The sequence below is a fragment of the Micromonospora sp. NPDC048894 genome, from assembly GCF_040649765.1.
Lineage (GTDB): Bacteria > Actinomycetota > Actinomycetes > Mycobacteriales > Micromonosporaceae > Micromonospora > Micromonospora antibiotica.
Genome location: NZ_JBEZFY010000007.1, coordinates 1 through 55669, shown reverse-complemented (window position 1 = coordinate 55669; position 55669 = coordinate 1). Strand labels below are relative to the sequence as shown.

Annotated in this window: 54 protein-coding genes, 1 pseudogene and 1 riboswitch; of the genes and pseudogenes, 37 read left to right on the top strand and 18 right to left on the bottom strand. The window is 73.4% G+C overall.

Features of this window, described 5'->3' with window-relative positions; all coding sequences use genetic code 11:
* The first annotated feature begins 40 nt into the window (after positions 1 to 40).
* The 7 genes from rpe to ribH all read left to right on the top strand — a co-directional run bounded on the left by rpe (position 41) and on the right by ribH (position 6276).
* On the top strand, positions 41 to 721 hold the full coding sequence (gene rpe, locus AB0C22_RS17135) for a ribulose-phosphate 3-epimerase (protein ID WP_357535820.1): 681 nt from the start codon (positions 41 to 43) through the stop codon (positions 719 to 721).
* 1 nt (position 722) lies between these two features.
* Positions 723 to 1682, top strand: coding sequence for a response regulator (locus tag AB0C22_RS17130; protein WP_308291085.1), 960 nt, complete (start codon positions 723 to 725; stop codon positions 1680 to 1682).
* A gap of 62 nt (positions 1683 to 1744) precedes the next feature.
* Positions 1745 to 1914, top strand: a riboswitch (FMN riboswitch).
* Positions 1915 to 2054: 140 nt separating this feature from the next.
* Positions 2055 to 3116, top strand: coding sequence for a bifunctional diaminohydroxyphosphoribosylaminopyrimidine deaminase/5-amino-6-(5-phosphoribosylamino)uracil reductase RibD (gene ribD, locus AB0C22_RS17125; RefSeq protein WP_219469743.1), 1062 nt, complete (start codon positions 2055 to 2057; stop codon positions 3114 to 3116).
* A 1-nt stretch (position 3117) separates the two neighbouring features.
* The gene (locus AB0C22_RS17120) at positions 3118 to 3810 is read left to right on the top strand and encodes a riboflavin synthase (protein WP_255597958.1); all 693 of its coding nucleotides are present in this window, start codon (positions 3118 to 3120) and stop codon (positions 3808 to 3810) included.
* Positions 3807 to 4502, top strand: coding sequence for a nicotinamide riboside transporter PnuC (gene pnuC / locus AB0C22_RS17115; protein WP_208570175.1), 696 nt, complete (start codon positions 3807 to 3809; stop codon positions 4500 to 4502). The genes AB0C22_RS17120 and pnuC overlap by 4 nt, the downstream gene beginning before the upstream one ends.
* The gene (locus tag AB0C22_RS17110; RefSeq protein WP_357535817.1) at positions 4499 to 5776 is read left to right on the top strand and encodes a bifunctional 3,4-dihydroxy-2-butanone-4-phosphate synthase/GTP cyclohydrolase II; all 1278 of its coding nucleotides are present in this window, start codon (positions 4499 to 4501) and stop codon (positions 5774 to 5776) included. Before pnuC ends, AB0C22_RS17110 begins: the two co-directional genes overlap by 4 nt.
* Before the next feature lie 2 nt (positions 5777 to 5778).
* Positions 5779 to 6276: a 6,7-dimethyl-8-ribityllumazine synthase gene (ribH, locus tag AB0C22_RS17105; protein ID WP_219470879.1), complete on the top strand. Its 498-nt coding sequence runs from the start codon at positions 5779 to 5781 to the stop codon at positions 6274 to 6276.
* A 191-nt stretch (positions 6277 to 6467) separates the two neighbouring features.
* Here the strand turns inward: ribH and AB0C22_RS17100 are convergent, their stop codons facing one another.
* From AB0C22_RS17100 to AB0C22_RS17090, 3 genes are read right to left on the bottom strand one after another with little or no spacing between them, the layout of a single operon-like run.
* Positions 6468 to 7211: an amino acid ABC transporter ATP-binding protein gene (locus tag AB0C22_RS17100; RefSeq protein WP_219469749.1), complete on the bottom strand. Its 744-nt coding sequence runs from the start codon at positions 7209 to 7211 to the stop codon at positions 6468 to 6470.
* A gap of 1 nt (position 7212) precedes the next feature.
* Positions 7213 to 8082: an amino acid ABC transporter permease gene (locus AB0C22_RS17095; protein WP_219469753.1), complete on the bottom strand. Its 870-nt coding sequence runs from the start codon at positions 8080 to 8082 to the stop codon at positions 7213 to 7215.
* A 5-nt stretch (positions 8083 to 8087) separates the two neighbouring features.
* Positions 8088 to 8957: a transporter substrate-binding domain-containing protein gene (locus AB0C22_RS17090; protein ID WP_208570179.1), complete on the bottom strand. Its 870-nt coding sequence runs from the start codon at positions 8955 to 8957 to the stop codon at positions 8088 to 8090.
* A 238-nt stretch (positions 8958 to 9195) separates the two neighbouring features.
* On the opposite strand from AB0C22_RS17090, the gene AB0C22_RS17085 reads away from it, so the two are divergent.
* From AB0C22_RS17085 to pheT, 9 genes are all read left to right on the top strand, one after another.
* The gene (locus tag AB0C22_RS17085) at positions 9196 to 9459 is read left to right on the top strand and encodes a phosphoribosyl-ATP diphosphatase (protein WP_132265090.1); all 264 of its coding nucleotides are present in this window, start codon (positions 9196 to 9198) and stop codon (positions 9457 to 9459) included.
* Positions 9460 to 9505: 46 nt separating this feature from the next.
* Entirely contained in the window at positions 9506 to 10351 is an 846-nt protein-coding gene (gene hisG, locus AB0C22_RS17080) for an ATP phosphoribosyltransferase (protein ID WP_208570180.1), read from the top strand.
* 56 nt (positions 10352 to 10407) lie between these two features.
* Positions 10408 to 10881, top strand: a complete 474-nt coding sequence (locus AB0C22_RS17075; protein ID WP_357535814.1) for a PH domain-containing protein — start codon at positions 10408 to 10410, stop codon at positions 10879 to 10881.
* Positions 10882 to 11316: 435 nt separating this feature from the next.
* Positions 11317 to 11967 (top strand): translation initiation factor IF-3, encoded by a 651-nt coding sequence (infC, locus tag AB0C22_RS17070; RefSeq protein ID WP_219469758.1) that lies wholly within the window; start codon positions 11317 to 11319, stop codon positions 11965 to 11967.
* A gap of 19 nt (positions 11968 to 11986) precedes the next feature.
* Positions 11987 to 12181: a 50S ribosomal protein L35 gene (gene rpmI / locus AB0C22_RS17065; RefSeq protein ID WP_088645193.1), complete on the top strand. Its 195-nt coding sequence runs from the start codon at positions 11987 to 11989 to the stop codon at positions 12179 to 12181.
* 32 nt (positions 12182 to 12213) lie between these two features.
* Entirely contained in the window at positions 12214 to 12606 is a 393-nt protein-coding gene (rplT, locus tag AB0C22_RS17060; RefSeq protein ID WP_219469761.1) for a 50S ribosomal protein L20, read from the top strand.
* Positions 12607 to 12637: 31 nt separating this feature from the next.
* The gene (locus AB0C22_RS17055) at positions 12638 to 13477 is read left to right on the top strand and encodes an RNA methyltransferase (RefSeq protein WP_091253229.1); all 840 of its coding nucleotides are present in this window, start codon (positions 12638 to 12640) and stop codon (positions 13475 to 13477) included.
* A 211-nt stretch (positions 13478 to 13688) separates the two neighbouring features.
* A complete protein-coding gene (gene pheS / locus AB0C22_RS17050) occupies positions 13689 to 14768 on the top strand; it encodes a phenylalanine--tRNA ligase subunit alpha (protein ID WP_219469765.1) in 1080 nt (359 codons plus the stop codon).
* A 40-nt stretch (positions 14769 to 14808) separates the two neighbouring features.
* The gene (gene pheT / locus AB0C22_RS17045; RefSeq protein WP_219469767.1) at positions 14809 to 17388 is read left to right on the top strand and encodes a phenylalanine--tRNA ligase subunit beta; all 2580 of its coding nucleotides are present in this window, start codon (positions 14809 to 14811) and stop codon (positions 17386 to 17388) included.
* 55 nt (positions 17389 to 17443) lie between these two features.
* Here pheT and AB0C22_RS17040 read toward each other — a convergent pair whose 3' ends face one another.
* On the bottom strand, positions 17444 to 18322 hold the full coding sequence (locus AB0C22_RS17040) for a Crp/Fnr family transcriptional regulator (protein ID WP_244253374.1): 879 nt from the start codon (positions 18320 to 18322) through the stop codon (positions 17444 to 17446).
* Between the two features lie 172 nt (positions 18323 to 18494).
* Between AB0C22_RS17040 and AB0C22_RS17035 the strand changes: the two genes are divergently transcribed.
* The 10 genes from AB0C22_RS17035 to argH all read left to right on the top strand — a co-directional run bounded on the left by AB0C22_RS17035 (position 18495) and on the right by argH (position 30085).
* Positions 18495 to 19313, top strand: a complete 819-nt coding sequence (locus AB0C22_RS17035) for a hypothetical protein (RefSeq protein WP_219469770.1) — start codon at positions 18495 to 18497, stop codon at positions 19311 to 19313.
* Positions 19310 to 21589, top strand: coding sequence for a hypothetical protein (locus AB0C22_RS17030; protein ID WP_219469774.1), 2280 nt, complete (start codon positions 19310 to 19312; stop codon positions 21587 to 21589). Before AB0C22_RS17035 ends, AB0C22_RS17030 begins: the two co-directional genes overlap by 4 nt.
* Entirely contained in the window at positions 21586 to 22407 is an 822-nt protein-coding gene (locus tag AB0C22_RS17025) for a hypothetical protein (RefSeq protein WP_255597959.1), read from the top strand. Before AB0C22_RS17030 ends, AB0C22_RS17025 begins: the two co-directional genes overlap by 4 nt.
* A gap of 201 nt (positions 22408 to 22608) precedes the next feature.
* Positions 22609 to 23610 carry an N-acetyl-gamma-glutamyl-phosphate reductase gene (argC, locus tag AB0C22_RS17020; RefSeq protein WP_357535810.1) on the top strand — a complete coding sequence of 334 codons (1002 nt, stop codon included), beginning with the start codon at positions 22609 to 22611 and terminating at the stop codon, positions 23608 to 23610.
* A 114-nt stretch (positions 23611 to 23724) separates the two neighbouring features.
* Entirely contained in the window at positions 23725 to 24897 is a 1173-nt protein-coding gene (gene argJ / locus AB0C22_RS17015; RefSeq protein ID WP_357535808.1) for a bifunctional glutamate N-acetyltransferase/amino-acid acetyltransferase ArgJ, read from the top strand.
* On the top strand, positions 24894 to 25820 hold the full coding sequence (argB, locus tag AB0C22_RS17010; protein ID WP_357535806.1) for an acetylglutamate kinase: 927 nt from the start codon (positions 24894 to 24896) through the stop codon (positions 25818 to 25820). Before argJ ends, argB begins: the two co-directional genes overlap by 4 nt.
* Positions 25817 to 27100 (top strand): acetylornithine transaminase, encoded by a 1284-nt coding sequence (locus tag AB0C22_RS17005; RefSeq protein WP_357535804.1) that lies wholly within the window; start codon positions 25817 to 25819, stop codon positions 27098 to 27100. Before argB ends, AB0C22_RS17005 begins: the two co-directional genes overlap by 4 nt.
* Positions 27097 to 28026, top strand: coding sequence for an ornithine carbamoyltransferase (argF, locus tag AB0C22_RS17000; RefSeq protein ID WP_357535802.1), 930 nt, complete (start codon positions 27097 to 27099; stop codon positions 28024 to 28026). Before AB0C22_RS17005 ends, argF begins: the two co-directional genes overlap by 4 nt.
* Positions 28023 to 28532: an arginine repressor gene (locus AB0C22_RS16995; RefSeq protein ID WP_208570193.1), complete on the top strand. Its 510-nt coding sequence runs from the start codon at positions 28023 to 28025 to the stop codon at positions 28530 to 28532. Before argF ends, AB0C22_RS16995 begins: the two co-directional genes overlap by 4 nt.
* Positions 28533 to 28621: 89 nt before the next feature.
* A complete protein-coding gene (gene argH / locus AB0C22_RS16990) occupies positions 28622 to 30085 on the top strand; it encodes an argininosuccinate lyase (protein WP_219469788.1) in 1464 nt (487 codons plus the stop codon).
* Between the two features lie 526 nt (positions 30086 to 30611).
* On the opposite strand, the gene AB0C22_RS16985 is transcribed toward argH, so the two are convergent.
* Positions 30612 to 31019: a DNA-binding protein gene (locus AB0C22_RS16985; RefSeq protein WP_357535800.1), complete on the bottom strand. Its 408-nt coding sequence runs from the start codon at positions 31017 to 31019 to the stop codon at positions 30612 to 30614.
* Positions 31020 to 31189: 170 nt separating this feature from the next.
* Here AB0C22_RS16985 and AB0C22_RS16980 point away from each other — a divergent pair, with 170 nt between their 5' ends.
* The 4 genes from AB0C22_RS16980 (at position 31190) to AB0C22_RS16965 (ending at position 34294) form a co-directional block, all read left to right on the top strand.
* Positions 31190 to 31795 (top strand): DNA-3-methyladenine glycosylase, encoded by a 606-nt coding sequence (locus AB0C22_RS16980; protein ID WP_308291086.1) that lies wholly within the window; start codon positions 31190 to 31192, stop codon positions 31793 to 31795.
* Positions 31796 to 31921: 126 nt separating this feature from the next.
* Entirely contained in the window at positions 31922 to 32398 is a 477-nt protein-coding gene (locus AB0C22_RS16975) for a hypothetical protein (protein ID WP_219469797.1), read from the top strand.
* A 112-nt stretch (positions 32399 to 32510) separates the two neighbouring features.
* Positions 32511 to 33674: an LLM class flavin-dependent oxidoreductase gene (locus AB0C22_RS16970; protein ID WP_357535798.1), complete on the top strand. Its 1164-nt coding sequence runs from the start codon at positions 32511 to 32513 to the stop codon at positions 33672 to 33674.
* On the top strand, positions 33671 to 34294 hold the full coding sequence (locus AB0C22_RS16965) for an FMN reductase (RefSeq protein WP_208570198.1): 624 nt from the start codon (positions 33671 to 33673) through the stop codon (positions 34292 to 34294). The genes AB0C22_RS16970 and AB0C22_RS16965 overlap by 4 nt, the downstream gene beginning before the upstream one ends.
* A 68-nt stretch (positions 34295 to 34362) precedes the next feature.
* Here AB0C22_RS16965 and AB0C22_RS16960 read toward each other — a convergent pair whose 3' ends face one another.
* From AB0C22_RS16960 to AB0C22_RS16950, 3 genes are all read right to left on the bottom strand, one after another.
* The gene (locus AB0C22_RS16960) at positions 34363 to 35235 is read right to left on the bottom strand and encodes a universal stress protein (protein WP_357535795.1); all 873 of its coding nucleotides are present in this window, start codon (positions 35233 to 35235) and stop codon (positions 34363 to 34365) included.
* A 202-nt stretch (positions 35236 to 35437) separates the two neighbouring features.
* Entirely contained in the window at positions 35438 to 36322 is an 885-nt protein-coding gene (locus AB0C22_RS16955) for a universal stress protein (protein WP_357535793.1), read from the bottom strand.
* Positions 36323 to 36371: 49 nt separating this feature from the next.
* On the bottom strand, positions 36372 to 39161 hold the full coding sequence (locus AB0C22_RS16950) for a cation-transporting P-type ATPase (RefSeq protein ID WP_357535791.1): 2790 nt from the start codon (positions 39159 to 39161) through the stop codon (positions 36372 to 36374).
* A gap of 179 nt (positions 39162 to 39340) precedes the next feature.
* On the opposite strand from AB0C22_RS16950, the gene AB0C22_RS16945 reads away from it, so the two are divergent.
* A complete protein-coding gene (locus AB0C22_RS16945) occupies positions 39341 to 39811 on the top strand; it encodes a cyclic nucleotide-binding domain-containing protein (RefSeq protein ID WP_219469814.1) in 471 nt (156 codons plus the stop codon).
* Between the two features lie 97 nt (positions 39812 to 39908).
* On the opposite strand, the pseudogene AB0C22_RS16940 reads toward AB0C22_RS16945, so the two are convergent.
* Positions 39909 to 40115 (bottom strand): annotated as a pseudogene (locus tag AB0C22_RS16940) (hypothetical protein); the annotation flags it as partial.
* A complete protein-coding gene (locus tag AB0C22_RS16935; protein WP_357535788.1) occupies positions 40112 to 40288 on the bottom strand; it encodes a hypothetical protein in 177 nt (58 codons plus the stop codon). The pseudogene AB0C22_RS16940 and the gene AB0C22_RS16935, both read right to left, overlap by 4 nt.
* Before the next feature lie 206 nt (positions 40289 to 40494).
* On the opposite strand from AB0C22_RS16935, the gene AB0C22_RS16930 reads away from it, so the two are divergent.
* Complete coding sequence (locus AB0C22_RS16930) at positions 40495 to 40719, top strand: hypothetical protein (RefSeq protein ID WP_219469819.1); 225 nt, start codon at positions 40495 to 40497, stop codon at positions 40717 to 40719.
* Positions 40720 to 40778: 59 nt separating this feature from the next.
* On the opposite strand, the gene pflA is transcribed toward AB0C22_RS16930, so the two are convergent.
* The 4 genes from pflA to ppdK all read right to left on the bottom strand — a co-directional run bounded on the left by pflA (position 40779) and on the right by ppdK (position 47075).
* Entirely contained in the window at positions 40779 to 41564 is a 786-nt protein-coding gene (pflA, locus tag AB0C22_RS16925; RefSeq protein ID WP_308291087.1) for a pyruvate formate-lyase-activating protein, read from the bottom strand.
* Positions 41561 to 43804, bottom strand: a complete 2244-nt coding sequence (gene pflB, locus AB0C22_RS16920) for a formate C-acetyltransferase (RefSeq protein WP_219469822.1) — start codon at positions 43802 to 43804, stop codon at positions 41561 to 41563. The genes pflA and pflB overlap by 4 nt, the downstream gene beginning before the upstream one ends.
* 143 nt (positions 43805 to 43947) lie before the next feature.
* Entirely contained in the window at positions 43948 to 44403 is a 456-nt protein-coding gene (locus tag AB0C22_RS16915; RefSeq protein ID WP_357535785.1) for a hypothetical protein, read from the bottom strand.
* A gap of 11 nt (positions 44404 to 44414) precedes the next feature.
* Positions 44415 to 47075 (bottom strand): pyruvate, phosphate dikinase, encoded by a 2661-nt coding sequence (gene ppdK, locus AB0C22_RS16910; RefSeq protein ID WP_357535783.1) that lies wholly within the window; start codon positions 47073 to 47075, stop codon positions 44415 to 44417.
* A gap of 143 nt (positions 47076 to 47218) precedes the next feature.
* Between ppdK and AB0C22_RS16905 the strand changes: the two genes are divergently transcribed.
* The 4 genes from AB0C22_RS16905 to AB0C22_RS16890 all read left to right on the top strand — a co-directional run bounded on the left by AB0C22_RS16905 (position 47219) and on the right by AB0C22_RS16890 (position 51051).
* Positions 47219 to 47722, top strand: coding sequence for a GNAT family N-acetyltransferase (locus AB0C22_RS16905; RefSeq protein ID WP_219469823.1), 504 nt, complete (start codon positions 47219 to 47221; stop codon positions 47720 to 47722).
* A 9-nt stretch (positions 47723 to 47731) separates the two neighbouring features.
* The gene (locus AB0C22_RS16900) at positions 47732 to 48367 is read left to right on the top strand and encodes a hypothetical protein (protein ID WP_357535781.1); all 636 of its coding nucleotides are present in this window, start codon (positions 47732 to 47734) and stop codon (positions 48365 to 48367) included.
* Positions 48368 to 48675: 308 nt separating this feature from the next.
* A complete protein-coding gene (locus AB0C22_RS16895) occupies positions 48676 to 49998 on the top strand; it encodes a hemolysin family protein (protein ID WP_357535779.1) in 1323 nt (440 codons plus the stop codon).
* A 57-nt stretch (positions 49999 to 50055) separates the two neighbouring features.
* Entirely contained in the window at positions 50056 to 51051 is a 996-nt protein-coding gene (locus AB0C22_RS16890; protein WP_219469830.1) for a MerR family transcriptional regulator, read from the top strand.
* Positions 51052 to 51094: 43 nt separating this feature from the next.
* Here AB0C22_RS16890 and AB0C22_RS16885 read toward each other — a convergent pair whose 3' ends face one another.
* The 4 genes from AB0C22_RS16885 to AB0C22_RS16870 all read right to left on the bottom strand — a co-directional run bounded on the left by AB0C22_RS16885 (position 51095) and on the right by AB0C22_RS16870 (position 53690).
* The gene (locus AB0C22_RS16885) at positions 51095 to 51412 is read right to left on the bottom strand and encodes a PRC-barrel domain containing protein (RefSeq protein WP_219469832.1); all 318 of its coding nucleotides are present in this window, start codon (positions 51410 to 51412) and stop codon (positions 51095 to 51097) included.
* A complete protein-coding gene (locus AB0C22_RS16880) occupies positions 51399 to 51776 on the bottom strand; it encodes a hypothetical protein (protein WP_219469835.1) in 378 nt (125 codons plus the stop codon). Before AB0C22_RS16880 ends, AB0C22_RS16885 begins: the two co-directional genes overlap by 14 nt.
* Positions 51773 to 52996, bottom strand: a complete 1224-nt coding sequence (locus tag AB0C22_RS16875; RefSeq protein WP_357535777.1) for a divalent metal cation transporter — start codon at positions 52994 to 52996, stop codon at positions 51773 to 51775. The genes AB0C22_RS16880 and AB0C22_RS16875 overlap by 4 nt, the downstream gene beginning before the upstream one ends.
* A 319-nt stretch (positions 52997 to 53315) precedes the next feature.
* Positions 53316 to 53690, bottom strand: coding sequence for a PaaI family thioesterase (locus AB0C22_RS16870; protein ID WP_208570223.1), 375 nt, complete (start codon positions 53688 to 53690; stop codon positions 53316 to 53318).
* A gap of 115 nt (positions 53691 to 53805) precedes the next feature.
* On the opposite strand from AB0C22_RS16870, the gene tyrS reads away from it, so the two are divergent.
* The gene (tyrS, locus tag AB0C22_RS16865) at positions 53806 to 55092 is read left to right on the top strand and encodes a tyrosine--tRNA ligase (protein WP_208570224.1); all 1287 of its coding nucleotides are present in this window, start codon (positions 53806 to 53808) and stop codon (positions 55090 to 55092) included.
* Positions 55093 to 55669: the final 577 nt, after the last annotated feature.

Genomic DNA, 55669 nt, shown 5'->3' with positions numbered 1-55669 from the left:
TGCTGTCCGCGGCGGATGGCCGCGTTCGTACACTTGCCCTGTGACCGTACCGCCGTCGATCATCGCGCCCAGCATCCTCGCCGCCGATTTCGCCCGCCTCGCCGATGAAGTCCGCGCCGTCGAGGACGCCGCGGACTGGCTGCACGTCGACGTGATGGACAACCACTTCGTGCCCAACCTGACCATCGGCCTGCCCGTGGTGCAGAGCCTGCGGGCGGTGACCCGGCTCCCCTTCGACGTGCACCTCATGATCACCGACCCGCGGCGGTGGGCCCCCGGGTACGCCGACGCCGGCGCGTACAACGTCACCTTCCACGCCGAGGCGTGCGACGACCCGGTGGCCCTGGCCAAGGACCTGCGCTCGGCCGGCGCCAGGGCCGGGCTGGCCATCGACCGGGACACCCCGATCGAGCCGTTCCTCGACCTGCTGCCCAGCTTCGACACCCTGCTGATCATGACGATCAAGGCCGGTTTCGGCGGGCAACGGTTCATCCCGCAGCTGCTCGACAAGGTGCGGGTGGCCCGGCGGCACGTCGACAGCGGCCACCTGGAGCTGCGCATCGAGGTCGACGGCGGGATCGCCGCCGACACCATCGAGCAGGCCGCGGCGGCCGGCGCGGACGCCTTCGTGGCCGGCACCGCCGTGTACGGGGCGGCCGACCCGGCCGAGGCGGTCCGCCGCCTGCGCGGGCTCGCGGAGCGCGCTGCCCCCGGGGCCTGAGGTGGAACCCGCAGGCGACCGTCCCGACGTGATCCTGGTCGTCGACGACGACGAGGACATCGCCCGCTTCGTCGAGTTCAACCTGCGGCTGCACGGCTTCGAGGTGCTGCATGCCGGTGACGGTCAGGAGGCCCTCGACATGGTCGAGCGGCACCGGCCGGACCTGGCCGTGGTGGACCTGATGATGCCGCGCATCGACGGCCTGGAACTGACCCGGAGACTGCGGGCCAACCCGATCACCTCGGCGCTGCCGGTGATCATGTTGACCGCCAAGGGCATGACCGTGGACAAGGTGCACGGGCTCAGCGCCGGTGCCGACGACTATCTGGTGAAACCGTTCGACACCGCCGAGCTGGTGGCCCGGGTCAGTTCCACGCTGCGCCGCAACAAGGAGTTCCGCGAGGTCTCCCCGCTGACCGGCCTGCCCGGCAACAGCCGCATCCGCCGGGAGATCAGCGACCGGGTCCGCAGCGGCGTCGACTACGCCGTCGGCTACATCGACATCGACCGGTTCAAGAGCGTCAACGACCGGTACGGCTTCGTCCGGGGCGACGAGTTCATCTCCGCGCTGGCCCGCAGCCTGCACCGGGCGGTGGTGGCGATCGGGCTGCCGCCGGCCTTCCTCGGTCACGTCGGCGGCGACGACTTCGTGATCGTCTGCGCCCCCGAGCAGATCCGCCCGCTGACCTCCCGGGCCGTGGTCGACTTCGAGAAGTCCGCCGACACCCTCTACGACCCGACGGACCGGGAGCGCGGCTTCGTCGAGCTGAAGGACCGCCGGGGCAACATCCGGCGGGCCGCCCTGGTCACGCTGTCGATCGGCGTTTCGCTCTCGGACGCCCGCAAACGCTTCACCGACCCCCTGGACGCGATCGCCGTGGCCAGTGAGATGAAAACGGTCGCCAAGAGCCAACCGGGGTCATACGTCGCGGTGGACCGCCGCCGCGCCGACGGGGTGTGAAGTAGCACGCTGGAGGTGGCGGACCTCCCGGGGTGACGTGTAAGACTTCGCATGTACCCACCACGCGCTGGCGGGGCTCGGTGAAATTCCGAACCGGCGGTGATCCACGTAACAGTGGTAAGCCCGCGACCCGGACGGCTGTGCCGCCCGGTGGACCTGGTGAGAATCCGGGGCCGACGGTGGGGGAGCGGTCCGTCCGCACCCCCGACAGTCCGGATGGGAGACAGCGCGCGGGCGGGGCGGGCCTGCGCGGGCGTCATCCGGCCGCGCGTGGGCTCCCCCGGGGGCGGCCCTGCCGTTCCCGGTTCCGCCGCCGCCTGCCCGTTCCTCCCGTACCGCCCGCGCGCGGACCGGCGAGGGAGAGGGCAGGGCATGGGCGGCGTCTCCGTGGACGAGGCGATGCGTCGTGCCATCGAGCTGGGTGCCCGGGGCCTCGGCACCACCAGCCCCAACCCGGTCGTCGGCTGTGTGCTGCTCGACGCGGACGGCACGGTCGTCGGGGAGGGCTTCCATGCCTACACCGGCGGGCCGCACGCCGAGATCGTCGCGCTCGCCCAGGCCGGTGAGCGGGCCCGGGGCGGCACCGCCGTGGTCACCCTGGAACCCTGCGACCACACCGGTCGTACCGGCCCGTGCAGTCACGCGCTGATCCGCGCCGGCATCGCCCGGGTCGTCGTCGCCGTGCCCGACCCCAACCCGGTCGCCTCGGGTGGTGCCGCCACCCTGCGCGCCGCCGGGGTGCGGGTCGAGTTCGGGGTACGCGCCGACGAGGCCGAGGCCGGCAACGTCGCCTGGCTGACCTCGATGCGGCGCGGCTGGCCGTACCTCATCTGGAAGTACGCCGCCACCCTCGACGGCCGGTCGGCGGCGGTCGACGGCAGCAGCATGTGGATCACCTCCGAGGCCGCCCGGATGGACGTGCACGCGCTGCGCGGCACCGTGGACGCGGTGATCGCCGGGGTCGGCACCGTGCTCACCGACGATCCCCGGCTGACCGCCCGTAACCTGCGCGACGGCACCCTGGCCATCCGGCAGCCGCTGCGGGTGGTGGTGGACAGCGCGGGGCGTACCCCGGCCGACGCCCGGGTCCGCGACGGTGCCGCCCGCACCTGGATCGCCACCGTCGCGGAGGTCGGGGCCGGCCCGGACGGCCGGGTCGACCTGCCGGCCCTGCTGGCCGAACTGCACCACCGGGGGGTACGCGCCGCGCTGCTGGAGGGCGGCCCCCGGCTGGCCGGGGCGTTCCTCGCCGCCGGCCTGGTCGACCGGGTCGTCGGTTACGTCGCGCCGAAGCTGCTCGGGGGTGGCCCCACCGCATTGATCGACGCCGGTGTGACGACCATCGCCGACGCCATCGATCTGGAACTCACCGACGTTACCCGGGTCGGATCCGACCTGCGGATCACCGCGCTGCCCCGGAAGAGGGAGGCCTGACATGTTCACCGGCATCGTCGAGGAGTTGGGCGAGGTCGTCCGGATCGCCGACACGGGGGGTGACTCGGCGCTGGTCGCGATCCGCGGCCCGCTGGTCACCTCCGACGCCCGGCACGGCGACTCCATCGCGGTCAACGGGGTCTGCCTGACCGTGGTCGAGGTCGACGGCGGGGTGTTCACCGCCGACGTGATGGGGGAGACCCTGCGGCGTTCGGCGCTCGGCGGGCTGCACCCCGGTGACCCGGTCAACCTGGAGCGGGCCGCCGCGTTGAACAGTCGGCTCGGCGGACACCTGGTGCAGGGCCACGTCGACGGGGTCGGCGAGGTGCTCTCCCGGGAGCCGGCCGCGCAGTGGGAGACCCTGCGGTTCCGGCTCCCCGCCGCCCTGGCCCGGTACGTGGTGGAGAAGGGCTCGATCACCGTCGACGGGGTGTCGCTGACCGTGGCGGCGGTGGGCGACGACTGGTTCACCGTCGGGCTGATCCCCACCACCCTCAAGCTCACCACGCTCGGCGGTCGGGGCGTCGGTGCCCCGGTCAACCTGGAGGTGGACGTGTTGGCCAAGTACGTCGAACGTCTCCTCGGCACCCGCCTGCCCGGCGACGGCGCACCGCCGTCCGCAGGCCCCCACGGGCCGGTGGCCGGGAACGCCGGTGGCCCGGTGCTCCCGTCGGTCGGCGGGGGTGCGCGGTGACCGGCCCGATAGGTTGGCTGCTCGACGCCCAGGTGCAGGTCGTCGGTTCCCCGGTGCTCGTCCGGGAGATCGTCGGCAACGCCTTCGGGCTGGTCTCGGCGCTGCTCGGGTTGCGCCGGCTGGTCTGGGCCTGGCCGGTCGGCATGATCGGCAACGGGTTGCTGTTCACGGTCTTCCTCGGCGGCGTGTTCGCCACCCCGCAGGCGCACGACCTCTACGGCCAGGCCGGCCGGCAGGTCTTCTTCTTCGCGGTCAGCGTCTACGGCTGGTGGCGCTGGTCGAGCAACCGCCGCCAGGGTGGGGACGCCCCGGCGGTCACCCCCCGCTGGGCCACCGGCCGGGAACGGCTGGGCCTGCTGCTCGCCGCCGTCGTCGGCACCGCGCTGGGCTATCCGCTGCTGGCCGCGCTCGGCTCCTGGGGGCCGCTGCCGGACGCCTGGATCCTCACCGGCAGCCTGCTGGCCACCTACGGGATGGCCCGGGGCTGGGTGGAGTTCTGGCTGGTCTGGATCGCCGTGGACGCGGTCGGCGTACCGCTGCTGCTGCGCGGCGGTTTCTATCCCTCGGCGGCGATGTACCTGGTCTACGGCGCACTCTGCGGCTGGGGCTTCGCCGCCTGGTGGCGCACCTCGCGGGCCGCCCGTACGGCGTCCGCGCCGATCCCGCCCACCTACTCGGAGGTCGTGGCATGAGCACGCACGGTGTCACCTTTGCCCGCATCGAGGAGGCGGTGGCCGACATCGCCGCCGGCCGGCCCGTCGTGGTGGTCGACGACGAGGACCGGGAGAACGAGGGCGACCTGATCTTCGCCGCCGAGCTGGCCACCCCGGAGCTGCTCGCCTTCATGGTCCGCTGGACCTCCGGTTACGTCTGCGTACCGCTGACCGAGGCGGAGTGCGACCGGTTGGACCTGCCGCCGATGCACCACACCAACCAGGACCGGCGCGGCACCGCGTACACGGTGACCGTGGACGCCCGGGAGGGGGTCAGCACCGGCATCTCCGCAGCCGACCGGGCGCACACCATCCGGCTGCTCGCCGACCCCGGCACCGACGCGACGGATTTGGCCCGCCCCGGCCACGTGGTGCCGCTGCGCGCCCGTGCCGGCGGGGTGCTGCGCCGACCCGGGCACACCGAGGCGGCGGTCGACCTGACCCGGCTGGCCGGGCTGCGGCCCGCCGGGGTGCTCTGCGAGCTGGTCAACGACGACGGCACCATGATGCGGCTGCCGGATCTGGAAAAGTTCTGCGTCGAGCACTCGCTCACCCTGGTCACCATCGCCGACCTGGTCGCCTACCGGCGGCGGCACGAGAAGCAGGTCGAGCAGGTCGCCGAGGCCCGGATGCCCACCCCGTACGGGGTGTTCCGGGCGCTGGGCTACCGGGCCGAACACGACCCGGCCGAACACGTCGCGCTGGTCTTCGGCGAGTTGGGCGAGGGCGACGACGTGCTGGTCCGGGTGCACTCCGAGTGTCTCACCGGGGACGTCTTCGGGTCGCTGCGCTGCGACTGCGGGCCGCAGTTGCAGGCGTCGCTGGCCCGGGTCGCCCGGGAGGGGCGGGGCGTGGTGCTCTATGTGCGCGGCCACGAGGGGCGGGGCATCGGTCTGCTGCACAAACTCCAGGCGTACCAGCTCCAGGACCAGGGCCGCGACACCGTGGACGCGAACCTCGACCTGGGGTTGCCCGCCGACGCCCGGGACTACGGCACCGGCGCGCAGATCCTCTACGACCTGGGCGTGCGGTCGATGCGGCTGCTCACCAACAACCCGGCCAAGCGTGCCGGCCTGGAGGGGTACGGGCTGACCGTCACCGGCCGGGAGGGGCTGCCGGTCCGGCCGCACCCGGAGAACGTCCGCTACCTGCGGACCAAGCGGGACCGGATGGGCCATCTGTTGGACGAGCTGGACGAGGTGACCGAGGCCCCGATGGGCCGGCCGGTCCCCGGCGACGAGATCGGAGCATGACCATGGCGGGTTTCGGTGAACCGGGAGTGACCCCGGTGGACGCCACCGGGTTGACGGTCGGGGTGGTGGCCGCGCGTTGGCACGGCGAGCTGACCGACCACATGCTCGACCGGGCGGTGGCCGCCGCGCAGGCGTGCGGTGCGCGGGCCGTGACGGCCCGGGTGGCCGGCTCGGTGGAGCTGCCGGTGGTGGCGCAGGCCCTGGCCCGGCGCTGCGACGTGGTGGTGGCCCTGGGCGTGGTGGTGCGCGGTGCGACCGCCCACTTCGACTACGTCTGCCGGTCGGTGACCGACGGGCTGACCCGGGTCGCCCTGGACGAGGGCAAGCCGGTGGCGCACGGGGTGCTGACCGTGGAGACCCTCGACCAGGCCCGGGACCGGGCCGGGCTGCCCGGCTCGGCCGAGGACAAGGGCTGGTCGGCCACCGTCGCCGCCCTCGACGCCGCCCTGGCGATTCGTACCGCCACCACCAACCCCCACCGCGTCGGCTTCGCCCACTGACCACCCGCTGCCCGCCGGTGAGTTGCGCACCATTGACGCGGGACACGCCCCGCACATCCATCGACCGGCCGAGTTCCACGCCGCAGTACGGGCGTTCCTGGACCGCACCCTCGGCTGATCCCGGGTCCCGCTGTCGCGCTGGTCGGGAAGGGCCCCTTCCTATACGGAAGGCGCTGGTGAGGGGCCCTTCCTTACAGGCGGCCGGCGTCGATGATCCGCTTGAGGAACTGGCGGGTCCTCGGGTGGGTCGGCTCACCGAGCACCTGGGCGGGTGGCCCGGCCTCGACCACCCGACCGGCGTCGAGGAAACAGACCTGGTCGGCGACCTCCCGGGCGAAGCCCATCTCGTGGGTGGCCAGCACCATGGTCATCCCGGCGGACTTCAGGTCCCGGATCATCGCCAGCACCTCCCCGACCAGCTCCGGGTCGAGCGCCGAGGTGACCTCGTCGAGCAGCATCAGCCGGGGCGAGTTGGCCAGCGCCCGGACGATCGCCACCCGCTGCTGCTGGCCGCCGGAGAGCCGGTCCGGGTAGGCGTCGGCCTTCCCGCCCAGGCCCACCCGGTCGAGCAGTTCCCGGGCCTGCGCCTCGGCCTCGGCCCGCTCCCGCCGGTGCACCCGGCGCGGCGCGAGGGTGACGTTGTCCAGCACGCTCAGGTGCGGAAACAGGTTGTACGACTGGAAGACCATGCCGATGCGCCGGCGGACCCGGTCGGGGTCGACCCGGGGGTCGGAGATCTCCACGCCGTCCAGCTCGATGGTCCCGTCGTCCAGCTCCTCCAGCAGGTTGACGCAGCGCAGCAGGGTCGACTTGCCCGACCCGGACGCGCCGATCAGGGCGACCACCTGGTGTTCCTCGACGGTCAGGTCGAGCCCGTCGAGGACCACCTGACCGCCGAACTCCTTGCGCAGCCCCCGGCAGGTCAGCACGGCCATCTCAGCCTCCGGACTGGCGTCGGGCCGAGCGCAGCGTCACCCAGTCGGTGACCGCGATCAGCGGGATGGCGAGCAGCACGAACAGCACCCCGGCCAGGATGTAGGGGGTGTAGTTGAAGGTCTGCGCGGTGGCGATCTGCGCCGCCCGGACGGCGTCGATCGGGCCGGCCAGGGAGACCAGGCCGACGTCCTTCTGCAACGCCACCACGTCGTTGAGCAGCGGCGGCGCGACCCGTCGGACGGCCTGCGGCAGCACCACGTGCCGCATGGTCTGCCGGTAGGTCAGCCCCAGCGAGCGGGCCGCCGCGAGCTGGCTCGGGTGGACCGACTCGATGCCGGCCCGGAACACCTCCGCCAGGTAACCGCCGTAGGTGAGCACCAGCGCCAGCCCGCCGAGCACCAGCACCGGGGGCATCCCCTGCAACCGCAGGCCGGGCACGCCGAGGGTGAGCACGTACAGCACGATGATCAGCGGCAGACCCCGGAAGGTGTACGTGTAGCCCGCCGCGAGCGCGCGGACCGGGAAGAAGACCGGCCCGCGCAGGGTCCGCAGCAGCGCGATCAGCAGGCCGAGCAGCAGCGCCCCGACGGCGCAGCAGGCCAGCAGCCGGACGTTGAGCCACAGCCCGGCGAGCACGTCCGGCAGGGCTTCCAGGGCGATCTGCCGGTCGAGGAACGACCGGCGGACCCGGTCCCAGCCGGGCGCGCCGGTGACCGCGACGACCAGCAGCGTGCCGAGCACCGCCGTGGAGGCGGCGGCGACCAGCACGCTGCGGGTCGTCTGCCGACGCCGGTACGCGGCCCGCCGCCGCTGCGCCGTCGACGGGACGTGTCGCCGGGGCGCGGCCGGGCTGTCGTGGTGTGGTGACACCCGGCTCACTGGAGTTCGGTCGCCCCCGCCACCTGGGCGAGCCACTTCTGCTCCAGTTGCTTGAGCGTGCCGTCCCCGGAGAGTTCACCGACGGTCTTGCTGACGCACAGGGTGATCGGTGAGTCCTTGTCCAGCAGCAGCCCGAACGCCTCCGGCGCACCCACCTGCGGCAGTTGGCCGACGATGGTGGCTTCGGGCAGCTCGGACCCGGTGATGTAGAACGCGGTCGGCAGGTCGACCACCAGACCGTCGAGCTGACCGTTCTGCAGGGCCTTCTTGGCGTCGTCGTTGCTGTTGTAGACCTGCGGCTTCACCGTCGGCTTGATCAGCGCGGTGATCGCCTGGTAGCTGGTGGTGCCCACCTGGGCGCCGAGCTTGGCGTTCTTGAGGTCCGCCACCGACTTCTTTCCGGCGATCTTCGAGGACTTGAGCGCGATGACCGTCTGCCGCACCAGGTAGTACGGGGCGGAGAAGTCGACCGCCTGCTTGCGCTCCTCGGTGATGGAGAACTGGTTGATGTCGAAGTCGAAGGTCTTCGGGCCGGGGGCGATGGCGGTGTCGAACTTGACCCGGGTCCAGGTGACGTCCCCCCGGGCGTAGCCGAGCTTCTCCGCCACCGCGTACGCGACGGCGGCCTCGAAGCCCTCGCCGGTGTCCGGTTTGTTGCCCTTGAACCATGGTTCGTACGCGGGTTCGTCGGTGGCGACGGTGAGCTTGCCCGGCGTCCGGGTCTTCAGGCTGTCCTTGGCGCAGGTGGCCGCCGTGGGGACGGCGTCGGGGGTGGGGGTCACTTCCTGGGGTGCGCATCCGGCCACCGCGACGAGGAGAACGGCGGCGGTGGCGGCGGCGCGGGCACGTGAGCTACTGCTGACCATGGCCGCCAGGATAGAGAAGAGCGCCGATCCCTCGAAGGGTGTCCCATCAGGTAGATGAGAGATCGATGTCCAAACGTGTCCGGTCCGTTGCCGGCGTGCCGTCCGGTCGTCCCGGCTGGGCCGGCACGCCACCGGGCTGGCGGGCGCGTCCCAGCCTGCGGGAACCCGGCGTGGCCGGACGACTCGGCCGGACCCCGGAGCGCACGGCGTCGGGGGGCGGCTGGAAGAATCCGGTCCCGTGAAGACGTTCGAGGAGTTGTTCGCCGAGCTCCAGGCCAAGGCCGCCGCCGGCACGCCGGGCTCGGGCACGGTCGCCGCCCTGTCCAAGGGGGTGCACTTCGTCGGCAAGAAGGTCGTCGAGGAGGCGGCCGAGTCGTGGATGGCCGCCGAGCACGAGGGGCCGGAACGCACCGCCGAGGAGATCTCGCAACTGCTCTACCAGGTGCAGGTGCTGATGCTGGCCAGCGGTCTGGAGCTGAAGGACGTCTACCGACATCTGTGAGTGCGCCCGCGTCGTTGATCTGATCCGATCGAAGGAGCACTCCGTCATGCTGCGTGTCGCCGTACCCAACAAGGGCGCCCTGGCCGAGAAGGCCGCCCAGATGCTGCGCGAGGCGGGCTACCGCCAGCGCACCGACCCCAAGGACCTGGTCTGCCCGGACGAGGCCAACGACATCGAGTTCTTCTACCTGCGCCCGAAGGACATCGCCACCTACGTCGGCTCGGGTGACCTCGACGTCGGGATCACCGGCCGGGACCTGCTGATCGACTCCGGCGCCCCCGCCGAGGAGGTGGTCGACCTGGCGTTCGGTCGGGCCACCTTCCGCTTCGCCGCCCGCCCCCAGGACGTCGGTGACGTGCAGGAGCTGGGCGGGCACCGGATCGCCACCGCGTACCCGGGGCTGGTCGAGCGCTACCTGGCCGACCTGGGCGTCAAGGCCGACGTGATCCGGCTCGACGGCGCGGTGGAGAACGCCATCCGGCTCGGGGTCGCCGACGTCGTCGCCGACGTGGTGGAGACCGGCGCGACGCTGCGCCAGGCCGGGCTGGTGGTCTTCGGGGACCCGCTGCTGCGCTCCTCGGCGGTGCTGGTCCGCCGGGCCGGTGCGCCGGCGCACCCGCAGGCGGAGCAGTTGCTGCGTCGCCTGCACGGGGTGCTGGTGGCCCGCCGGTACGTGATGCTCGCCTACGACGTGCCGGCCGGCCTGCTCGACCGGGCCAGCGCCCTCACCCCGGGCATCGAGTCGCCGACGGTCTCCCCGCTGCACCGGGAGGGCTGGGTCGCCGTGCAGGCGATGGTGCTCCGCGACGACGTGCACCGGATCATGGACGAGCTGTACGAGTTGGGCGCCCGCGCCATCCTGGTCACCAACATCCACGCCTGCCGCCTCTGATCCCGCCACCGGGTGGCGGCGCGGGGGTGGGCTGCGGCGGGTGGCAGACTGGAGCGGTGAGCGACACCGAGTTGATCCGCCTGAAGCCGCGCTGTATCCGGGTCGTCTGTTGGGCCTCGGCGATCGCCCTGCTGGTGGTCTTCAGCCTGGTGGCCACCTCGTTGACCGGGGCGACCGGCGAGGGCTACGGCACCTTCCAGCGGGGTGACCAGTTCGCCATGATCGGCCTCGGGGTGTTCGGCGCGCTGGGCATCCTGCTGTTCACCCGGCCCCGGGTCGAGGCGGACGCCCGGGGGGTGCGGGTGCGCAACATCCTCGGCTCGTACGAGTTGCCCTGGGAGGTGGTCCGGGGGGTGCGCTTCGACCGGGGTGCGCCGTGGGCCAGCCTGGAGCTGCACGACGACGACCTGCTGCCGATGGTGGCGCTCCAGGCTGCCGACAAGGAGATCGCGGTCGACGGGGTGCGCGCGTTGCGCCGGTTGCACCAGGCCCACCTGGCCCGCCTGGGCGGCGCCTCCACCATCCGCTGACCGCGCCGACCGACCGGCGACGGGGGTAGCCGACCGGCAGCCGGTCGGCTACCAGGCTGGCCGTGCCGGCCGGTCCGGGCCCGCCGCCGGGCTTCTCGGGCCGTGTTGACCTGCGGGCCCGGTTTGGGGATGGCTGGGGCGGGGGTGTAGTGTTTCGGAGTCGACCAGACTGCCTCCGCCTCCGGCGGTCAGGCGGTCCCGAAGCGGAGCGCCTGCTCCCACCCGAGTCGCCCCAGTCGGTGGCCGGGTCCGGTCACCGGTTCCGGGCATGTCCCGGTGCCGGATGCGCGATCATGTGATCGTGCCGACCGGTCGAGCGGGCCCTGGCATGTGCCGGGGCCTTCTGCTTTCCGAGTCGTCCCCACCCGGGGGCCGCGCGGAGTCGGCCACACAGCAGACTCGACTCGAGGAGGCCCCATCAGCGTCGAACCACGCGTGAACGAGCAGATCCGGGCACGTGAGGTCCGACTGGTCGGCCCTGAGGGTGAGCAGGTGGGCATCGTCCCGCTGGAGCGCGCCCTGCAGCTGGCCGCGGACGTCGACCTGGACCTGGTCGAGGTTGCGCCGATGGCGCGCCCGCCGGTGTGCAAGCTCATGGACTTCGGCAAGTTCAAGTACGAGAGCGCACTCAAGGCGCGCGAAGCGCGGCGTAACCAGCAGCAGACCGTCATCAAGGAGATGAAGCTCCGGCCGAAGATCGACCCGCACGACTACGAGACCAAGAAGGGTCACGTGGTGCGGTTCCTCAAGGCGGGCGACAAGGTCAAGGTGACGATCATGTTCCGTGGTCGGGAGCAGAGCCGCCCGGAGCTGGGTTACCGGCTCCTGCGCCGGCTCGAGTCCGAGATCACGGACCTGGGATACGTCGAGGCCGCTCCGAAGCAGGACGGTCGGAACATGATCATGGTCCTCGCGCCGCACCGGGCCGTGAAGGCCTCCGCGGTCGCCGCCACGGCGTCCCGCACCGGCCCCCGGGACCGGACCGCGGACGAGTCCGCGCCGCCGGCAGACGGCGAGGCCCCGGTGGCCGGCGAGACCGCAGCAGCCGGCGAGACCGGCCCGACCGCTGACACCAGCGGCCAGTAACAGGGAGAAGACGTTCCACATGCCGAAGATGAAGAGCCACACGGGTATGGGCAAGCGGGTCAAGGTGACCGGCAAGGGCAAGATCGTCGCCCAGCAGGCCGGCCTTCGCCACAACCTGGAGAAGAAGCCGTCCACCCAGACCCGGCGGCTGACCGGCACGGTCGAGCTGGCCAAGTCCGACGTCAAGCGCATCAAGAAGCTGCTCGGCCGCTGACGCGCGCCACCTTTACCTAACAAGGAGTTGAGATGGCACGCGTCAAGCGGGCTGTGAACGCCCAGAAGAAGCGTCGTACCCTGCTGGAGACCGCGAGTGGTTACCGCGGTCAGCGCTCCCGGCTGTACCGCAAGGCCAAGGAGCAGGTGCTGCACTCGATGCAGTACGCCTACCGGGACCGTCGTGACCGCAAGGGCGACTTCCGGCAGCTCTGGATCCAGCGCATCAACGCTGGCGCCCGGGCCAACGGCATGACCTACAACCGGCTCATCCAGGGCCTGCGCCTGGCCGGCATCGAGGTCGACCGCAAGATCCTCGCCGACATGGCCGTCCACGACGCCGCGTCGTTCGCCGCGATCGTCGAGCTGGCCCGCGCCGCCGTGACGGCCGAGGGCACCGGTGGCGCCGCAGCCCAGGCTGCCTGACCACCCGCAACAACGGATCGAGGCGTCTCCCATGCAGTCACCAGCGCACGGGAGACGCCTCGACGCCGTCACCGGCCCGTTCACCCCGCGTACCCCCAGGGTGGTCGCCGCCCGCCGGCTGCACCGGCGTCGGGACCGCGACACGGCCGGCCGGTTCCTCGCCGAGGGCCCGCAGGCGGTCCGCGAGGCCCTCGACCGCACCGACACGGTGGTGGAACTCTTCGGCACCCCGACCGCCCTGGACCGGCACGCCGACCTGGCGGCCCGCGCCGCCCGCGCCGACCTGCCGGTCTCCGAGATCACCGACGAGGCCCTGGCCGCGTTGACCGAGACCGTCGCCCCGCAGGGGCTGGTCGCCGTCTGCCGGCACCTCGACGTGCCGTTGCGGACCGCCCTGGCGCGCGGACCGCGCCTGGTCGCGGTGCTCGCCGGCATCCGTGACCCGGGCAACGCCGGCACCGTGCTGCGCACCGCCGACGCGGCCGGCGCGGGCGTGGTGGTCTTCGCCGGTGACACCGTCGATCCCTACAACGGCAAGTGCGTGCGGGCCTCCGCCGGCAGCCTCTTCCACGTCGACGTGGTCCGCGCCGCCGACCCCGGCGCGGCGGTCGCCGGGCTCCGCGCCGCCGGGCTCACGATTCTCGCCACCACCGGGTACGGCGACAGCGACCTCGACGACCTCGTCGACCACGGCCGGCTCGCCGCCCCCACCGCCTGGCTGTTCGGGGCCGAGGCGCACGGTCTGCCCGAGGAGTTGACCGCCGTCGCCGACGCCCGGGTCCGGGTGCCGCTGCACGGGCGGGCCGAGAGCCTGAACCTGGCTGCGGCTGCCGCCGTCTGCCTGTACGCTTCAGCCCGAGCACTGCGCTGACCCCGGTCGGCGCACACCCAGCAGGGGAGTCGGTCACGTGCGGAACGCGCCACGGCGTTCGTTTACCCAGCCCGCCGGTGTCGGCGGGCGGCGGGCCTGACCCTTCCCCGCGCGCAACTCCCACCGGCGGGCTGCGGCGAAGCCGCGCGTCCGTAGACTCGCCTAGCCGCCCGGGAGGGTCGGCGCCGCCGTGAGGGAGTGCCCGTACGCCATGAGCTACCGCAACGATCCGTACGACCCGAAGCAGGTCGCCCTGCTCGACCCGGCCGCCCTGGCCGAGGCGGTGGCCACCGCCGAGCAGGCGTTCACCGCCGCCACCGACCCCGACGCGTTGACCGCGCTGCGCCCCGCGCACCTCGGTGACCGGTCCCCGGTGTCGCTGGCCCGCCGGGAGATCGGCGCGCTGCCGCCGGCCGCGAAGTCCGACGCCGGCAAGCGGGTCAACGAGGCCCGCCGGGCGATCGAGTCCGCGTACGCGGCCCGCGCCGAGGTGCTCGACCGGGAGCAGGCCGCCCGGGTGCTGGTCGAGGAGCGGGTCGACGTGACCCTGCCGTACGACCGGCGGCCCCGGGGTGCACGCCACCCGCTGTCGACCCTGATGGAGCAGATCAGCGACCTGTTCGTCGGGATGGGCTACGAGGTGGCCGAGGGTCCCGAGGTCGAGTTGGAGTGGACCAACTTCGACGCGTTGAACATCCCCGCCGACCATCCGGCACGCGGGCTGATGGACACCTTCCACATCGCACCGCCGGCCGGCGCGGACACCTCCGGCCTGGTGCTGCGCACCCACACCTCGCCGGTGCAGGCGCGCACCATGCTCACCCGCAAGCCCCCCATCTACGTGGTGGTGCCCGGCCGGGTCTACCGCACCGACGAGTTGGACGCCACCCACGCGCCCGTCTTCCACCAGGTCGAGGGCCTGGTGGTGGACCGGGGCATCACGATGGCGCACCTGCGCGGCACCCTCGACCACTTCGCCCGGGCCATGTTCGGCGCGGGGGCGAAGACCCGGTGGCGTCCGCACTACTTCCCGTTCACCGAGCCGTCGGGGGAGTTCGACGTGTGGTTCCCCGAGCACCGCGACGGCCCGCGCTGGGTCGAGTGGGGCGGCTGCGGCATGGTCAACCCGAGGGTGCTGCGGGCCTGCGGCATCGACCCGGAGGTCTACTCCGGGTTCGCGTTCGGCATGGGCATCGACCGGACGGTGATGTTCCGGCACGGGGTCAGCGACATGCGGGACATGGCCGAGGGCGACGTGCGGTTCACCCGCGCGTTCGGGGCCGGGGCGTAGGGCGATGCGGGTACGAGTCACGGAGACGGTGGTCTGAGTCATGCGAGTTTCTGTCAGTTGGCTGCGGGAGTATGTCGATCTCCCCGTCGACCTGCCCACCGAGGATCTGGAACAGGCCCTGGTGGACCTCGGCATCGAGGTCGAGTCAGTGGTGGACCTGCGCCGCACGGTCACCGGTCCGCTGGTCGTCGGTGAGGTCCGCGAGATCGAGGAGCTGACCGGGTTCAAGAAGCCGATCCGGCACTGCCTGGTCGACGTCGGCGCCGCCAACGGCACCGGCGAACTCCAGCAGATCGTCTGCGGGGCGCGGAACTTCGCCCCCGGCGACCGGGTCGTGGTGATCCTGCCCGGCGGGGTCCTGCCCGGCGACTTCACCATCGGCGCGCGCAAGACGTACGGCCGGATGTCGGCCGGCATGATCTGCTCGGCGCAGGAGCTGGGCCTGGGTGACGACCACTCCGGCATCATCGTGCTGCCGCCGGACACCGCCGCCCGACCCGGCGACGACGCCCGCCCGGTGGTGGGCCTCGACGACGTCGTGGTCGAGCTGGAGATCACCCCCGACCGGGGGTACGCGTTGAGCGTGCGCGGCATCGCCCGGGAGCTGGCGTACGCCCTGGGGTTGTCCTTCCGTGACCCGGGCCTGGTGCCCGCGCCGGCCGGGACGGCCGAGCCGGCGTACCCGGTGCAGCTGCGCGACACGGTGGGCTGTGACCGGTTCACCGCCCGGATGGTCCGGGGTGTCGACCCGACGGCGGCCACGCCCGGCTGGATGCGGCAGCGGCTGACCGTGGCCGGCATCCGCAGCATCTCGCTGCCGGTCGACATCACCAACTACGTGATGCTCGAGTTGGGTCAGCCGATGCACGCCTTCGACGCCGACCGGATCACCGGTCCGCTGGTGGTGCGCCGGGCCGAGGCGGGCGAGAAGGTGACCACCCTGGACGGTGTGGTCCGCGCGCTCACCACCGAGGACATGGTGATCTGCGATGCCGGGCTGCCCAACTCCCTCGCGGGCGAGGGCGACGGCGTCCCGATCTCGCTGGCCGCGGTGATGGGCGGCGAGACCAGTGAGGTGGTCGGCGGCACCACCGACGTGCTGCTGGAGGCAGCCCACTGGGACCCGGTGATGGTGGGCCGTACCGCCCGCCGGCACAAGCTGTTCAGCGAGGCGGCCAAGCGGTGGGAGCGGGGGGTCGACCCGGCGCTGCCGCTGGTGGCCCTCCAGCGCGCCGTCGAGCTGCTCACCACGCACGGCGGTGGCGAGGCCGGCGCGGAGGTCCTCGACCTCGACCACGTCCGGCCGATGCGCCCGGTCACCCTCCCGGCCGACCTGCCGTCGCGCCGGATCGGGGTGGACTACTCCCCGCAGCGGGTGGTCGACCTGCTGGAGCAGGTGGGTTGCACGGTGATCCGGGGCGGCGACCGGCTGGCCGAGGACCCGGGGACGGTCGGGACGGCCGCCGATGCCGGCGACGTGCTCACCGTCACCCCGCCGACCTGGCGGCCCGACCTCACCGACCCGGCGGACCTGGTCGAGGAGGTGGTCCGCCTCGACGGTTACGACCGGGTGCCGTCGGTGCTGCCGACCGCGCCGCCCGGCCGGGGTCTGACCTGGCAGCAGCGTCGCCGCCGGGCGGTGGCCCGCTCACTGGCCGAACGCGGCTACGTCGAGGTGCTGGGCCTGCCGTTCGTCGCCCCGGAGCTGGCCGACCAGCTGGGGCTGCCCGCCGACGATCCGCGTCGGCCGGCGGTGCGGCTGGCCAACCCGCTGTCGGAGGAGGAGCCGCTGCTGCGCACCACGCTGCTCGGCCCGCTGCTGGGCATCCTCAAGCGCAACCTGGGCCGGGGCCACCGTGACCTCGCGCTCTATGAGATCGGCACGGTGTTCCACCCGCGGGCCGGGGTGGGTGCGCCGCCGGTCATGGGGGTGGACCGTCGCCCCACCGACGCCGAGTTCGCCGCCGCCGACGCGGTGGTGCCGGCCCAGCCCCGGCACGTCGCGGTGGTGCTCACCGGTGACGTGGAACCGGCCGGCTGGTGGGGCGCTGGCCGCGCCGCCGGCTGGGCCGACGCCGTGGAGGCCGGCCGGGCGGTGCTCGCCGCCGCCGACCTGCCGGCGGACCGGATAGAGGTACGGGCCGCCGAGCACGCCCCCTGGCACCCGGGTCGCTGTGCCGCGCTGCTGGTCGACGGGGTGGTGGTCGGCCACGCCGGTGAGCTGCACCCGACGGTGGTGGCGGCGTTGGAGCTGCCCCGCCGCACCAGCGCCATGGAACTGGACCTGGACGCCCTGCCGGCCGCCCCGGTGGTGTCCGCGCCGACCGTGTCGGGGTTCCCCCCCGCGTTGATCGACGTGGCGTTGGTGCTGGACGAGTCGGTGCCGGCCGCCGACGTCCGGGCCGCACTGGTCGAGGGGGCCGGTGAGCTGCTGGAGCACGTCCGGCTCTTCGACGTGTACGCCTCGGAGTCGCTCGGCGCGGGTCGCCGGTCGCTGGCGTACAAGCTCACCTTCCGGGCGCCGGACCGGACGCTGACCGTGGAGGAGGCGGTGGCCGCCCGGGACGCCGCCGTGGCCGTCGCCGCCCGGCGGTTCGGGGCGACCCTGCGCGGCGCCTGAGGCGCACCGGCCTGACGACGGCCCCGATCCGTTCACCGGGTCGGGGCCGTCGCCGTCACGTCTCGTCGGTGATCTCCCCGCAGGCCCGCAGGGCGGCCAGGTCGCGCACGGTGATCCGCCGGTAGTCGGTCTCCACCAGCCCGTCGGCGCGCAGCTCCCGTAGCGCCTTCTGGATCGAGGTCTCGGCGGCCCCGCAGATGGTGGCGAGTTCCGGTTGGGTCAGCCGGACGTCGATGACCACCGCGTCGCGGTCCTGTCGACCGTGTGAGCGGCACAGGTCCGCCACCACCCGGGCCACCCGGATCTTCACCGAGTACGAGGAGAAGTCGATCCGGCGGCGGTTGGACCAGCGCAGCCGGTCGGAGACCATGGCGGCCAGTTCCAGGGCGGCGTTGGGGTGGCCCCGCAGGAAGGTCTTGAACTGCTCGGGCTGGATGACGCTGTAGCTGGTGGGCCCGCAGGTGGTCACGGTCGCCGATCGGGGGCGGTCGTTAAGGGCCGACATCTCGCCCACCAGGTCGCCGCCGACCCGCAGTGCCAGCAGGGCGGTCCGCCCGTCGGGCAGGGACGCCGTGACCTTTGTCAGGCCGTCCTCCAGTAGCACCAGGTGCGCCTCCCGGTGACCCTCGTGGATGAGGATCTGCCCGGCCGGCACCTGACGCCGGACTCCGGACGCCAGCAACGCGGTCCGCACCGGGTCGTCGAGCCGTTGCAGGAAGGTCCCGTACGGCCAGTCGCCGTCGGGCCGGTCGTGTGGTAGCCGCATCAGCATCAGCACCTTCCTCAGCAGACGAGAAGTGTCGAAGCGTATCCGTGTGGACACGCGTCGCACCGCCCCGCTGCGGACCGCGAGGGCCTCGACGACCAGCAGGGCGAGGATCGCGGCGGGGGACACCCCGAGCGCCAGGAGCAGTTCGGTCAGGTTCGTCCACATGCTGGCAGCAGACCGGATACCGGCTACCACGACATCTGTCCACGGTGGGATGACCGGATGCCGACAGTCCCGCCGATGCCGTACTTCTGAGGGGTCTGCGGGCATCGGGCCGGGTTCGATGTGCCCGGTGGTGCCCGCTCGCCGAGCGGGCCGGCGACGAAGGGTGTGCCGGATGCGACATCCCGAACGGCGTCTGCTGGTTTCCGTGGACATGGAGCGGTACAGCCGACGCAGCAATCTTCAGCAGTACGAGGCACAGGAGAACTTCCACACCCTGCTGCACGCGGCGGCGACCGAGGTGGGCCTGGACCGGGTCGCCTGGACCACCCAGCAGGCCGGTGACGGCGAGCTGGCGATCCTGCCCCGCGACGTCCCGGAGTCCCGGGTCATCGGCCGGTTCGTACCGGAACTCAACCGGCGACTGCGGGCGTTCAACAGCAGCCGGACCGCTCCCGCGCAGATCCGGTTGCGGGTGGCCGTACACCAGGGTCTGGTGCACCTGGACGGGGCCAACGGTTTCCCCGGCCACGCGGTCGTGCACGTCTGCCGGCTCTGCGACGCCACCCCGGTGCGGCAGGCGCTCGCCGCGTTCCCCGACGCGGGGGTCGCGCTGGTCGTCTCGACGGAGATGTACCGCGACGTGGTCTGCGAGTATCCGGAGGAGATGCGGCCGGAACGGTTTCGCCGGATCGAGGTCGAGCACCCGGCGAAGGAGTTCCGGGAGCCCGCCTGGCTCTACGTGGTCGACGAGGACATGTCGTCGTGGCCACCGCCGCAGGAGCCGTCGTCGCCCACCGGGGGACCGCCACCTCCCCGGCCGGACACCGGGGCCGGCACGGCCGGGAAGGATACCGGGGCCGGCGCGGCCGGGTCGGGCATCCGCACCGGCGACATCTGGGTGCAGGGGCAGAACGCGATCGGCCCGAACGCGACGGCCATCGGATCGGTCGGCCGCGACGCCGTCTTCGGCGGCGATGGCGGCGGCCGATGAACGGGACGGCGGATTCGTGGGACCCGCCGGCCCCGGACGACGTCGGAGCCCCCGCACCGGTCGACGCCGCGCCGGACTCCGCCCGCTCCGACGAACGGGGGTCGGGCGAGACCGTGGCCGGGCGGCCCGCGCCGACGGATGCGCCCCCGCCGGGGTCGGCCGCCGAGGACGAACCGCAGGACGAACCGGAGGAGGCACCGGACCCGGCTGCCGTCCTCGCCCGGCTCACCGCACTGCTCGGTGCCCCGTCGAGCATCGGGGTCGGTGACGTACGGGTCCGCGGCCAGAACGCGACCGGTCCGGGGGCTACCGCGATCGGCACCGTGAACATCACCACGGCGACCGTGGGGGCGGGCGGCCGGACCTGGTCGGAGACGCTCAGCGGCACCTGGGTGCGGCAGTTGGCCGACGGCTACGCCCCCGCGCCGAGCGACCAGCGGCTGGACCGGCAGCTCAAACTGCGCCACCTGGTCTGTCTGACCGGCCCCGACGGAACGGGGCGACACACCGCCGGCTGCCTGGCCTCGGCCCGCCGCTACGGCTACGACCGGGTCGGCGTGCTCGACGCGGAACACCTGTCGGACCTGTTGGGCGCCGACGCACCCGTTCGGCCCGGCCACGGCTACACCCTGGCGCTCGGCGACGAGGCGGTCCGGGAGTTGGACGGCCTGACCCTGGTGGGACTCGCGGCGAGGTTGGAGACCCTCGGGAGCAGCCTGGTGCTGGTCGGGGACTTCGCGCACCGGGAGCAGGAGTTCACCGGGCAGCTGGTGCCCCACCGCCCGGCGGCCTCGGTGGAGGTGTTCCGGGCGCAACTGCGCCGGCTGCTGCGTGGGCAGTGCGTCGGCTGGTGCGCCGACCACTGCACCGGTGACTGCGTCGACGCGTACGTCGAGGAGGAGTGCGTCCCGCATCCGCTGCTCGCCGCCCACCTGGCCGGCGGTCCGCGCGCCGGTGAGGTCGTCCGGCTGGCGGAGCTGATCGCCCAGGCGCCGCCGCGCGGCGGCGACCTCACCGAACGGCTGGAGCGACTGCTGCCCCGGCAGTTGCGCGAGCGTGCCCGACGGGTGCTCTGCGCCGAGGAAGACGGTGTCGACGGGTCGTCCCGGTGGGACGTCGACCAGCGACGGGCGTTCCGGCTGTCCTGCGCGGTGCTGGCGGGACAGTCGGTGGTGGAGGTCCAGGCGGCGGCCGGACGGTTGCTCACGGGGCCGGCACCGGACACCGACGGCGCGACCACGCCACCGGTGGGGTTCCTCGGTGGGGTGGTCGACCTGCTGCTCGGACCGGTGCTGCGGCAGGCCGTCGTCCTGGTCGACGACGACCGGCTCAGCGGTGGGCGGCGGATCGAGTTCTCGCCCGGCAACGACCAGTTGCGGACCAGCCTCCTGGAGGTCGCCTGGTCGGACTGGTGGCTGCCGGAGCATCTGCTCGGTTGGCTCGCCACCCTGGTGCGCACGGGGTCGCCCGGGGTCCGGGAGGCCGCTGCGGGAGCGGTGGGCTGGTCCGCCCGGCACGGGGTGCGGGTCGCCCTGGAGACCGTGGACCAGTTGGCCCGGGAACGCCGGGCCGGCGTCCGGCAGGCCGCCGCCATCGCGTTGGTCGCCATGGCCATGCAACCGGAGCTACGCCAGCGCGTACGCACGGAACTGGACCGGTGGGCGTCCGTAGGGCCGGCCCACCTGCGGGACACGGTTGCCCGCGCCTACGCGTTGGGGCTCGCCCGGCTCTGGCCCGACACCGCCCTGCTGCATCTGCGCCAGATCGCCGGGGCGCGGATGCAACGCTGGCACCACTCGGTGGTGCGGGGCCTGGTCGAGGTGCACACGGCCGGTCACCAGGCGACCGTGTTGCCGGCCCTCGCGCAGTGGACGCGGTCGCCGGACCCGGAGGTGTGGCTGCACGCCGGACGGGCGTTGCGGGTGCTCGCCGACCGGTGGGCGCCCGCCCCTCGGGAGCACTGGCCGGAGCTGCTCGATCTGGCGCGGGTCGGCACCGTGTCGACGACCGACCTGGCCGACTGCTGGGCGAACGCGCTCAGCCTTCCCACGACCGCCTACCGCGCGTGGCGCACGCTCGGTTTCTGGCTCAACCGGGCCGACGGGCACCCCGAGGTCGCCGCCCACTGCCTGGAACTGCTCGCTCTGGTGGTGGCGGGCCGGGCACCCCTGCGGCACCGGCTGGACCACCAGCTGAGCCACGTCTGGGGACCCCTGATGCCCCACAACTCCCTGCTCGCCGCCGTACGCCGACTCACCGACGAGGATCACCGATGAACCCGCACCCCAGCACCGCCATGGGCAGCCAACTTCCGATGCCGCAGCGCCGCCACTGGTGGCAGGGCCTGTTCGGCTCGCCGGCTCCGCTGGAGCCGGTGCCGCCGCTGCCACCGCCGCCGCCCGTCACGGTGTCGTTCCGCCAGGACGTCCCGCATCCGCTGCTGGTGCCGGCGAAGGGGGACGCGTTCGATTTCCGGGTGCACCCCGTGTATCTGTGGACCGGCCGGCGGATGACGTTCGACGAGTTGAAGTTCCGTGCCGAGCGGTATCTCGACTGGGCCGGTGGGATCGTCCGGGAGCGGATCGTGGACGTGTCCCGGGAGTTCGAGCCGCACCGCTCCCACGAGCTGGAGCGGGTGCTCAACGAACGGCTCGCCGGGCAGCGGTGGCCGGCGAACGAGTCGCTGCCGCAGTTCACCGCCCACGTGCGGGTCAGCCCCGACGAGCGGGTGCGTGACCGGCTGCGGCCGTACTGGGAGGAGCGGATCCGGCTGGAGTGTGACCACGAGCTGCAGAAGATCCGGGCCCGGCACGTCGACGACCTGACCCGCCGGTGGTGTGCGGTGCTCCAGGCGTTGGAGGCCGATCCGGTGACCGCGCACGCGGCCCGGTTGACCGGGGAGCAGTTCGCCGACGTCTTCCGCCGTTATGTCGACGAGCGTCGGGGAACGGTGCCGGAGCTGGTGGCCCTGCTGCGGGAGGCGGTCCGGGGACACCACGACCTCAACCTGGGCCCGTCGGAGTACACCGAGGCCTGGGACGTGGCGCTGCGGACCTACCAGCGGCAGCACGGGTTGGCCGAGCGGGCGAACTGAGCCGGTGGTCGGGTTCCGGGCCGGCAAGCCGGGACCCGGCCACCTCTGGGTCGGTCGACGTAGCCAGGGCAGCGGGTTCGCCCAGGGTGGTCGGGGCGTGACCGGTGGTCAGGCTTATCATTTACATGCGGACGGATGTATTAACTTGCATCCGGCGCAGGCGCGGACTAGCCTTCTCTGCATAGTCATGCGGAGGTAGGAATGGGTATCCGAGTTGCGGTCGCCGGAGCGAGTGGTTACGCCGGGGGCGAGCTGCTGCGCCTGATCGCCGGTCATCCCGAGTTCGACCTGGTCACCGCCACCGCCCACCGTCAGGCCGGAGCGCCGGTCACCGCCGTACACCCGCAGCTCGTGGGGTTGGACCTGGTGTTCGCGGCAACCGATGCGGCCACGCTGGCCGACGCGGACCTGGTCTTCCTGGCCCTGCCGCACGGCGAGTCGGCGGCGCTCGCCGCCGAACTGCCCGAGTCGGTACGGGTGGTCGACCTCGGTGCCGACCACCGGCTGCGCGACGCCGACGCCTGGTCCCGCTACTACGGCGGCCCGCACGCCGGGGCGTGGACGTACGGCCTGCCGGAGCTGCCCGGCCAGCGGGCCGCGATCGCCGGGGCGACCCGGGTCGCCAACACCGGCTGCTACGCCGTCGCCATCACCCTGGCCCTCGCGCCGCTGATCGCCGCCGGTGCGGTCTCGCCGGCCGACGTGGTCGTGGTCGCCGCCTCCGGCACCTCCGGGGCCGGCCGGGCCGCCAAGACGCACCTGCTCGGCAGCGAGGTGATGGGGGACCTGTCGCCCTACAAGGTCGGCGCCCACCAGCACGTCCCGGAGATCAAGCAGGCCACCGGCGCGACCGGGCTGTCGCTGACCCCGGTGCTGGCCCCGATGCCGCGCGGCATCCTCGCCACCGTCACCGCCGTGCCCACCGGCGACGCCGACCCGCGCGGGGTGCTGGCCGAGGCGTACGCCGACGCGCCGTTCGTGCACCTGCTGCCCGAGGGGGCGTGGCCGCACACCGCCGCCACCGCCGGGGCGAACTCCTGCCACCTCCAGGCCACCGTCGACGTCGACTCCGGCCGGGTGATCGTGGTCAGCGCCATCGACAACCTCGGCAAGGGCGCCGCCGGCCAGGCGGTGCAGAACGCCAACCTGATGCTCGGCCTGCCCGAAACCACCGGCCTGCCCCTCTTTGGAGTTGCCCCGTGAGCGCGAGGAGCGCAGCGCAGCGGAGCCCCGCAGTCGCGAACGAAAGGTCGGTTCGGTGAGCGCGAGGAGCGCAGCGCAGCGGAGCCCCGCAGTCGCGAACGAAAGGCATGCACTGTGAGTGTCACCGCCCCTCGGGGGTTTCGTGCGGCCGGAGTCGCGGCCGGGTTGAAGAGCGGCGGGGCCACCGACGTGGCCCTGGTCGTCAACGACGGCCCGGACGCCGGGGTCGCCGGCGTCTTCACCACCAACCGGGTCAGGGCCGCGCCGGTGCGCTGGACCCAGCAGGTCGTCCGGGGCGGTGTGGTCCGCGCCGTGGTGCTCAACTCCGGCGGGGCGAACGCCTGCACCGGTCCGGCCGGTTTCCAGGACACCCACGCCACGGCCGAGCACACCGCCGCCGCGCTCACCGCGTCCAGCCCCCGGCTGCGGCTCGGTGCCGGTGACGTGGCGGTCTGCTCGACCGGTCTGATCGGTGAGCGGCTGCCGATGGACAAGCTGCTGCCCGGGGTGCGTACCGCGATCCGGGGACTGGCCCGCGACGGCGGCCCGGCCGCCGCCGTGGCGATCATGACGACGGACACCCGGCCGAAGACCACCGTCGTGCGGGGGGCCGGCTGGACGGTGGGCGGAATGGCCAAGGGGGCCGGGATGCTCGCCCCCGGCATGGCCACCATGCTGTGCGTGCTGACCACCGACGCGGTGGCCGGGCCGGAGCTGCTGGACGCCGCGTTGCGGGCCGCCACCCGGGTCACCTTCGACCGGGTCGACTCCGACGGGTGCATGTCCACCAACGACACGGTGCTGCTGCTGTCCAGCGGGGCGTCCGGGGTGGAGCCCGACGAGGCCGAGCTGACGGCCGCCGTCACCGCCGCCTGCCACGACCTGGCCCAGCAGTTGGTCGCCGACGCCGAGGGGGCCACCAAGCAGGTCGCCATCGAGGTGGTCGGTGCCGCCGACGAGGACGACGCGGTCGAGGTGGGCCGGTCGGTGGCCCGCAACAACCTGGTCAAGACCGCACTGTTCGGCAACGACCCGAACTGGGGTCGGATCCTCGCGGCGGTCGGCACCACCGCCGCCGCGTTCGACCCGGACGCGGTGGACGTGGCGGTCAACGGGATCTGGGTGTGCCGTGGCGGTGCCGCCGCCGAGGACCGGTCCAAGGTCGACCTGACCGGGCGGGACGTCACCATCCGCATCGACCTGCACGCGGGTGCGGCGGCGGCGACGATCTGGACCAATGACCTGTCGCACGCGTACGTGCACGAGAACTCGGCGTACTCGACATGAGCCTGTCCGCGGATCTCACCCGGGCCCAGGTGAAGGCCGAGACGCTGATCGAGGCGCTGCCCTGGCTGGCCCGGTTCTCCGGGGCCACCGTGGTGGTCAAGTACGGCGGCAACGCGATGGTCGACCCGGCGCTGCAACGGGCCTTCGCCGCCGACATGGTCTTCCTCCGGTACGCCGGGCTCAAGCCGGTCGTGGTGCACGGCGGCGGGCCGCAGATCTCGGCGATGCTCGGTCGGCTCGGCATCGCCAGCGAGTTCAAGGGTGGCCTGCGGGTCACCACCCCGGAGGCGATGGACGTCGTCCGGATGGTGCTGGTCGGCCAGGTCGGCCGGGAACTGGTCGGCCTGATCAACGCGCACGGCCCGTTCGCCGTCGGCCTCTCCGGGGAGGACGCCGGCCTGTTCACCGCCGTGCGGCGGCCCGCCTGGGTCGACGGTGAGGCGGTCGACGTCGGTCAGGTCGGTGACGTGGAGTCGGTGGACGTCTCGGCGGTGACCGACCTGATCGCGGCCGGCCGGATCCCGGTCATCTCCACCGTCGCGCCGGACGTCGACGGGGTGCTGCACAACCTCAACGCCGACACCGCCGCCGCCGCGTTGGCGATCGCCCTGCACGCCCGCAAGCTGGTCGTCCTCACCGACGTCGCCGGTTTGTACGCCGACTGGCCGGACACCACCAGCCTGGTCAGCGAGATCGACGCCGAGGCGTTGGCGGCGCTGTTGCCGTCCCTGGAATCGGGGATGGTGCCCAAAATGGAGGCCTGCCTGCGGGCGGTGCGCGGGGGAGTGCCCGCCGCGCACGTCGTCGACGGTCGGGTCGCGCACTCCACCCTGCTGGAGGTCTTCACCTCGGAGGGGTTCGGCACGATGGTCGTCGACACCCCGTCCGGGTCCACCCACGAGGAAGGCACGGTCGGCGCATGAGCACGCTGGTGCAACGCTGGGGCGAGTCCATGATGGACAACTACGGCACCCCGCCGCTGGCGCTGGTCTCCGGCTCCGGCGCGGTCGTCGTCGACGAGGCCGGCCGGGAGTACGTCGACCTGCTCGGCGGGATCGCGGTCAACGCGCTCGGGCACGCCCACCCCGCCGTGGTGGCCGCCGTCTCCAAACAGATCGCCACCCTCGGCCACGTCTCCAACCTGTTCGTCGCGGAACCCCCGGTGGCCCTCGCGGAGCTGCTGCTGGCGTTGGCCGGCCGGCCCGGTCGGGTGTTCTTCGCCAACTCCGGCGCCGAGGTCAACGAGGCCGCGTTCAAGCTGTCCCGGCTCACCGGCCGGTCGCACGTCGTGGCCACCGTCGGCGGTTTCCACGGCCGCACCATGGGGGCGCTGGCGTTGACCGGCCAACCGGCGAAGGCCGACCCGTTCCGCCCGCTGCCCGGCGACGTCGACCACGTCCCGTACGGCGACGTGGCGGCGCTGGCGGCGGCCGTCACCGACGCCACCGCGATGGTGATCCTGGAGCCGGTCCAGGGCGAGAACGGGGTGGTCGTCCCGCCGCCCGGCTACCTGGCCGAGGCGCGGCGGATCACCGCCCGGCACGGGGCCCTGCTGGTGCTCGACGAGGTGCAGACCGGCATCGGGCGCACCGGCCACTGGTTCGCCCACCAGGCCGACGGGGTGGAGCCGGACGTCATCACCCTGGCCAAGGGGCTGGGCGGCGGGTTGCCCATCGGCGCGTGCCTGGCCTTCGGTCGGGCCGCCGAGCTGCTCCGGGCCGGTTCGCACGGCACCACCTTCGGCGGCAACCCGGTCAGCTGCGCCGCCGCCCTCGCGGTGGTCTCCACCATCGCCGGCGAGGGCCTGCTCGACCACGTCAAGCGCACCGGTGAACGGCTGCGTCGGGGCGTCGAGGCGCTGGGCCACCCGCTGGTGGCCGAGGTACGCGGAGCCGGGCTGCTGCTCGGCATCGTGCTCGCCGCGCCGGTCGCCGGCCCGGTGGCCGGCGCGCTGCGCACGGCGGGGTTCCTGGTCAACCCGGTCCAGCCGGGGGTGATCCGGCTCGCCCCGCCGCTGATCCTCACCGGCGAGCAGGTCGACGCGTTCCTGGCCGCCCTCCCCGCCGCCCTCGACACGGCCGTCGACCTTCCGGCCGCTGACGGCACGCCGGCCGCCCACGGCACGCCGACTGCGCCGGCCGCGCAGACCCGCACCGCGCCGCCGTCCATCCCCACCCCGACCCCGACGGAGACCCGCACATGATCCGGCACCTGCTGGCCGACGACGACCTCACCCCGGCCGAACAGTCGGCCGTGCTCGACCTGGCCGCCCGGATGAAGGCCGACCGGTTCGGGTTCACCCCGCTGGCCGGGCCGCGTTCGGTGGCGGTGCTGTTCGACAAGCAGAGCCTGCGGACCCGGATCTCCTTCGACGCCGGCATCGCCGAACTCGGCGGTCACCCGCTCGTGGTGGACACCCAGGTCACCCACTTCGGTCGGGGCGAGACACTCGCCGACGCCGGCCGGGTGCTGTCCCGCTACGTCGCCGCGATCGTGCTGCGTACCCACGGCGACGACCGGATCGCCGAGGTCGCCTCGCACGCAGGCGTGCCGGTGATCAACGCGCTCACCGACGGCTACCACCCGTGCCAACTCCTCGCCGACCTGCTCACCGTCCGCGAGCACTGCGGCGGCACCGCCGGGCGGACCCTGGCGTACGTCGGGGACGCGGCGAACAACCTGTCGCACTCGTACCTGCTGGCCGGGGCGACCGCCGGGATGCACGTACGGGTCGCCGGGCCGGCCGGGTTCCAACCCGATCCGGGGGTGCTGGACCGGGCCGGGAAGATCGCCGCAAGCACCGGCGGGTCGGTACGGGCACTTGTCGACCCGGTCGAGGCGGTCCGGGACGCCGACGTGGTCGCCACCGACACCTGGACCTCGATGGGCCAGGAGGACGACGGGCTGGACCGGATCACGCCGTTCCTGCCCTACCAGGTCAACGCCGCGCTGCTCGGTCACGCCGGGCCGGACGTGAAGGTGCTGCACTGCCTGCCCGCGCACCGGGACGAGGAGATCACCAGCGAGGTGCTCGACGGCCCGCAGAGCGTGGTCTTCGACCAGGCGGAGAATCGGCTGCACGCCCAGAAGGCGCTGCTGACCTTTCTCCTGGAGGCCTCCTCATCATGACCGCCCCGACCCGCGCCGCCCGGCACGCCCGCATCGTCGAGTTGATCCGGGCCAGGGCGATTCGTTCCCAGACCGAGCTGGCCGACCTGCTCGCCGCCGACGGGGTGCAGGTCACCCAGGCCACCCTCTCCCGGGATCTGGAGGAGTTGGGCGCGGTGAAGGCCCGGGGCGGGGACGGGCGGGCCGGCTACCTGATCCCCGAGGACGGCCACCGGCCGCTGCGCGACGCCGAGGCGGCCCCCGCCCGGCTGATCCGGCTGCTGCGCGAGCTGCTCAACGGGGTCGACTCCAGCGGCAACATCGCCGTGCTGCGTACCCCGCCGGGTGCGGCGCACTACCTGGCCAGCGCCGTGGACCGGGCGGGCCTGACCGAGGTCGTCGGCACCATCGCCGGTGACGACACCATCCTGGTGGTGGCCCGCGAGGCCGACGGTGGGGCCGCGCTCGGCGACAAGCTCGCCGGATGGGCCCGCCGCGACGAGGCCGGGGAAGGAAACACCCCGTGACCGCACCGGTCACGGGTTTCCGTACGACGGACGAGCCGGCACCGGGAGTGAACCCCGCAGTCGGTGAGCGAAAGGTGAGCACTGCCAGAATGAGCGGCGTGGACGACAAGAGCCTGACCGAGAACAGCGCCGCGACGAACCGGACGAGCCTGTGGGGTGGCCGGTTCGCCGGTGGCCCCGCCGAGGCCCTGGCGCGGCTGTCGGTGAGCGTCCAGTTCGACTGGCGTCTCGCCCCGTACGACATCGCGGGTTCCCGCGCGCACGCCCGGGTGCTGGCGGGCGCGGGGTTGCTCGACCCCGACGAGCTGGGGCGGATCCTGGCCGCGTTGGACGACCTGGAGGCGGCCTGCGCGTCCGGGCAGTTCCGTCCGACCATCGACGACGAGGACGTGCACACCGCGCTGGAGCGGGGCCTGCTGGAGCGGCTCGGCAGCCTCGGCGGCAAACTGCGCGCCGGCCGGTCCCGCAACGACCAGGTCGCCACCGACCTGCGGCTCTATCTGCGCGACCACGCCCGGGGGGTGGCCGCCCGGCTGGTGGAGCTGGCCGAGGCCCTGGTCGAGCAGGCGGAACGGCACGTCGACACGGCAGCGCCGGGGATGACCCATCTCCAGCACGCCCAGCCGGTCACCTTCGGGCACTGGCTGCTGGCCCACGTCCAGCCGCTGCTGCGGGACCTGGAGCGGCTGCGCGACTGGGACCACCGTACGGCGATCAGCCCGCTCGGCGCGGGCGCGCTGGCCGGCTCGGGCCTGCCCCTGGACCCGGTGGCCGTCTCCAAGGAGCTGGGTTTCCGGACGTCCTTCGCCAACTCCATGGACGCGGTCGCCGACCGGGACTTCGTCGCCGAGTTCCTCTTCGTCACCGCGCTCGTCGGGGTGCACCTGTCCCGCCTCGGCGAGGAGGTGGTGCTCTGGACGTCGCACGAGTTCGGTTGGGTCGAGCTGGACGACGCGTTCGCCACCGGGTCGTCGATCATGCCGCAGAAGAAGAACGCTGACATCGCCGAGCTGGCCCGGGGCAAGTCCGGTCGGCTGGTCGGCGGTCTGATGAGCGTGCTCACGATGCTCAAGGGCCTGCCGTTGGCCTACGACCGGGACATGCAGGAGGACAAGGAGCCCGCGTTCGACGCGGTCGACACCCTGGAGCTGCTGCTCCCGGCGCTGGCCGGGATGATCTCCACGATGACCGTCCGGGTGGACCGCCTGGTCGCCGCCGCGCCGGTGGGCTTCTCGCTCGCCACCGAGGTCGCCGACTGGCTGGTCCGGCGCAACGTGCCGTTCCGCGACGCGCACGAGATCACCGGAAAACTGGTGGCGCTCTGCGCGGCCCGCGACTGTGCCCTCGACGAGGTCTCCGACGCCGACCTGGCGGCGGTCAGCGAGCACCTCGACCCGTCGGTGCGTGACGTGCTGTCGGTCCGTTCGGCGCTGGCCGCCCGGATCACCCCCGGCTCGACCGGCCCCGGCCCGGTCGCCGACCAGCTCGCCGCCGCGTCCGACCAGCTCACCGGCTGGCGGGAGTGGGCCGCCGAGCGGGTCGTACCCCGCTGATCTGACGCGTGCCGGTCGTCCGCGCCCCGCAACTCGGAAGGCGGACGACCGGACCTGGGCCGGCTGGCCGCCGCCCAGGTCCAGCGCGTTCCACCCGGGCCGGTCGACGTACCGCCCGGGCCATAGTTGCGGCCGGTCGTCGCGGGCGGGCTGCCCGCGACGCTGGCTCGCCGTCGTCGCGGCGGCTGTGGCCGTCGTGCCGTGCCGTCTTCGTCGCGCTGTCGGTTGCGGTGCGTGAGCGGGCAACTCCCGCTACGGAGAGCGACTTTTGTCCGGCGAACACCATGACACCTTCTCGCCCTTTGCTCTGCTGCCCATTCCGCGCCACGCCGCTGACCAGGTGAATTGTTGGGGCTGGCTGACGGTTCGGCGCGGGAGGCTGTGACGCTAAGTGTCTGTCGCGTCGAGGTCAGCAGAGCAAAGGGGCGACAGCAGGGTAGTGGGTGGTTGCGCCTTGACTACTCTCAGTATCGATCGGCGAGCCTGGGGGTGGTGGGGCCGCAGACGACCAGGCGGTTCCAGCGGGTCAGGCGGTGCGGGCGGCCAGGCGTTCGTGGCGTTGCTTGGCCGCCTGTGCGCTGCCCAGTCCGAGCCCGAACGCGATCGCCTGCCAGGTCAGTCCGCGGGCCCGGGCCATCGTCAGCAGGCCCACCTCCAGCGCGTCGAGTTCGGCGCGCAGGTGTGGCAACAGGGTCAGCGCGGCGGTGAGGTCCGCGTCGTCGACGGGCTCCTCGTCGGCCTCCCGGGTCGCCCCGCCGGCGGCAAGCGCGGTGACCACCGAGACGGCCTCCCATGGGTCGGCCAGGTACGGGTTGGTGTACCGGCGTCGTCGTGCGTCGGTGTCGGCGTGCCGGGTGCTGATCCGGTGCAGCGCGGCGTAGGTCCGCTCGGCTCGGGCGCGGGCCGCGTCAGGTGCGCTGAAGGTGTCGGTCATGGCACCCATTCCATGCTGACAACGATCCGTTGTCAACAAAATGTTTAAGCAATCCGTCGGGCTGCCCACCGTGACGACCGGCCGGCATGACGACGTCTGCCTGCCCCGGATGCCGACGGGAATACGGTCCTCGGTTTGCCGATCTTCCGCAGGTGCCGTTACCTGGAGCGGTGAACTACCCGTGGCTGCACGCCCCCGCCGCCGAGGTGGCCGAGACGGCGCGCACGCTGCTCGGCTGGGAACTCGCCGCCGGTGGCGTCCGGATCAGGCTGACCGAGGTCGAGGCGTACGCCGGCACCGGCGAGGACCCGGCGTCGCACGCCCACCGGGGACCCACCCCCCGGACCAGGGTGATGTTCGGGCCGGCCGGGCACGCCTACACGTACTTCGTGTTCGGCATGCACTGGTGTCTCAACATCGTCTGCGGTCGCGACGGTGAGGCGGCGGCCGTACTACTGCGGGCCGGGGAGGTGGTCGACGGGCTACCCGCGGCCCGCACCCGCCGGGGGGACGTCGCCGACCGGGACCTGGCCCGGGGGCCGGCCCGGCTGGCCGTCGCGCTCGACGTCACCGCGTCTGCCAACGGCACCTGCGTGCTCGACGGGAGCGGTCCCCTGCTGCTGAGCCCGCCGACCTGCCCGGTCGCCCGCGCCGAGGTCACCGCCGGTCCCCGGGTCGGGGTGGCCGCCGCCCACGACGTGCCGTGGCGTTTCTGGATCACCGGCGACCCGACGGTCAGCGCCTACCGCCGGCACGTGCCCCGCCGGCGCGGCTGACCCGGACCACCATGCCGACCGCCGACGGTGGGCCGACCGCCGACGGTGGGCCGGGGACCGACGGGGCGTCCGTCTCCGGCGAAGTTCGCTAGCATTCGCGCGCAATCGTGACCGGAGGTGGTTCGGATGGACGCAAACGACGCCGGAGTGCTGGTCGGCAGGCTGGCCTGCGTGGCCGTCCCGCTGGTGCTGATGATGGTGCTGGCGGTCGTCGTCGTGGTGGCGGTGCAGCTCGGCCGCCGCCGCCCGCCGCCACCAGGGCCGCCGCCGTCGTGGCCCCCGACCGGCTCGACCGGGTACGCCCCACCCGCCGGCCCGCCCCACCCCGCGCCACATCCCGCCCACCCGCATGCCGGCCAGCCCTCGACCACCGGCCAGCCCTCGACTGCCGGCCAGCCCTCGACTGCCGGCCAGTCCTGGACCGCCGGCCAGTCCACGACCGCCGGCCCGCCCGACGGTTCGCCGTCGGACGTCCGACCGGCCGATCGGGCGCCGTCGGCCGCCAGTGCCCCCGGCGACCCGTCGTCGGACGCGTCGGACCAGGGCGATCCGGGTACCCCGAGGCAGGGGGAGGAGCCGGCGGGACCGTCGTCGGCGGGGTGACCGGTGCCACCCCGGGAATGGCCGACGCCGGAATAGTTGACGCGTCAAATAGGTTGTGCGCGACGTCCGGGTACCACGAACGGCCCGGTATCTCAGACGCGAGGAGCTGGTCATGCAGTTCGGAGTCTTCACCGTCGGCGACGTCACGGTCGACCCGACCACCGGACGGGAGCCGACCGAGCACGAGCGGATCAAGGCGATGGTGACCATCGCCCTCAAGGCCGAAGAGGTCGGTCTCGACGTCTTCGCCACCGGCGAGCACCACAACCGCCCGTTCGTCCCTTCCTCGCCCACCACCATGCTGGGGCACATCGCCGCCCGCACCGAGCGGCTGCTGCTGTCCACCGCGACCACGCTGATCACCACCAACGACCCGGTGAAGATCGCCGAGGACTACGCCATGCTCCAGCACCTGGCCGACGGCCGGGTGGACCTGATGATGGGGCGCGGCAACACCGGGCCGGTCTACCCGTGGTTCGGGCAGGACATCCGCAACGGCATCCGGCTCGCCGTCGAGAACTACGAGCTGCTGCACCGGCTGTGGCGGGAGGACGTCGTCGACTGGCAGGGCAAGTTCCGCACCCCGTTGCAGTCGTTCACCTCGACCCCGCGCCCGCTCGACGACGTCCCGCCGTTCGTCTGGCACGGCTCGATCCGCAGCCCCGAGATCGCCGAGCAGGCCGCCTACTACGGTGACGGTTTCTTCGCCAACCACATCTTCTGGCCCAAGGAGCACACCCAGCGGATGGTCGGCCTCTACCGGCAGCGCTTCGCCCACTACGGCCACGGCTCGCCCGAGCAGGCCATCGTCGGGCTCGGCGGCCAGGTGTTCATGCGACGTAACTCGCAGGACGCCGTGCGCGAGTTCCGGCCGTACTTCGACAACGCGCCGGTCTACGGGCACGGGCCGTCGCTGGAGGAGTTCACCCGCCAGACCCCGCTGACCGTGGGCAGCCCGCAGCAGGTCATCGACCGCACCCTCGGCTTCCGGGAGTACGTCGGCGACTACCAGCGGCAGCTGTTCCTGCTCGACCACGCGGGGCTGCCCCTGAAGACGGTGCTGGAGCAGCTTGATCTGCTCGGCGAGGAGGTCGTACCCGTGCTGCGCAAGGAGTTCGACGCGCTGCGCCCGGCGCACGTGCCGGTCGCGCCCACCCACGCCTCGTTGGTCGCCGCCCGCGACGCCGCGCTGGCCGGGACGGGTGACGCCGGTGACCCGGCCGGGACGGGTGACGCCGGTGACCTGGCTGCCGCCGGGGCGGAGGGGGTCCGATGACCCGCCGCACCCTGGCCGTGGTGTCGGCGGGGCTGAGCCAGCCGTCGTCGACCCGGCTGCTCGCCGACCAGCTCGCCGCCGCCGCCCGCGACGAGCTGGTCCGGCGCGGCGACGAGGTGGAGCTGCGGGTGGTGGAGCTGCGCGACCACGCCCACGACGTGGTGAACAACCTGCTCACCGGCTTCCCGTCGACGGAGCTGCGGGCCGCCCTCGACGCGGTCACCGGAGCCGACGGCATCGTGGCCGTCACGCCGATCTTCAACGCGTCGTACAACGGGCTGTTCAAGTCCTTCTTCGACGTGGTGGACGCCCAGGCGCTGGTCGACCGACCGGTGCTGATCGGCGCGACCGGCGGCACCGCCCGGCACTCGCTGGCCCTGGAGCACGCCGTCCGGCCGATGTTCGGCTACCTGCGCGCGGTGGTGCTGCCGACGTCGGTCTTCGCCGCCCCGGAGGACTGGTCCGGCGGCACCGCCGAGGGGGCGTTGCGGGCCCGCATCGACCGTGCCGGCCGGGAGCTGGCCGACCAGGTCGACCGGCGGCCACCGGCGACCGGCCCGGCCGACCCGTTCGCCCTCACCACCGACTTCGCCCAGCTCCTGGGCAGCCGGGAGGGCTGACCCGCAGCAGCGGCTGTCGGGCTGGCCCGCGCCGGCTCGGCGGTCCTGCGGCGGCCGGCCGGGCGACCTCACCGGTACGGGTGGGCCACCAGCACCGGGCAGTGGGCATGCTGTACCACCGCCTGGCTGACCGAGCCCAGCAGCATACCGGTGAAACCGCCCCGGCCCCGGGTGCCGACGGCCAGCACCGACGCCGTGCCGCTGGCCTCGATCAGACCCTGCGCCACCCCGACCGCCCGGACCGGATGCTCCCGCAGCACCACGTCCGGGTGGTCGGCGCGGACCGCAGCGGACGCTTCGGCGAGCAACCGGACCGCGTGCGCCTGGTACGCCGCCTCGGACTCGGCGACCTCGTCGGGCACCTCCCGGTCCTGCGGGGCGGGGCCGACGTGCACCAGCACCAGCGGCACCCCCCGCCGGACCGCCTCGGCGGCGGCCTGGTCGGCGGCGACCCCGGCGGCCGGCGACCCGTCCACGCCTACCAGCACCGGCCCGTCCACGCCGATCGGCAACGTCTCCGGCCGGACGACCAGCACCGGGCAGTGCGCGTGCGCGGCGACCTGAGCGCCGACCGAGCCGAGCAGCAGCCCGGCGAAACCACCCAGCCCCCGGCTGCCCACCACCACCAGGTCGGCGCGGCGGGACTCCTCGACCAGTGTCGCGCCCGCCCCACCGGCGACCTGACGCACCTGCACCGTCAGCCCCGACCACCGGTCGGCCAGCTCGGCGGCGGTCCGCTCCAACATCTGCTGCGCCTCCTCCGACGGCGCCGGCACCCCCAGGTCGTACGGGTTGAGCGGCACGCCGTAGCCGAGCGGGTGCAGGTAACCGTGCACCAGGTGCAGCGGCGCGGAACGCAGCACCGCCGCGTGCGCGGCCTGCTCCGCGGCGGCCAAGCTGGTCGGCGAGCCGTCCACGCCCACCACTACCGGTCGGTTCATCAGCTCTCCCAGGGTCGGTTGCGCCCATTGTCGACGTGCCGGCCCGTCAAACGCCGGCAGCTGACCAGGCCGGGCGTGCCGCCGCCACCTGCTCCGGCCGGGTGGGCGGTCCCCATCTGCTCCGGCCGGGGTGCCGCCCATCCGTCGCGGACCGGCGATGCCGGCCACCTGATCCGGCCGGGCGTGCCGCCGCCTGCGGCGGTCAGACAGCGTGGTTGCGGACGATCACCAGTGGGCTGTGCGCGTGGTGCAGCACCGCGTGGCTGACCGAGCCGAGCAGCATCCCGCCCAGCGCGCTGCGGCCGTGCGCGCCGACGACGGTGAGCTGGGCCGCCGCCGACTCCTCGACCAGCACCCGGGCCGCCGCGCCGGGCACCAGCCGTCGGGTCACCGGGACGTCCGGATAGCGGTCCGACCAGCCGGCCAGCGCCTCGGCGAGCATCCGCTCCTCCTCGGCGGCGAGCGCCTCCACGTCATAGACCAGCGGCAGCACGTCGCCCGGGCCGAGCGGCGCGGGGGTCAGCCAGGCGTGTACGGCCAGCAGCCCGGTGTCGCGCTGGGCCGCTGCGGCGAAGGCGAACCCGAGCGCCTCGGTGGACAGCGCGGAGCCGTCCACCCCGACCAGCACCGGGCCGTCCGCCCTGGCCTCACCGCGTACCACCAGCACCGGGCAGTCGGCGTGGGCGGAGACCTGCACCGCCGTCGAGCCGATCAGCAGCCCGGCGAAACCGCCAAGCCCCCGGGTGCCGAGCACCAGCAGCGCCGCGTCCTGGGCCTCGCGTAGCAGCACCGGGGTCGGTGCGCCGTCGGACAACCAGCCGGTGACGACCAGGTCGGGGGCGACCTTGCGAGCTTCGGTGACGGCGTCGGCGATGATCCGTTCGGCCTCGTGCCGCAGCCCCGCCTGGGGCGGTCCAGCGGGCCCGGGGCCCAACGGGATGCCGAACAGCGGCCAGATGAACGCGTGCACCACCCGCAGCGGGCGGTGCCGGTCGGCGGCCTCCCGGGCGGCGACCCGGACCGCGTCCAGCGCCGAGCGGGAACCGTCCACACCGACCACGACGGGGGCGCCGGATCTGTTCGTCATCATGTCCTCCTTCATCCGTCTCCAGCCTGGTCGTGCGCGGCCCGCCCGGTCAGGGGCGTCCGGCCCGACCGGTGGGCCCTTGGTCCCGCACCGGACGTTTCCGGCCCGTACCGTCGACCGCCGGATCGGTGACCGCGTCCCGGCTGGGGTCGGTGACCGCGTCCCGGCTGGGGTCGGTGACGGCGGCCGTCGGGACGTCGGTCACCGCGTCGGCGACGGCCCCGGCCGGCAGCCGAAGGTCGGGCGGGATCGGGGTGCCGGTGCCGGTGGCGGTGGCGGGGCGGCGGTGGGCCAGCCGCAGCACCAGGCCGGGCAGGACGCTGACCGCCAGGCAGGCCAGCAGGACGGTGGGGCCGAGGGGTTCGGTGCCGAGCAGCGTCCGCAGCGGTGGCAGCAGCACGCCACCGACCTGGAGCAGCGCCGACCCGGCCACGGCGACGAGCAGCCCCGGGTTGGCCTGACCCGCCCCGGCTGTTCGGGGCGCCCGGACGGCGAGTGCCACCCCGAGCTGGGCCAGGCCCAGCACCACGAAGACCACCGACTGCCAGGGCAGCCCGGCGTGGGCGGCGGTCACCCCGGCGGCCAGCACCACCGTCGAGATCAGCGCCCCGGTCACCAGTACGTCGCGGCCCAGCCCTGCGCCGAGCACCGACTCGCGGGGCGAGCGGGGGGCCCGCCGCAGGGCGCCCGGTTCGGCGGGTTCCGCGCCGAGCGCCACCCCCGGCAGGCCGTGGGTGAGCAGGTTGATCCAGAGGATCTGCGCCGGCAGCAGCGGTACGGGCAGGCCGAACAGCGGGCCCAGCAGCATCACCACGATCTCGGCCACCCCGCCGGAGAGGGCGTAGCGCAGGAACCGGCGGATGTTGTCGTAGATCCGCCGGCCCTCGCCGATCGCCACGGCGACGGTGGCCAGGTCGTCGTCGACCAGCACCAGGTCGGCGGCCTGCCGGGCGACCTCGGTGCCGCCGCCCATCGCCACCCCGATGTCGGCGCGGCGCAGCGCCGGGGCGTCGTTCACCCCGTCCCCGGTCATCGCGACCACGTGCCCCCGGGCCTGGAGCCCGGCGATGATGTCCAGCTTCTGCTCCGGCTGGGTCCGGGCGAACACCCGGGCGTGCGGTTCCGCCTGGGTGGCGTCGTCGGTGTCGCCCCGGACCACCGGGTCGCCGGCCCGCCACAGGCCGAGCTGTCCACCGATCGCGGCGGCGGTGGCCGGGTGGTCGCCGGTGACCAGCAGCAGCCGTACCCCGGCGGTGTCGAGACCGGCGGCGATCCCGGCCGCGCCGGCCCGCAGCGGGTCGCCGACGCCGACCAGCCCCACCGGGCGCAGGCCGACCGGTGCGGCCAGGTCGGGCACCGTGTCGACAGGTGCGGACGCCACCGCGAGCACCCGCAGCCCTTCGGCGGCCAACTGGCGGGCGGCGGCGGTCAGCGCCTCGATCTCCTCGGCGGTGGCGTCGAGCAGGGTGCTGGTCAGCACGTTCTCCGGTGCGCCCTTGCAGACCACCAACTGCCGCCCGTCGCAGCCCCGGTGCACGGTGACCATCCGGCGGGTGGCCTGCTCGAAGGGGCGTTCGGCGATCCGGGGCCAGGCGCGGCGGGTGGCCTCGGGCTCCAGTCCGCACCGGCCGGCGAAGGCGGTCAGGGCGGCCTCCAGCGGATCGCCGACCGGGGTCCAGTCGGGCTGGTCGTCCTGTGGTGGCGACACGGTGGCGTCGTTGCAGAGCAGCCCGGCGCGTGCCAGCCGGCGCAGTTCCTGCGGCGCGGTCACCGTCGTGCCGTCGCGACTGACCTGCCCGTGCGGGGCGTACCCGACGCCGTCGACGGTGTACCGGACGCCGTCGGGGGTGACCGCCGTCCGCACCACCATCCGTCCTTCGGTGAGGGTGCCGGTCTTGTCGGAGGCGATGACCGTCACCGAGCCGAGGGTCTCCACCGCGTGCAGCCGGCGGGGGATGGCGCGGGCCCCGGCCATCCGGCGCGCGCCCAGGGCCAGCGCCAGGGTCACCACCGCCGGCAACGACTCCGGGACGGCCGCCACCACCAGGCTCACCGCCGTCACGGCCATCTCCACCACCGGCCGGCCACCGGCCACCCCGATGGCGAAGACCAGGCCGGACAGGGCCACCACGGCCAGGGCGAGGATCCGGCCGAGACCGGCCAGCCGGCGCTGCAACGGCGTCGGGGCCGGTCGGGTGCCGGCGACCAGGGCGCTGATCCGGCCCAGCGCCGACGCGGCCCCGGTGCGCAGCACCATGCCGGTGGCCCGGCCGGTGGTCACCACCGTCCCGGCCCGCACCTCCTCGTCGTCGTCGCGGGCCACCGGCACCGACTCGCCGGTCAGCGCCGACTCGTCCACCTGGAACCGGCTCGCCTCGACCAGCCGCAGGTCCGCCGGGACGACGTCACCGGCCTCCACCCGGACCAGGTCGTCGCGGACCAGGTCGGCGGCCGGCAACACCACGTCGCGGCCGTCGCGTACCACCCGGGCGGTGGGGGCGGAGAGCTGGTCCAGCGCGGCGATGGCCCGGTCGGCGCGGACCTCCTGCACCACCCCGATGATCGTGTTCACCGCCACCACCAGCACGATCACCGCCGTGTCCGGCCAGTCGCCGAGCAGGGTGGTGACCGTCGCGGCGGCGAGCAGCAGGGCGACGAGCGGGTCGGTGAGCTGGCGCAGCACCCGGCCGGGGAGCCGCCGCCGGGTCGGCGCGGCGACGCTGTTCGGGCCGTCGGTACGCAGTCGCGCCGCCGCCTCGGCGGTGGTCAGGCCGCCGGTGGCCCGTCCCGGGTCGAGGTCGTCGTCCACCAGCACCGCTCCCGCACCGGATGTCGTCACCGGTGACCTCCCCGCCTCGTGCGGCGTGTCCCGGGCACGCCGTCCCGTTCCACCCTCGCGCGGCGGCGGCCGGTCGGGCAGAGGCGATCTTCCCGCAGGTCACGGGACCATTGGCCCTGCCGCGTCGGCGTCTTCGGGAGTGCCATGGAGGGGACGACATCACGGCGAAGGGCACCCCGATGACCCCTCTGGAGATGCTCACCGAGCACCCCTTCCTCGCCGGCCTGCCGCCGCAGTGGTTGCCCCGGTTGACCGGGTACGCCCGGCCGGTGGTCTGGCACCCCGGTCACCGGCTGTTCTACGCCGGCCAGCCGGCGGAGCGGTTCTGGCTGGTCAGGGGCGGGGAGGTGGCGCTGGACTTCCCGGTGCCGGGGCGCGGGGACGTGGGCATCGAGTCGATCGGGCCGGGTGGGGTGCTGGGCTGGTCGTGGCTGTTCCCGCCCTACCGCTGGCAGTTCGGCGCGGTCGCCGTCCGGCGGACCACCACCGTGGAGTTCACCGCGGAGGGGGTACGCCGGCTGATGGAGTCCGACGACGCCCTGGGTCGGCAGCTCACCACCCGGTTCATGAGCGTGGTGGTGGACCGGCTCCAGGCCTCCCGGGGGCGGCTGCTCGACCTGTACGGCTACCCGACCTCGGCGGCGAGCTGACCCGGACGGGCGGCGACACCCGTGCCCGCGTCGACACCCCCGGCGGCGTCGGCCCGGACCGTTGCGTCGGCGTCGGGGCGGTGCGCGCAGTGACGACCAGTCCGGCCGGCTGGACGAAGACCGACCGGCGGGACACCGCCTCGTCCCGGTCGTCGAGCCGGTAGCCGTCGAGCCAGATCCAGCCGTGGTAGGTGGGCCAGTCGAGCACCCGGATCACCCGGAACCGGACCGGCCGGAGGAACTGGACGCTGGCCGCCCGGGTCAGCAGGAGCAGGTCACCCGCCCTCGGCAGGGGCGCGTTCATCGCCGACCGAACACACTGCGGTACCTGCGCCACGCCCTGATCCGGGTGCGGGCGGCCTCCACCACCGGGCAGAAGCCGCTGCCGGTGCACTTGTCGCACCGCCGGTCGCGGTGCTGGTCCAGGCAGCGCCACGCCGATTCGATCAGGTACGGCACCGCGCGGTGTCCACACATCCCGCCTCCCGGGGGTGTCGGGGTCGTCGCGGCACCCCGCCCCGCTGAGCCCCGCTCCACCAGGGCGGGGGCACCGCGTCACCGATTCCACACCGTGAGCGGCACCCCTGTCAACTAGGGCAGGCCCTACAAAATAGTGCCTTGTAGGCCGGGCCGTGTAAGGCAGGCCCTGAGGGGTAGGACCCACTGTGCATACCTTCGGGGGCATGGGCGAGGAGGAAGTTCCGGGTCCGCTCGTCGGAGCCGCTGAGATCCAGCAGATGCTGGGCGTGAGCAGGTCCCGGTTTCGGCAGCTCATCCTGCTGCCCAAGTTCCCCGCGCCGTTTCAGAAGCTGATCGGCGGCTCGGTGTGGCTGCGGTCCGACGTGGAGGCGTACATCAGGGACCACCGTCGGCCCAAGCCGTCAGCCGACGAGGACGAGCAGGGCTGAGCAGCCCCGCCCGTCTGATGGCCGGCGTCTGACCGGCCCTGCCCGTCCGGTGGCCGGCGTCAGGTGACGGTCAGGCCGCGTGCGGCGAACTGGGCCCGGACCCGGGCCACCAGCTCCGGGGACGGCGGTTCCGTCCGGGCGAGTGGAAAGGTGAGCCCCAGCTCGGCGTACTTGTGCGCGCCGAGGCGGTGGAACGGCAGCACCTCGACCCGCTGCACGGTGTCCAGCCCGGCGGCGAAGTCCGCGACCCCGGCCACGTTCTCCTCGGCGTCGGTGAGACCGGGCACCAGCACGAACCTGATCCAGATCGGGGTGCCCCGGTCGGCGAGCCGCCGGCCGAAGCGCAGCGTCGGGGTGACGCACCCGGTGCGGGTGACCCGCCGGTAGGTCGCCGGGTCCCACGACTTGACGTCCAGCAGCACCAGGTCGGTGGCGTCGAGCAGGGCGTCGTCGGCGCGGACGCCGAGGAAACCCGAGGTGTCCAGCGCGGTGTGCAGGCCCAGGTCGTGGCAGCGGCGCAGCACCTCACCGGTGAACCGGGGTTGCATCAGCGGCTCGCCGCCGCTGATCGTCACCCCGCCCCCGGCCACCGCGATGAACCGGCGGTACGGCTCGATCTCCGCCATCAGCTCGTCGACAGTGCGGTGCCGGCCGCTGCGCCGGTACCAGGTGTCCGGGCTGTGGCAGTACCGGCAGCGCAGCGGACAACCGGCGAGGAAGGCCACGAACCGGGTCCCCGGCCCGTCCACCCCCACCGACACGTCCCACGAGTGCACCGCCCCGGTCGGCACGCCGTCGCCCCGCCCGGTGGCGGTGGCGACGGCGTCGCGCGGCCGGACGTTCACAGCGACCCGTGGAAGGTCCGGGACACCACGTCCTCCTGCTGCTCCCGGGTGAGCCGGACGAAGTTCACCGCGTACCCGGAGACCCGCACGGTCAACTGCGGGTAGCGCTCCGGGTGCGCCATCGCGTCGACCAGGGTGGCCCGGTCCAGCACGTTGACGTTGAGGTGGAACCCACCGGCGTCGGTGTAGCCGTCCAGCACCCCGGCCAGGTTGTCGATCCGCTCGTCGCGGGTGTGACCCAACCCGTCCGGGGTCACCGTCGAGGTCAGCGAGATGCCGTCGCGGGCCGCGTCGTACGGCAGCTTCGCCACCGACAGCGCGGCGGCCACCAGCCCGTGGGTGTCCCGGCCGTTCATCGGGTTCGCGCCCGGGGCGAACGGCTCACCGGCCCGCCGGCCGTCCGGGGTGTTGCCGGTGTGCTTGCCGTAGACCACGTTCGAGGTGATGGTCAGCACCGACATGGTCAGCTCCGCGTCGCGGTAGGTGCGCTGCCGGCGCAGCTTCGCCGCGAACGTCTCGGTCAGCCACACCGCGATCGCGTCGGCCCGCTCGTCGTTGTTGCCGTACGTCGGCGGTTCCCCCTCGACCACGTAGTCGATCGCGAGCCCGGTGTCGTCGCGCAGCACCTTCACCTTGCCGTAGCGGATCGCGGCGAGGCTGTCCACCGCCACCGACAGCCCGGCGATGCCGGTGGCCATGAACCGGCGCACCGGGTGGTCGTGCAGGGCCATCTCCAGCCGCTCGTAGGCGTACCGGTCGTGCTGGTGGTGGATCACGTTCAACGCGTCCACGTACGTCTCGGCCAGCCAGTCCAGGGTGCGCTCGTAGGCGGCCAGCACCTCCGCGTAGTCGAGGGTCTCCCCGCCGACCGGGGCGCTGGCCGGGGCGACCTGCTCACCGGTGATCTCGTCGCGCCCGCCGTTGATCGCGTACAGCAGGGCCTTGGCGAGGTTGGCGCGGGCACCGAAGAACTGCATGTCCCGGCCCACCCGCATCGCCGACACGCAGCAGGCGATCGCCGTGTCGTCGTCGTACGCGGGCCGGATCAGGTCGTCGTTCTCGTACTGGATGGCGCTGGTGTCCAGCGACACCTGGGCGCAGAACCGCTTGAAGCCGACCGGCAGCCGGGGCGACCAGAGCACCGTCAGGTTCGGTTCCGGCGCGGGGCCGAGGTTGTAGAGGGTCTGCAGGTAGCGGAAGCTGGTCCGGGTGACCAGCGGCCGGCCGTCGGCACCCATCCCGCCGAGCGCCTCGGTGACCCAGGTCGGGTCGCCCGAGAAGAGCTGGTCGTACTCGGGGGTGCGCAGGAACCGGACGATCCGCAGCTTGATCACGAAGTCGTCGACCAGCTCCTGGGCGTCGATCTCGGTCAGCCGCCCCTCGGCGAGGTCCCGCCGCAGGTAGACGTCGACGAACCCGGCGGTACGCCCCAGCGACATCGCCGCGCCGTTCTGCTCCTTGGTGGCGGCCAGGTAGGCGAAGTAGAGCCACTGGATCGCCTCCCGGCCGGTGGTCGCCGGCCCGGAAATGTCGTAGCCGTAGCCCGCGGCCATCTGTGCCAGCTCACCCAGGGCCCGGATCTGCTCGGCCAGCTCCTCCCGGTCCCGGATCACCTCGTCGGTCGACGGCCGGTCGTCCAGCGCCGCCTTGAGCGCCTTGCGCTCGGCGACCAGCCGGTCCACCCCGTACAGCGCCACCCGGCGGTAGTCGCCGATGATCCGTCCCCGCCCGTACGCGTCGGGCAGCCCGGTGATGACGTGCGAGCGGCGCGCGGCGAGCACGTCGGCCGGGTACGCGTCGAACACCGCGTCGTTGTGCGTCTTGCGGTAGGTGGTGAAGATCCGGTGCACCTGCGGGTCGGCGGGGTAGCCGTACGCCTTCAACGCGGTCTCCACCATCCGCAGCCCGCCGGCGGGCATGATGGCCCGGCGCAGCGGCGCGTCGGTCTGCAACCCGACGATCAGCTCCCGCTCCCGGTCGATGTACCCGGGGGCGTGCGCGGTGATGGTGGACGGGGTGGCCGCGTCGATGTCGTACACGCCGCGTTGGCGTTCCTGCACGAACATCGCCCGCAGCGTCCCCCAGACCTCCAGGGTGCGGCAGGTGGGCCCGGTGAGGAACGACGCGTCCCCGGTGTACGGCTCGTGGTTGTCCCGGACGAAGGCGGCCACGTCGATGGTGTCGCGCCAGGCGTCGCCGGTGAAGCCACGCCACGGGTGCAGAGGTGCGGTGCCGGTCATGATCGGTCCTTCCGCGGTGGTCGGGTCCGGCGGCCTGGGTCGCCGGGGTGTTTCGCCTGTACCCTCAGCCTCGCCGGAGCGGGCCGCCCCGGGCAGAGGCGCAGGACCACCCCCGCCCGGGACCAAAGACCCCCGGCGGCCGGTCAGCGCCGCACGACGAGCCGCTGGGCGCGCAGCAGCCGCGCCCACCACGGCCGGGGCGTCGCCGCGCGCAGCGCGGGCCCCCGCACGCCGCGCAGGCTGACCCAGCCGCCCGGCCCCATGGTCACCGTGCCGATCGCCGGTGGCCGCCGCCGGGCCACCACCGCCACCCCGGCAGTGAGCAGGGCGACGGCGGCGGCACCGGCCGCGGCGGCGAGCACCCGGTCCGGGTCGGGCAGCGCCCGGTACCGGACCCGCCCGTCGGCGAGCACGAACGCGCCGACGGCCCGCCCGTCGCGGGTCACCGGCACCAGCGCGGCGGCCGGCGAGCCGGGCAGGGCCAGCACCGGCCCCACCGGCCCGACCGCCGTCACCGTCGGTGTCACCGCCGGTTCGGGGGTACGGGGCACCGGCGGCCCCAGCGGGGCGGGCCCGGTCGGATTGAAGATCGCGGTCATGACGCTGCCTCCTAGCGGCTGTCGGACGTGTCGGTGGCGGTCTCGACGGCGGCCCGGCCCGCCGCCAGCCGGGCGATCGGCACCCGGTACGGCGAGCAGGAGACGTAGTCCAGGCCGGCGTCGGCGAAGAACGCCACCGAGTCGGGGTCGCCGCCGTGCTCACCACAGACCCCGACGGTCAGGTCCGGGCGGGTGGCCCGCCCCTCCGCCACGGCCAGCCGGACCAGCCGACCCACCCCGGCGGCGTCGATGCTCTCGAACGGCGACACCCCGAAGATCCCCCGCTCCAGGTAGGTGCCGAAGAACGAGCCCTCCACGTCGTCCCGGGAGAACGCCCAGGTCAGCTGGGTCAGGTCGTTGGTGCCGAAGGAGAAGAAGCGGGCCTGCGCGGCGATGTCACCGGCGGTCAGCGCGGCCCGGGGCACCTCGATCATCGTGCCGACCGGCATGGCCGGCGCGTCGGGCACCCCGGCGAGGACCAGGTCGGTCTCCGCCCGCACGGCCGCCAACTCCCGCACGTCACCCACCAGCGGCACCATGATCTCCGGCCGGGGGTCACCCCCGTCGCGCACCCGCTGCGCCGCCGCCTCGGCCACCGCCCGCACCTGCATGGCGAACAGCCCCGGGATCACCAGCCCGAGCCGCACCCCGCGCAGCCCCAGCATCGGGTTCGCCTCGTGCATCCGGCGGACCGCCGCCAGCAGCCGCCCGTCGCGTCCCGGGTCCCGCCCGGTCGCCTCGGCACGGGCGACCCGTGCGGTCAACTCGTGCAACGGGGGAAGGAACTCGTGCAACGGCGGGTCGAGCAGCCGGATCGTCACCGGCAGGCCGTCCATCGCGGCGAGAAGTTCGGTGAAGTCGGCCCGCTGCAACGGCAGCAACGCCTCCAGGGCGGCGGTCACCTCGTCCGGACCGTCGGCCAGGATCAGCCGTTCCACCAGTTCCCGGCGTTCACCGAGGAACATGTGCTCGGTACGGCACAGGCCGATGCCGGTGGCCCCCAGCGCGCGGGCCCGGCGGGCGTCCGGACCGGTGTCCGCATTGGCCCGCACGCCGAGCCGGCGCACCGCGTCGGCGTGCCCGAGCAGCCGGTGCACCGCCGCGACCAGCGGATCGGCCTGCGGGGCCAGCTCACCGGCGAGGTAACGGGCCACCGGGGAGGGCTGCACCGGCACCGCCCCCGGGTAGACCCGGCCGGAGGTCCCGTCGATCGAGATCACCTCGCCGGCCCGGACCACCCGGTCGCCGACGGTGAGCTCGCCGCGCTCCGGGTCGATCCGCAGCGCGTCCGCGCCACAGACGCAGGTCCGGCCCATGCCCCGGGCCACCACGGCGGCGTGCGAGGTCTTCCCGCCCCGGGAGGTGAGCACCCCGGCGGCGGCGATCATGCCGGGCAGGTCGTCCGGGGTGGTCTCCCGGCGGACCAGGATCACCGGCCCGTCGGCGGCGGTCGCCGCGGCCGAGTCGAACACCACCCGGCCCACCGCCGCACCCGGCGACGCGCCCACCCCGACGGTGAGCGGCGGTGGCGCGTCGGCCAGGTCGAACGCGGGGAACATCAGCCGGCCCAACTGCGCCCCGGTCACCCGGCACAGCGCCTCGTCCAGGGTGATCAGCCCCTCGTCGACCAGTTGCGCGGCGATCACGAAAGCGGCGGCGGCGGTCCGCTTGCCGACCCGGGTCTGCAACATCCACAGCTTGCCGCGTTCGATGGTGAACTCGACGTCGCACAGGTCCCGGTAGTGCCGTTCCAGCGTCGCCATGATGCCGGTCAACTGCCGGAAGCTGGCCGGGTCGATCCGCTCCAACTCGGGCAGGGCGACGGTGTTGCGGATGCCCGCCACCACGTCCTCGCCCTGCGCGTCGGGCAGGTAGTCGCCGTACACGCCGGGCGCGCCGGTGGCCGGGTCGCGGGTGAAGGCCACCCCGGTGCCGGAGTCCGGGCCGAGGTTGCCGAAGACCATCGCCATCACGTTGACCGCGGTCCCCAGGTCGTCGGGGATGTGTTCCTGCCGCCGGTAGAGCCGGGCCCGCTCGGAGTTCCACGACGCGAACACCGACCGTACGGCCAGGTACAACTGCTCGTGCGGCGCCTGGGGGAACTGGTGCCCCACCTGCCGCAGGAAGATCTTCTGGTACGTCTCGACGAGGTCGCGCAACTGCTCGGCGGTCGGTCCGTCCGGGCCTGCGGTGGCGCGCAGCGCTGCCAACTCCCGGTCGAACTCGTCCGCCGGCACCCCGTGCACCGTGCGGGCGAACATCTGGATCAACCGCCGGTAGGAGTCCCAGGCGAAGCGGGCGTCATCGGCACGGGCGGCCAGGCCCGCCACGGTGGCGTCGTTGAGCCCGATGTCCAGGATCGTCTCCATCATCCCCGGCATCGAGTACCGGCCGCCGGAGCGCACGGCGAGCAGCAGCGGGTCGTGCCGGTCGCCGAGCCGCCGGCCCAGCCGGGCCTCGACCTCCCGCAGATGGGCGTTGATCTCCTCGAACAGGCCGTCGGGCGGCGACCCGGTGTTCAGGTACGCCCGGCAGGCGTCGGTGCTGACCGTGAAGCCCGGCGGCACCGGCAACCCGAGCCGGGTCATCTCGCCGAGGTTGGCACCCTTACCGCCGAGCAGGTCGGCTCTGCTGCGATCACCCTCGATGAAGTCGTAGACGTACCTGGTCATGGCCCCGGCCCTCCACTCCACTCGCCGGTCGGACCTGTCCCTTCGTTGGTAGCAACGGTCGGGGGGCGGCCGGCAGGGCCGGACGGTACGCCGACCGGGCCACAGGTCCCGAGGTTGTCGGTGCCGGTGCGTATCCTCCGGCGATGACCGACGAGCTGTCCCTGCGGCCCGTGTGCGACGACGACCTCCCGCACTTCTTCGCCCACGAGCAGGACCCGGAGGCGGCCTGGATGGCGGCGTTCGGCCCGGCCGACCCGACCGATCGGGCGGTGTTCGACGCGCACTGGGCCCGCATCCGCGCCGACCCCCGGGTCGTCAACCGCACCGTGGTCGTCGACGGCGCGGTGGTCGGGCACGTGGCGGCCTTCCCGGTGGACGAGCACACCGAGGTCAGCTACTGGATCGACCCGCGCCGGTGGGGGCGCGGCCACGCCACCGCCGCGCTGTCCGCCCTGCTGCGCGAGGTGCCGCAGCGGCCGGTGCGGGCCCGCGCCGCGAAGGACAACCGGGCCTCCCTGGCGGTGCTGCGCAAGTGCGGCTTCGTGGTCGTCGGCGAGGACTCGGGGTACGCCGACGGCCGGGGCGTCGAGGTCGAGGAATGGCTGCTGGAGCTGCCCGCCGTCCCCGCTGACCAGGGCGGGCACTAGTCTCGCGGAGTGAACTGGCTCGAACTCGTCGGCTGGGCCGGCTCCGCGCTGCTGGTCTGGTCCCTGCTGCAGACCCGCATCCTGCGCCTGCGCGCCCTCAACCTGGTCGGCTGCCTGATCCTGATCGGCTACAACGCCGCCGTGCAGGTCTGGCCGATGGTCGGCCTCAACGTGGTGCTCACCGCGATCAACGTGTGGTACCTGCGGTCGATGCTTGCCACCCGGCACGACGACCGCGCCTACCAGGTGGTCGAGGTGGGCGTCGGCGACCAGTTCCTGGCCCACACGCTGCGGGTGCACGCCGCCGACATCGCCCGGTTCAACCCCGACTTCCGCCCACCCCCGGCCGACGCCGACCGGTCGGCCTTCCTGGTGGTACGCGACGACGAGGTGGTCGGGGTGGTGCTGTCGCACGCCGAGCCGGACGGGACCGCCCAGATCGACCTGGACTACGTGACCCGCCGCTTCCGGGACTTCACCCCCGGCGAGTTCGTCTACCGCCGCAGCAGCCTGTTCACCGACCGGGGTTTCCGCCGGGTGGTCAGCCCACCCGGCATGGTCGCCCCCTACTACCACCGGCTCGGCTTCCGCCCCGACGGCGACGCGTACGTCCTCGACCTGGCCCCGGCCGCCGGTCGGCGCTGACCCCCGACCGCCGGGCAGCGCGCTGACCGTCGGCCTCCGGCGGCGGTCAGCGGACGGCCGGTCGCAGCCAGGCCGGCCGTCGGGCCGCAGCCGGTGGGGGCCAGGCCGGCCGTCGGGCTCGCGTCGGGTCCCCCGACGGCCGGACGGGGCCGGACCGCCGTGCGGGCCGCATCCGGTCACCGACGATGGCCGTGGGGAGGGTTCGCCGACCGCGCGGTTGGGCACAGACTGGGCTACGCCGGGCGGGTCCTCCGCCCGGCGGCGTCGGCCCGTCGCCGACGCCCCCCGCCTGAGGGAGAGTGCCGGGCGTGCAGAGCTACTGGAGCCAGTTGGCCCTGGTCGGAGTCTTGGTGGTGCTCAACGCGATCTTCGCGGGCAGCGAGATGGCCCTGGTATCGCTGCGGGACAGCCAGGTGCAGCGGTTGGAACGCACCAGCCGGGCCGGCCGGGTGCTCGCCCGGCTCGCCAAGGACCCGAACCGCTTCCTCGCCACCATCCAGATCGGTATCACCCTGGCCGGGTTCCTGGCCTCGGCCGCCGCAGCGGTCTCCCTGGCCAAGCCGCTCGTCCCGCTGCTCGGTTTCGTCGGCGGCGCCGCCGAGACGGTGGCGATCGTGCTGGTGACCCTGGTGCTGACCTTCGTCACCCTGGTCTTCGGTGAGCTTGCCCCCAAGCGGATCGCGATGCAGCGCGCCGAACGGTGGGCGCTGCTGGTGGCCCGCCCGCTGGACATCCTGTCCAGCTTCACCCGGCCGGCGGTGTGGCTGCTCGGTGCCACCAGCGACCTGGTGGTCCGGTTCGCCGGGGTGGACCCCAAGCAGCAGCCCGACGAGATCGGCCCCGACGAGCTGCGCGACATCGTCGCCGGCAACCACGGTTTCACCAAGGAACAACGCACCATCATCGCCGGTGCGGTGGAGATCGCCGACCGGCAGCTGCGCGCGGTGCTCGTACCCCGGTTGCAGGTCTTCACGCTCGACAGCGGGACCACCGCGGAGGCCGCCCGGCTGCTGCTGGCCGCCACCGGCCACTCCCGGGCCCCGGTGGTACGCCACGGCGGCCTGGACGACGCGGTCGGCGTGATCCACCTGCGGGACCTGGTGGGGGTGCCGGACGACCGGCCGGTCGACGACTGCGCCCGACCGCCGATGCTGCTGCCCGACTCGCTGCCGGTGGTGGACGCGCTGCGCCAGTTCAAGGCGGAACGGCAGCACATCGCCCTGGTGGTCGACGAGCGGGGCGCGGTCGACGGGATCGTCACCCTGGAGGACATCCTGGAGGAGATCGTCGGGGAGATCTACGACGAGACCGACCGGGACGTCCGCTCGGTACGCACCGAGGCCGACGGGTCGCTGGTGATGCCCGGCACCTTCCCCGTGCACGACCTGACCGACATCGGCGTCGAGGTGCCCAACCGGCCGGCCGGTGACTACACCACCGTCGCCGGGATGGTGCTGTCCTGCCTCGGGCACATCCCCACCGTCGCGGGGGAGAGCGTCACCATCGACGGGTGGGAGATGACCGTCACCGGCGTCGACCAGCGCGCCATCTCCCAGATCCGGCTGCACCACGCCCCGACCACGTCCGCCACCGACGAGCAGGAACCCGTCCACGACGAAGCCCACGCCTGACGCCACGACGACGTGGGGCTTGCATCTCAAGCCGCTGGAGATCGCATAGTGGTGGTCGTGAACATGAACGAGCTGTACGCCATCGGGGATGTCGCCCGGCGGACCGGCCTGAGCGTCAGCGCCGTCCGGTACTACGCGGACGCCGGTGTCGTCACGCCGGACGCCACCACCCCGGCCGGCCACCGCCTGTACGACGTGTCGGCCATCGCCCGACTGGAACTGGTCCGGACGCTGCGGGAACTCGACGCCGGCCTGGACGAGATCCGGCGGGTGCTGGCCGGCGAGGCGACCCTGCGCGAGTTGGCGACCACCCACCTCGCCCTGCTGGCCCGGCAGGAGACACGGCTGCGCAGCCGTCGCGCGGTGCTGTCGGCCCTCCTGCGCCAGGACTCCACCGCCGAGCAGGTCACGCTGATGCACAAGCTGGTCGGCATGCCGGACGAGGAACGCGACCGGCTGATCGACGAGTTCTGGGCCGAGGTCTCCACCGGGTGGGAGCCACCGCAGCGGATGGTCGACTGGTGGCGGGCGGCCCGGCCCGAGCTGCCCGAACAACCCACCGCGGCGCAGCTGGAGGCGTGGATCGAGCTGGCCGAGCTGGTCCGGGACCCCGAGGTCCGGCAGGCCGTACGCCATGAGCTGCACCAGGCGTGCACCACCGGGGCCGGGCCGCTGATGAGTTCGCCGCCGATGCTGGACACGCTGGAGACGGGCGCGGCGATCGGCCAACCGGTGCTGGACGCGGCGCGCGAGCGGGTACCGCCGGACTCGCCCCGGGGCAGGGGGATCGCCGACCAGTGGATCGGGTGGTTGACAGGCATCTTCGCGACGCCGGACAGCCCCGGGCTGCCGGACACGCCCGAGTTCCGGATCCAGGCGGCCGACCGGATGCTGGCCGGCGCGGAGTGGGACCGCATGCCGGCGGAGGGACCGTTCGACAGGTACATGGAGTTGGTCGCCACCGTGAACGACGACCCACCGGAGCGGTTCCCGTACGAGTGGCTGGCCGCGGCGTTGCGCGCGTCCGCCCTGCCGGCTCGCTGCGCCGGATAGCACGGTCCCGTGCCGTCCGGCCTGCCCCCGGCCCGCCGGGCTGTCAACCCGACCGGGGTGGCGTCCCGAACGGGAAGCCCGGCACCGGGGGCAGCAGCTGGATCTGGTCGGCGGGGAACTGGCGGGTGTCCCGGCTCAACGCCCGCGCGCTCACCCGGATCAGCCAGGGGCCGGACGGGTGCCGCTGCGCCCCGATCAGCCGGCCCCACATCCGGCTCCACCAGTGGGCGGTCACCAGCACGTCGGTGAGCCGGAGCCGGCCGTCCGGGAAACCACCCCGCACCACCACGTCCACCACCCGCCCCAACCGCCGCCCGTGCAGGTCGTACGCGGTGCGGCCGAGCAGTTCACCCGCTCGCACGGCCGGCGCCCGGTATCCGGTCGATCAGGTGCCGCCGCAGCCAGGTCTCCACCGGCGGGCGGGGCAGCTCGTCGGCGCGGGCCCGCAGCCGGACCGCGCTGTCGATCCGGGCGACCTGATCGAACGGGATGCGCAGCGGCGTCGACGCCCCCTCGGTGAACCGGTCGGCCAGCGCCACCAGCAACCGCCCCATCCGCCCGCCGATCCGCTGCCCGAGCGCCCCCTGCCCGGTCAGCAGGTACGCCACGTAGGGCACGCCCTGCGCGTCGAATGCGAACCCGACGTCGTCGACCTTGCCCAGCAGCAGCCCGTCGGCGTCGACGATCTGCCGGTCGAGCAGTTGCCGGGCGAGCTGGACCCTCACCGTCCCATCCCCGTCCCGACGGCCAACGGGATCGCGGCCACCGACGCCGCCACGATGACCAGCAGGAACACCGCACCGAGCAGGTTGAGCCACGGCCCGTTCACGTCGTCACCCAGGTAGGTGCGGTCGTTGGCGACGACCAGGATCGGCAGGTACGTCAACGGCAGCACCACCGCGCTGGCCACCAGCATGTACTCGGTCAACCGCACCGGGTCGACGGTGGTGGACAGCAGCAGCGTCGCGGCCAGCACGCTGACCAGCAGCACGCTGTGGAACCGGGCGGCCTCCCGGGGACTGACCCGCTTGCCCCACTGCCACCCGAAGTACTGCGCCGCCGCGTACGCCGCCGACAGCCCGGTCTCCAGCGCGGCCCCGAAGGTCACCGCGAAGAACGCCAGCGCGGCGACCGCCAGCCCCACCCCGCCGAACGCCAGCACCACCGGTCGGGCGACCTGGTCGAGGGTCGACAGCGACACCCCGCCCGGGTGGAAGACCACGGTGGCGGCGGCGACCAGCGACAACGCCAGCAGCCCGCCGACCGGGAAGCCGATCAGGACGCTCGACCGGGCATCGGCCAGATCGGCGGCGCTCCAGTTCTCCTCCACCCCGCCGGAGGAGAAGAAGAACACCTCGTACGGGCTGACGGTGGAGGCGAACAACGCCACCGCCACGAACCAGTACGCACCCCAGCCCTGGCCGGCCGTCCCGGGGTGCAGGGCACCGTGGCCGAGCGCCGCCCAGTCGGTCGGCAACCAGAACAGCGCCAGGGCGAACACCAGCAGGGTCAGCCCGGCCAGCCCGAACACCCGCTCCATCAGCTGGAAGCGCATCCGCCACAGCACCAGCCACACGGCGAACGCCGCGACCGGCACCCACAGCAGGTAACTCACCCGGGAGGCCAACTGCAGGGCCAACGCCACCCCGCCCAGCTCGGCGGCCAGGGTCAGCACCGTGACCAGGTAGGACGCCGCCAGGTTGAGCAGCGCGATACGGGGACCCAGGCGTTCGCGGACCAGGTCGAACACCGCCCGCCCGCTGACCGCCGCGATCCGGCCGGCCATTTCCGCGTACGCGCAGATGCCGACCACCCCGAGCACCAGCACCCAGGCGTGGCCCATGCCGAACCGGGCCCCCGCCTGGCTCGCCGCCACCAGGTCGCCGATGTCGACGAAGCCGCCGATGGCCGACAGCACCCCGAGGGTGGCGGCGAGGAGCTTCACGCGGGCCGGCCGACGCGGGGACGCGGTTGTGGCACCCGGGAGCGCCCTCACGGGGGGACGGGATCGGCGGCGGTCATCGAGGCGACGATATCGGCGCAGGAGGCACCGCATCCGGCAAACCGGTCAGGCTTCCCGGGTCACCTGCCCCCGATGCCCGATGCCCGCTGGTCGCCCTGCTCGCTCCGTGCGCTGGTCGCCCTGCTCGCCCTACCCGGCCCGGACGTCCCGCTGGTCGCCCTTCTCGCCCGGCCCGCACGTCCCGCCGGTCGCCCGGGCGGAGGGCCAGGCGGGGGAGCAGCCGGGCCAGGGCGTCGCGGCGTCAGTCCCGGGTGAGGTTCTGCAACCGGACCTGGCCCCGGGAGACCAACCGGCCCTCGGCGTCGGTGATCTCCACCTGCCAGAGCTGCTGGCTGCGTCCCCGGTGCACCGGGGTGCCGACCGCGACCAGCTCACCCTCGCGTACCGCCCGCAGGAAGTCCGTCTGGTTGGACACCCCGACCACGCTGCCCCGGTCGCCGAGCCACAGCGTGCCGCCCACGCTGCCGACGGTCTCCACCACCGTGCAGTAGACGCCGCCGTGCATGATGCCGGCCGGCTGGTGCAGCTCCGGCCGCACCTTCCAGCGGATCACCACCCGGTCGCCGCTGGCCTCGTCGAACGTCAGCCCCAGCAGGCCGACCAGACCATCCGTCATCTCCGGGATCTCCACGGCTTTCCTCCTCGTCGCACCGGCCCGGCCAGCCTAGCCGCGCCGCCGGCCGGCAAACCCGGTACGGCCCCAGGTCGGCAATGGGGGAGAATCGGTGACCGTGACCGACAGCAACCTCCCGCACGGGCGGGACTCCCTGACCGACGACCTGCGGTGGCGCGGCCTGATCCAGGACTCCACCGGCCCCGACGAACTGCGTGCGCTGCTCGACGGCGGGGCGGCCACCTTCTATGTGGGCTTCGACCCGACCGCGCCCAGCCTCCACGTCGGCCACCTGATGCAGGTCACCACCGCCCGCCGGCTCCAACTCGCCGGGCACCGCCCGCTGCTGCTGGTGGGCGGCGCCACCGGCCAGATCGGCGACCCGAAGGAGAGCGCCGAGCGTACCCTCAACCCGCCCGAGGTGGTGGCCGGTTGGGTGCAGCGCATCCGCGACCAGCTCGCGCCCTTCGTGTCGTACACCGGGGAGAACGCGGCGCAACTGGTCAACAACCTGGAGTGGACCGGCGAGATGTCGGTGGTCGAGTTCCTGCGCGACGTCGGCAAGCACTTCCCGGTCAACAAGATGCTCGCCCGTGAGGTGGTGCGGGCCCGGCTGGAGACCGGCATCAGCTTCACCGAGTTCAGCTACCAGCTCCTCCAGGCCAACGACTTCTTCGAGCTGCACCGACGGCACGGCTGCCAGCTCCAGTACGGCGGCTCGGACCAGTGGGGCAACATCACCGCCGGTGTCGACTACGTGCGTCGCCGCGGTGCCGGCCCGGTGCAGGCCTTCACGACCCCGCTGGTCACCCGCTCGGACGGCACCAAGTTCGGCAAGACCGAGGGCGGCGCGGTCTGGCTCGATCCGGAGATGACCAGCCCGTACGCCTTCTACCAGTTCTGGGTCAACGCCGACGACCGGGACGTCACCCGCTACCTGCGGTACTTCAGCTTCCGCTCCCGCGAGGAGCTGGAGGCGCTGGAGAAGGAGACGGCGGAACGCCCGGCGGCCCGCAGCGCCCAACGTGCCCTCGCCGAGGAACTCACCACCCTGGTCCACGGCGCGGAGGAGACCCGGCAGGCCGTCGCCGCCAGCCAGGCGCTCTTCGGTCGGGGCTCGCTGGACGACCTCGCCCCGGAGACGCTGCGTGCGGCGCTGAGCGAGGCCGGCCTGGTGCAGCTCACCGGTGAGCTGCCCGACGTGGCCGGGTTGCTGCGCGACGCGGGGCTGGTCGGCGGGCTCAAGGAGGCCCGTCGGGTGATCACCGAGGGCGGTGCGTACGTGAACAACACCCGGGTCACCGACGTCGACGCCACCGTCGACCCGGTCGACCTGCTGCACGGCCGTTACCTGGTGCTGCGTCGGGGCAAGCGCTCCTTCGCCGGGGTCGAGCTGCGCCCCTGACGGCCGGGTGTGACGTGCGACGCGTCCGCCGGATTTGACGATCAACTCGGCGGACGCGTAACTTTCTCTCTGCCAGCGCGGAACGGACGAACCGGGGTGAATGCCTCGAAGGCCGGAGCGCGGTGTGAGGTTCCGACTTCGTGGGGTTGCTCCTGCGAGGCGCGGACCGGGCGGTGCCCGGATCGGCCCGGGGGGTCGATTTGGTGAGGCGAAACCGACCGGGTAGTGTTTGACGCCGGCAGGGCACCGGGCGAGCGTGCGGGAGACCGCAGCGGCCGGCTTGTCGACAATCGCGGGGTTTCCGGTGTGAGCCGGGGTTTCGTGGTGTGTGGAATTGTGGTTGATGTGGTGTTGATCGTGACAGAGCGGTTTGACACGGCGGATACCACCGGGTAACGTGGTAAAAGTGCCTGGCGCTGGAGCGCTGGACACGGTGAGCGAGATACCCCAGTTCGGGGGTCCTGTTGGTCGGGGCTTTCGGGTGGTGTGTGGTTGTTCTTTGAGAACTCAACAGGGTGCTTGATAAGCCAGTGCCAATTATGATTTATACCCCGTGCTGGGCAGACTTTCGGGTTTG

Excerpts from the sequence above, each read along its gene's own strand:
- ribD (WP_219469743.1), top strand. The coding sequence starts at position 2,055 with ATGGGCGGCGTCTCCGTGGACGAGGCGATGCGTCGTGCCATCGAGCTG.
- AB0C22_RS17120 (WP_255597958.1), top strand. The coding sequence starts at position 3,118 with ATGTTCACCGGCATCGTCGAGGAGTTGGGCGAGGTCGTCCGGATCGCC.
- AB0C22_RS17110 (WP_357535817.1), top strand. The coding sequence starts at position 4,499 with ATGAGCACGCACGGTGTCACCTTTGCCCGCATCGAGGAGGCGGTGGCC.
- ribH (WP_219470879.1), top strand. The coding sequence starts at position 5,779 with ATGGCGGGTTTCGGTGAACCGGGAGTGACCCCGGTGGACGCCACCGGG.
- AB0C22_RS17100 (WP_219469749.1), bottom strand. The coding sequence starts at position 7,211 with ATGGCCGTGCTGACCTGCCGGGGGCTGCGCAAGGAGTTCGGCGGTCAG.
- AB0C22_RS17090 (WP_208570179.1), bottom strand. The coding sequence starts at position 8,957 with ATGGTCAGCAGTAGCTCACGTGCCCGCGCCGCCGCCACCGCCGCCGTT.
- hisG (WP_208570180.1), top strand. The coding sequence starts at position 9,506 with ATGCTGCGTGTCGCCGTACCCAACAAGGGCGCCCTGGCCGAGAAGGCC.
- rpmI (WP_088645193.1), top strand. The coding sequence starts at position 11,987 with ATGCCGAAGATGAAGAGCCACACGGGTATGGGCAAGCGGGTCAAGGTG.
- rplT (WP_219469761.1), top strand. The coding sequence starts at position 12,214 with ATGGCACGCGTCAAGCGGGCTGTGAACGCCCAGAAGAAGCGTCGTACC.
- AB0C22_RS17055 (WP_091253229.1), top strand. The coding sequence starts at position 12,638 with ATGCAGTCACCAGCGCACGGGAGACGCCTCGACGCCGTCACCGGCCCG.
- pheS (WP_219469765.1), top strand. The coding sequence starts at position 13,689 with ATGAGCTACCGCAACGATCCGTACGACCCGAAGCAGGTCGCCCTGCTC.
- pheT (WP_219469767.1), top strand. The coding sequence starts at position 14,809 with ATGCGAGTTTCTGTCAGTTGGCTGCGGGAGTATGTCGATCTCCCCGTC.
- AB0C22_RS17040 (WP_244253374.1), bottom strand. The coding sequence starts at position 18,322 with ATGTGGACGAACCTGACCGAACTGCTCCTGGCGCTCGGGGTGTCCCCC.
- AB0C22_RS17035 (WP_219469770.1), top strand. The coding sequence starts at position 18,495 with ATGCGACATCCCGAACGGCGTCTGCTGGTTTCCGTGGACATGGAGCGG.
- AB0C22_RS17030 (WP_219469774.1), top strand. The coding sequence starts at position 19,310 with ATGAACGGGACGGCGGATTCGTGGGACCCGCCGGCCCCGGACGACGTC.
- AB0C22_RS17025 (WP_255597959.1), top strand. The coding sequence starts at position 21,586 with ATGAACCCGCACCCCAGCACCGCCATGGGCAGCCAACTTCCGATGCCG.
- argC (WP_357535810.1), top strand. The coding sequence starts at position 22,609 with ATGGGTATCCGAGTTGCGGTCGCCGGAGCGAGTGGTTACGCCGGGGGC.
- argB (WP_357535806.1), top strand. The coding sequence starts at position 24,894 with ATGAGCCTGTCCGCGGATCTCACCCGGGCCCAGGTGAAGGCCGAGACG.
- AB0C22_RS17005 (WP_357535804.1), top strand. The coding sequence starts at position 25,817 with ATGAGCACGCTGGTGCAACGCTGGGGCGAGTCCATGATGGACAACTAC.
- argF (WP_357535802.1), top strand. The coding sequence starts at position 27,097 with ATGATCCGGCACCTGCTGGCCGACGACGACCTCACCCCGGCCGAACAG.
- AB0C22_RS16995 (WP_208570193.1), top strand. The coding sequence starts at position 28,023 with ATGACCGCCCCGACCCGCGCCGCCCGGCACGCCCGCATCGTCGAGTTG.
- argH (WP_219469788.1), top strand. The coding sequence starts at position 28,622 with ATGAGCGGCGTGGACGACAAGAGCCTGACCGAGAACAGCGCCGCGACG.
- AB0C22_RS16985 (WP_357535800.1), bottom strand. The coding sequence starts at position 31,019 with ATGACCGACACCTTCAGCGCACCTGACGCGGCCCGCGCCCGAGCCGAG.
- AB0C22_RS16975 (WP_219469797.1), top strand. The coding sequence starts at position 31,922 with ATGGACGCAAACGACGCCGGAGTGCTGGTCGGCAGGCTGGCCTGCGTG.
- AB0C22_RS16970 (WP_357535798.1), top strand. The coding sequence starts at position 32,511 with ATGCAGTTCGGAGTCTTCACCGTCGGCGACGTCACGGTCGACCCGACC.
- AB0C22_RS16965 (WP_208570198.1), top strand. The coding sequence starts at position 33,671 with ATGACCCGCCGCACCCTGGCCGTGGTGTCGGCGGGGCTGAGCCAGCCG.
- AB0C22_RS16960 (WP_357535795.1), bottom strand. The coding sequence starts at position 35,235 with ATGAACCGACCGGTAGTGGTGGGCGTGGACGGCTCGCCGACCAGCTTG.
- AB0C22_RS16955 (WP_357535793.1), bottom strand. The coding sequence starts at position 36,322 with ATGACGAACAGATCCGGCGCCCCCGTCGTGGTCGGTGTGGACGGTTCC.
- AB0C22_RS16945 (WP_219469814.1), top strand. The coding sequence starts at position 39,341 with ATGACCCCTCTGGAGATGCTCACCGAGCACCCCTTCCTCGCCGGCCTG.
- AB0C22_RS16935 (WP_357535788.1), bottom strand. The coding sequence starts at position 40,288 with ATGTGTGGACACCGCGCGGTGCCGTACCTGATCGAATCGGCGTGGCGC.
- AB0C22_RS16930 (WP_219469819.1), top strand. The coding sequence starts at position 40,495 with ATGGGCGAGGAGGAAGTTCCGGGTCCGCTCGTCGGAGCCGCTGAGATC.
- pflB (WP_219469822.1), bottom strand. The coding sequence starts at position 43,804 with ATGACCGGCACCGCACCTCTGCACCCGTGGCGTGGCTTCACCGGCGAC.
- AB0C22_RS16915 (WP_357535785.1), bottom strand. The coding sequence starts at position 44,403 with ATGACCGCGATCTTCAATCCGACCGGGCCCGCCCCGCTGGGGCCGCCG.
- ppdK (WP_357535783.1), bottom strand. The coding sequence starts at position 47,075 with ATGACCAGGTACGTCTACGACTTCATCGAGGGTGATCGCAGCAGAGCC.
- AB0C22_RS16905 (WP_219469823.1), top strand. The coding sequence starts at position 47,219 with ATGACCGACGAGCTGTCCCTGCGGCCCGTGTGCGACGACGACCTCCCG.
- AB0C22_RS16870 (WP_208570223.1), bottom strand. The coding sequence starts at position 53,690 with ATGACGGATGGTCTGGTCGGCCTGCTGGGGCTGACGTTCGACGAGGCC.